This window comes from Microcoleus vaginatus FACHB-2002 (assembly GCF_040004035.1).
Lineage (GTDB): Bacteria > Cyanobacteriota > Cyanobacteriia > Cyanobacteriales > Microcoleaceae > Microcoleus > Microcoleus vaginatus_C.
Genome location: NZ_JAMPLN010000006.1, coordinates 230687 through 272282 on the forward strand (window position 1 = coordinate 230687; position 41596 = coordinate 272282).

A 41596-nucleotide genomic window follows, 5' to 3' on the forward strand; every position below is an offset into this window, starting at 1 on the left:
TTGGGATATTTACGTTCACGGCATCATCAGCGTGCTCGCTTACAAGAAAACAGCCTATCAAGAAATGTACGTAGTTCAGACCGGTACCTACGGTAAAGGCTTAGTTCTCGACGGCAAATGGCAATCTTGTACAGGCGACGAGTTTCTGTACCACGAACCCCTGGTGCACCCAGCCATGATTTGTCACGGTTCCCCGAAAAAAGTGCTCGTTCTCGGCGGCGGAGAAGGAGCTACAATTAGAGAAGTGCTGCGCTGGAAAACAGTTGAAAAAGTCGTGATGATCGATATTGACGGCGAAGTAGTAGAAGCTTGCCGCCAACACCTGCCCGAAATGCACCAAAATGCCTTTGATGACCCCCGCTGCGAAGTAGTAATCGGCGATGCCTTGGACTATTTAGATAACACTGACAAAGATTGGGATATTGTCATTTCTGACTTGTCCGATCCCATTGAAGAAGGCCCATCTTTCCAGTTGTTTACCAAGGAGTATTTTGAGAAAGTTCGCAGCGTAATGTCACCTAACGGATATTTCGTAGTGCAAGCCGGGCCAGTTTCTCCGGCAGAAATGAAAATGCACGCTCGCATTGTAAATACCCTGAAATCTGTTTTCTCCAATGTTCAATCCTGCACCAGCTTTATTTCTACTTATGGAGCTCCTTGGGGTTTTGCCGTAGCTTCAAATCAAGAAATTAATACGCGGCCCGAACCCGAAGCTACTGACAAATTACTCGCCGAGAAAACAACTGGCGGGTTGCGGATGTTCGACGGAATTACACTGTTGGGGTTGATGCAAGTTCCCGGTCACTTGCGGCAGGTAATCGCCACTGAAACCGAAGTTTACACTATGGCAGCACCGCCTAAGTTTTTCGGGAAAGGTTCGGTTGGTCAGTGAAGTTAAATTGAAAGAGAAAACTCGTTTGGAGTAACTGAGATGAACAATTTAATTCGCATAGTCGCTGCAATTTTTCTTCCCCCTCTGGGCGTATTTTTGACTGTCGGCATCGGTACTGATTTTTGGATCAACCTGGTTCTCACGTTTTTGGGCTTTATTCCCGGCATCATTCACGCTGTTTGGGTGATTGCTAAGCACGATCGAGCTTAACTTGAGTTCAAATCCAGTTTTGGGATAATAAACAGGCAAGAGAAAATAAACTTTCTTTTGCCTGTTTTCACCAATAAATCTGGATTAAATCTGCATTCATCCGCGTTTATCTGCCGACATCTGCGGTTAAAAATAAAAAAATCTAATTCTTATGACAATTAGATTGCACCTCAATTTCTTCACAAATCAATTCAGCAATTTTTGTCGCCGCCCCCGATTCTCCTCGAACCGCACGCAAACGATCGCCCATTTGTGCTAATTTATCAGGATGGCTCAAATAGTCGATCGCCAATTGAGCCACAGCATCGGGTTCCAGCTTCCCAATTAACTCCGGCACAATCTCCTCCTGTGCCCAAATATTCGGCCAAGCATAAAGCTTTCCCTTTCCCAATTGCCAGATTAGCCAATTAATCGCAGTCGCAAAAGCTGAACCGACTAACGGTAAATTTGCCAGCAATCCCGGCAATCCGTCCCAAGCTTTCATCGCATCCAATTGCTGCGTCGGAATCAAAACAATCATCGGTACGGCTAACGAACCCAATTCCGCAGTATTCGCTCCCACAGTAGTTAAACACAGGCTGCATTCTGATAGCAAATCGTAGGCGGGCGTCTGCGTCCAAAGTTCTACCTGCAAGTTATTTGCTGTCTGCAAAAACGGCAGTTCTGTTAAATGAAGTTCGGCGCTGGCGTTCTCAAATAAATGCAGGCAAGGATTTTGTTCAGGGTCGGCAAAACGTGCTAAAGTTTGCACATCTATGGTAGGAGCAACGGGAATTACAAAGCGAGTTTCAGGGCGAATGCGATGGATGGATTGGGCGATCGACAAACATAACGGTACACCTAAAGCTAATTTAGCCGCTTTAGAACCGGGCAACAATCCAATTAATTCTATTTTCCGTAGGGGCGGTGTTCCCATGCCCGCCCTGCCCGATTTCCCGTTCCCTACTTCGGCGATCAAATCTCCGACAACTGTAAATTTCTTAGCATATTTTTCGGGAATTTTAGCAAAAACTTCTGGTTTCATCGCTGCAAATTTGTCAATCCAGCGATACCACCGCGCGTCCCATTCAGCATAAATAACAGTGCGATATTTAAGTCTTTTGCCAATCACAACCGTAAAAAATTGATCGCCGCCTAAAAATAAAACAACTCCTATTTCGTGCCAATCCCAATTTTCAGCAGTTTTGCCAGATAATAGGAATGGAAAAAAATGCTCCGGCGCCTGCACTCTGTCCACTTCAGGGTAGGAACAGGCTATTTCTGCTTCTTTCCCGGTGGCGTGCGGACAGGGGGACAGCACCACAGAGATTCGCGCTTGAGTGCCCGCGTTTCCCAATTGCTCGCGCAAAGCTTGCACGGCGGGACGCACCCAAGTTGCCAATTCTCCGGGGCCGTTGGAGAGGATTAAAATATCGACTGTCATAGGATTTAATATTTGAGAGGATACAAGGGAGAATTTATGACAGATTTAATTGATGCCGTCAAGACGGGTGATGTTGCGGCTGTAGAAAGTGCGATCGAACAGCGTGCAGATATCAATGCCAAAGATGAGGAAGGCGCGACGGCTTTGACGACGGCGGCTGAGGCTGGCAATTCGGCGATCGTCAAAAAATTGCTCGCGGCTGGTGCGGATGTCAACAGTCACGACAATGACGGGTGGACGCCGTTAATGAGTGCCGCTGCTGCCGGACATACGGAGATTGTACAGCTTTTGCTGGAGGCGGGGGCGGATGTGAATGCTAAAACTAATTTTGGTTTGACGGCTTTGATGAGTGCAGCAGGTAGCGGGCGCACTCAAGTTGTGGAATTTTTAATCGATAAAGGAGCTGATATCAAAGCGTATGATAATAATACTTGGACTGCGTTAATTTGGGCCTCTTCGGAAGGCCACAAAGATGCGGTTGAGGTTTTGAAGCTAGCGCGCGATCGGCATTAAAGACTTAGCAACCGGGTTTATTCGATAAATCCGGTTTCTGGAGGGTACAATTAATTATTGTACTCCCCAGCAGCGATCAAGCAAATCCTGAATAGCTGCGAGATTTCTACCCAATTAAAGAAGTTGACAAACTAGATTCTGGACGTAATAAATTCAACTTTAGATTTCCGCCCCCTTCAATAACAGCAAGTGTGTCAAAGCTACTGGTTACTCCGTTAAAATCGGATAAGCTGTTAGTTTGGATAGCTAAATCTCGATTATTGTTGATGGGAAACACCAAGATATTATTGAAGGAACTCCTTGCAAGCTGAATGCTATCCTGACCTTGGGTAAAGTTCCGAATTGTAGCAAAACCCGGTCCAAGGTAGAAAGTTTTATATCCAATCACAAACACTCTACTGGTAAATACAGGCTGCGCTAACACGAATGTATCGGCGCCGGGTCCGCCAATCAGAGTATCGAATTCGTTGCTGCCGTCACTTCCAGACACTCCGGCGCCAAAGCCTGCAGAGCTTGTTACTCCAACTAATTCGACATTCCCCACTCCTATACCAGTGAGGGTGTCATTGCCGGAAGTTCCGATAAAAGTAGCAGTCCTGTTTGGCTCGTTTTTTCCGAAATTGAAGTAGTGTTCCCGACCAGTTGTCAAAGCTCCAGAGTAGACAAAAGGTCCAATATCACGGTTTCTATTTAAGTATACTGTTTCATAGAAAGAAGTACCATTACTGAAGCGGCCGAATTGAATGAAGTGCTGGTAGCCACTTTTAAAGTTATTCTCAATAAACGACCGCGAATCTCGGTTAGTTGCTACATAAAATGCTTCGTCATAATTTGGCGATACGCGCGATCGACCTTCTTCGTAACCGTATTGGATAAAGTGGTCTAGGCCCGTCGCAAAAGGTGCATTTGGGTTGTTGGGGGTGCGGACTAAGGCAGCGATATCTGGGTTGCCAGCGAGGTAAGTAGCTTCGTCAAAATACCGCGATATTTTTGTGAGGCCGGCGGCTTGACCGAACTTTTCAAAGTGTTCTCTTCCAGATTTGATAACTCCTGCATCAATAGCAGGTTTCACCCAAGGATATTGCGCCAGGTAGTACGGTTCGTCAAAAATGTCATAATTAGTCATAATTTTTGCTTTAAGCTTAGTCTGCTTACTTATCGGTTAAACTTGACCCACTATTACTAACTCTACTGCCTCAGTATGTCAAGTTAATTATGGTTAAGCCTTTTTTATTATTTTTAGGGCAAACACAAAAGTGCGATCGCACCGACTGCAGACCCATGCCAATCCCGAATAGCTGCGAGAATTCTATGCAATTAAAAGTGTCGCAAAAGGTAATTCTGGTAATAGATTTAATTTGAGATTTCCGCCACCTTCAATAACCGCGATCGTGCCAAATCTACTTGAATAAATGAAGTCCCGAACTGACCGTCTTTGATGCCGAATTCAATGAAATTCTGGTAGCCATTTTTAAAATTTTCATTCTGAATAAACGGCTGCAACTGTCGATTATTTGCGAGATAAAACCATTCGTCATACTCAGCAGATACGCGAGTGCGACATTCTTCGTAACCATATTGGATAAAGTGGTCTAGCCCGGTCGCCAAAAGTGCATTTGGGTTGTTGGGAGTGCGGACTAAGGCAGCGATGTCTGGGTTGCCAGCAAGATAAGTAGCTTCGTCAAAATACCGCGATACTTTAGTTAGACCGGCGGCTTCACCGAATTTTTGAAGTGTTCTAGTCCCGATGTGATAACTCCTGCATCAATGGCTGGTTTGACCCAAGGATATTGAGCAAGGTAGTATTTTTCGTCAAAAATTGCGTAGTTAGCCAGGTTTTTCTACTACGGTTTTAATTATTTTGATATTTAGAAACCTGGTTTCTGGATCGTACGATTAATTAATAAAGTTGCCAACTTTCTGTCATGGTACTGTTCGATACTGGCACGATGAATACGGTTTTCGGTATTTGACACCCAAAGCAAAAGCTGAGCCAGCAGAAGAACAACTCGATGGCTATTGACAGCAATTTGGCAACTGCTATAATCTGAGTTGAGTAGGGTGCGTTATTAACGCACCTACCATGTTAAGAGAGAAAGAGATAACCGAGGTTCCGGTTATTTAAGGAATAGGTAGAAAGTGCCGTCTCCCTGTGGCTGAATTGTAGAAAAAGATAAATTTTTCCCCTCAATAATACCAATTGTTTCATATCTTGGGCTGAGGATTATGAGCTCGTTAGCATCCCCCATTGTTGTGTAGATATCGGGACTTCCTGCCAACTGGATCTTGTCATTGTCTTTATCAAAGTTCCGAATTGTAACTATACCGAGAGGAGTCGTATAGAGTTGACGGGATGTGGGATTACCGGAGGTAGCAGGAACTCCGAGTACGAATGTATCCCTCCCAGGGCCGCCGATCAGGACATCAGATTCATCAAACCCAAAGCTTTCATACTGCCGATTGCCTTGGGGATCGATACCTACTTCCACTCCAATTAGTTCGGTATTCCCCACACCAACGCCAGTGAGGATGTCATCGCCGGAAGTTCCGACAAAAGTAGCGGATCGGTTTGGCTCGTTTTTCCCGAAATTGAAGTAGTGTTCCCGACCGGTCTTCAAGGCTCCAGAGTTGACAAATGGCACAATGTCGGGGTTTTCTTTTAAGTATTCCGGTTCAAAAAATGAAGTCCCAAAACGACCGTCTTTGAGTCCGAATCGAATGAAATGCTGGTAGCCTGATTTGAATGTTCCGTTCTGAACGAACGATTGCAACTCTGAGTTATTTGCCAAATAAAAATCTTCGTTGTACTCAGGCGATACGCGGGTGCGACCTTCTTCGTACCCAAACTGAATAAATTGGTCTAAACCAGACGCAAAAGGCGCGTTTGGATTGTTTGGGCTGCGAACAAAGGGAGCAATATCTGGATTTTGACCTAGATAGGTGTCTTCGTCAAAGTAACGCGATACTTTTGTGAGGCCGCCGGCTTGACCGAACTTTTCAAAGTGTTCTCTTCCAGATTTGAGAACTCCTGCATCAATAGCCGGTTTCACCCAAGGATATTGGGCAAGGTAGTATGGTTCGTCAAAAATTTCATAATTAGTCATAAGTTGTACTCTAAGCTTAGTCTGCTTACTTGTCGATTAAACTTGACCCACTATAAATAACTCTACGAACTCACTATGTCAAGTTAATTATTATTAAGCCTGTTTTATTATTTTTAGGGCAAACACAAAAGTACGATCGCCATTTTTGTGAATGTGCGATCGCACTCCCTAGCAGCAATTAGGCAAATCCCGAATAGCTGCGAAATTTCTATCCAATTAAAAGTGTCGCAAAAGGCGATTCTGGTAATAGATTCAACTTGAGATTTCCGCCACCTTCAATAACCGCGATCGTGTCAAAGCGACTAACTTGGGTAACTCCATTTTGAAAATCGGTGGGAAAGCCGTTCGTTTGGATAGCTAAATCTCGATTATTGTTGATGGGAACTATCAAAAATTGCTCTAAATCATACCCTGCGAGCTGGATGCTATCCTGACCTTGGGTAAAGTTCCGAATTGTCGCAAAACCAGACCCAATGTAGAACTGTGAGATTCCGGCCGGGTTCCCCTTACTGCCTACTAAAGGTGTACCAAGTACAAATGTATCGCGGCCGCTACCCCCAAGGAGAGTATCGAATTCATCGCTGCCGTCACCTTCATACACTCGACCGGAGCCAAAGCCATTACCTGTACCTAAACCTACTTCAGTTCCAATTAATTCAACTTTCCCCACCCCGGAACCAGTGATGATGTCATTCCCAGGAGTTCCGACAAAAGTTGCAGAGCGGCTAGGCTCGTTTTTGCCGAAATTTAAGTAGTGTTCGCGACCGGTTTTCAAGGCTCCAGATTCCACAAATGGCCGAATATCGGGGTTTCTTTCTAAGTATTCTGTTTCAAAAAATGAAGTCCCAAACTGACCGTCTTTGATGCCGAATTCAATGAAATGCTGGTAGCCGTTTTTAAAAGTTCCATTCTGAATAAACGGCTGCAACTGTCGGTTATTTGCGAGATAAAACGCTTCGTCATATTCAGGCGATACGCGAGTGCGACCTTCTTCGTAACCGTATTGGATAAAGTGGTCTAGGCCCGTCGCAAAAGGTGCATTTGGGTTGTTGGGGGTGCGGACTAAGGCAGCGATATCTGGGTTGCCAGCAAGGTAAGTAGCTTCGTCAAAATACCGCGATACTTTGGTTAAGCCGCCGGCTTGACCAAATTTTTCAAAGTGTTCTCTTCCAGATTTGATAACTCCTGCATCAATGGCTGGTTTCACCCAAGGATATTGAGCAAGGTAGTATTTTTCGTCAAAAATTGCGTAACTAGCCATGTTTTTCTACTGGGCATTTAATGAGCTGTTTATGCAATTTATCAATAATCCAGAATAGAGACAATTACCTGACCGGGTGATTTTACCCCACAGTAAAATCTCACTTAAGCTCTATGCTTTCTAGCCGAGGAAAGTGAGACCTACTGGAGGACTAAATGGATTTATCATCTCAATCGGTTGCAGAGTTAGACTTGATCCGCCCTGAATTCTGGCAAGTGTATCTCCCGATTTTTGAATTAATAAGTCCGCCCCTGATGGAAATATACTCAGTTCATTAAAGCTTTCCACCAACTGAATAAAATCTTTTCCTTTTTCAAAATTGACAATTCTGGCCTCCCCACTGCCGGTATAGAAATCTACCCGGCTGAGCAAACTACGTCGGTTGTTGGGAACAGCATCTCCGATCACGAAGTAATCAATGCCAGAAGTGCCAATCAATGTATCGAATTCAGTGGTAGTCAGGAAAGGCTCTCTCGTGATGTCATCCAATTTCAAAGCGTCATACTTATTCTTATTAATGCCAAAAGGTGGATTTTGGCCCGCGAAAGCTACTTGCATTCCGATAATTTGATTTTTTCCCGCTGTAAATCCCGTGACGATATCATTACCGTTGGTTCCTGTAAAAAATCCGTATCGATTTGACTCAAATTGCCCAAATTTTAGATAGTGTTCTCGACCAGTTTTTAAACTTCCCGCCTCCACAACTGCCGCCACATCTGGGTTATCTCCCAAGTAACGTGGTTCAAAGAAACTTGTCCCGTACCTACCTTCTGTTTTTCCGAATTGGATAAAGTGTTGAAAGCCGGATTTAAAAATTCCGTTCTGCACGAATGGAGTTATTTCCGGGTGGCGCTTTAAATAAAAAACTTCGTCGTAGTCAGGCGATACTCGCGTGCGGCCTTCTTCGTAACCAAACTGGATAAAGTGGTCTAAACCTGAAGCAAAGGGTCGGTTTTGGTTGTTGGCGGTGCGAACAAATGGTGCAATATCTTGATTTTGAGCTAGATATGTATCTTCGTCAAAATATCGCGATATTTTTGTGATGCCGGCGGCTTGACCAAATTTTTCAAAGTGTTCTCTTCCAGATTTGATGATTCCTGCATCAATGGCCGGTTTCAGCCACGGATATTGCGAAAGGTAGTATTGTTCGTCAAAAATTGCGTAGTTAGCCATGTTTTTCACTTCTCTTCGATTAGCGATCGCACCGACAGCATCCCAAAGAAAATTCTGAATAGATTCGATATTTCTACCCAAGCAAAGATCTAATAACACTAGATCCTGGTAATAGATTCAAATTGAGATTGCCGCCACCTTCAACAACAGCGATTGTGTCAAAGCGACTGGCTATGAAAACTCCATTTTCAACGACGGGAAAGCCATTCGTTTGGATAGCTAAATCTCGATTATTGTTGATTGAAAACACCAATAGTTGATCTAAGGGAATCCCTGTCTGGATGATATCCTGACCTTGAGTAAAGTTCCGAATTGTAGCAAAACCTGGGCCGATGTAGAACTGTCTGGATGAGAGGGTTCCTCCCCTGAAGCCAACAATGTCACCGAGCACGAATTTATCGCGGCCGCTACCGCCAGTGAGAGTATCGAATTCATTGCTGCCGTCACTTTCATAATTTCGGGGGCCGGGATAGATAACACCTACTTCAACTCCAATTAATTCGACCTTCCCTACCCCTATACCAATGAGGATGTCATTACCGGAAGTTCCGACAAAAGTTGCCTCGCGGCTTGGCTCGAATTGCCCAAACTTGAAGTAATGTTCCCGACCAGTTTTTAAGGTTCCAGAGCTGATAGCCTCAAACACATTGAATAAGTATCCCGGTTCAAAGAAAGATGTTCCAAAACGACCTTCTTTTACCCCGAATTGAATGAAATGCTGGTAGCCATTTTTAAAAGTTCCATTCTGAATAAACGGCTGCAAATCTCGGTTATTTGCGAGATAAAACGCTTCGTCATACTCAGGCGATACGCGAGTGCGACCCTCTTCGTAACCGTATTGGATAAAGTGGTCTAGTCCTGTCGCAAAAGGCGCATTTGGATTGTTGGGAGTGCGGACTAAGGGTGCGATATCTGGATTGCCTGCCAGGTAAGTATCTTCGTCAAAATACCGCGATATTTTTGTGAGACCAGCGGCTTGACCAAATTTTTCAAAGTGTTCTCTCCCGGATTTAATGATTCCTGCATCAATCGCTGGTTTGAGCCACGGATATTGCGAAAGGTAGTATTGTTCGTCGAAGATATCGTAATTCATCGTTGCTGTTTTAATAATGTAAAGTGCGATCGTACTTTTTTATAAAACCATCGCTCACCATCAATAAAAAATCATTAATCATCAGCCTGAGCTAATGACTAATGACCAATGACCAATGACCAATGACCAATGACTATCCAATTAAGAAAGTACCGTTACCGTTAGATTCTTGGAAAGTCAAACCCAAGTTTGCTCCTCCTTCAATCACGCCGAGCACATCTCCAAAACGCTGGATTGACAAATTGTTGCCAATGGGAACCAGATTGTAGCCGTTTAAAGAAGTTCCTTGCAGTTGGATAAAATCGTTTTCTATGTCGAAGTTGCGAATCGTAGCTTGACCGTTACCCAAATACAGCGGTGTTGGGGTGACATTCCCGGCTGTAGCAGGAACTCCGAGTACGAAGCTATCAGGTCCCGGGCCACCAATCAGGACATCGAACTCATTGGTGCCAAAACTTTCATACTGCCGGTTGCCCCTGGGATCGATACCTACTTCCACTCCAATCAGTTCGGTATTCCCCACACCAACACCAGTTAGAATATCGTTGCTTCGGCTACCAACAAAAGTTGCGTCGCGGCTTGGCTCGTTTTTCCCGAAATTGAAGTAGTGTTCCCGACCAGTTCTCAGGGCTCCCGAGTTGACAAACGGTACAATGTCGGGGTTTTCTCTTAAGTATTCCGGTTCAAAAAATGAAGTTCCAAAACGACCTTCTTTTGAGCCGAATTGAATGAAATGCTGGTAGCCTGATTTGAAAGGTGCATTGGGGCCGATAAACGATCGCAACTCGGAGTTATTTGCTAAATAAAAATCTTCGCTGTACTCTGGCGATACTGCGCTGCGGCGCTGTCCTTCTTCGTAACCGAACTGGATAAAGTGATCGAGGCCACTCGCAAAAGGTCCGTTTGGATTGACTGTGCGGACGAACGGTCTGAGGTCTGTGTTGACAGTAAGGTAAGCATTTTCGTCAAAATAACGCGATACTTTGGTTAGACCGCCTTCTCGCCCGAATTTTTCAAAGTGTTCTCTCCCAGATGAGATGACTCCTGCGTCAATGGCTGGTTTGACCCAAGGATATGAGGCGAGGTAGAATTGTTCGTCGAAAATTGCGTAGTTAGCCATGTTTTCCCCCTAAAGTTTTGATGAGTTTGAGAGTTTATAGCAATTAGCTTTCCATGAACTCGATCGCCAATCAGGAATTTACACAAAACAGACGTTATGAAAGGGTTTTAAATTCCTGGTAAAATGTCAATCTTGATGACGCATCAATTAGCCGAAGGCTACATTCTGCTTTCAGCAATTATGCCTTTTTCCCCTCAGTTAATTGAGCTATCGCAAGTTTGATCAATTCTACAAAACTTGAAACTTTTTTCAGGATTTCTTTCTCAATGGTTGGTTAATTTTTAATTATTTTTATCCAACCCATTAATCGTATACATAAAATATACATTTTGTCAAGTAAATATTTGTAAATAAAAATTGGAGTATTTGCTCAAGGAATTTATAAAAAAATGTAACGAAAATTTGACCTAAATTTGTCGAATTGTGTCATGTGCAGGCTCAAATCGCCTAATGGCAAGCGTTTTCTGGTAAAAATGCTTATGGGATAAAAAAATTCCCGATTCCCGAAAACAGCATCTTAAAGGAGCCTAACCGGATGTTCACTCACGTCAAGCCCACCATTCGCCACGTTGTGCCGGAAAACTTGCAGGGGCGATCGCTCATGAAGGTGGTCTATGTCGTACTGGAACCGCAGTATCAAAGCGCCCTGTCGGCAGCGGTTCGATCGATAAACAAGAAAAATCCGAATCTGGCAATAGAAATCAGTGGCTACCTGATCGAGGAACTCCGCAGCCCGGAAAATTACGAGGCCTTCAAGCGGGATGTGGCGGATGCCAATGTATTTATTGCTTCTCTAATTTTCATCGAAGATTTGGCAGAAAAAGTGGTAGCGGCGGTGGAACCGCTGCGCGACAGATTGGATGTCGCCGTCGTCTTCCCGTCGATGCCAGGGGTGATGCGACTCAATAAAATGGGCAGTTTCTCGATGGCACAATTGGGACAAAGCAAAAGTGCGATCGGCGAATTCATGAAAAAACGGAAGGAAAAATCCGGGAGTTCCTTCCAAGACGGAATGCTGAAACTGCTGCAAACTTTGCCAAAAGTGCTGAAATATTTGCCCATCGACAAAGCCCAAGATGCGCGCAACTTCATGCTGAGTTTTCAGTATTGGCTGGGCGGTTCCCAAGAAAACTTGGAAAACTTCTTGCTGATGCTGTCACATAAATATGTATTCAAAGGCCAGGAACAGCTAAGTTTTCAAGAGCCCGTTGTCTACCCGGATATGGGAATTTGGCATCCTTTGGCACCGTCCATGTTTGAGGATGTAAAAGGATATCTCACCTGGTACAACGCCCGCAAAGATATTTCGGCAGACCTCAAAGACCCCCTCGCACCTTGCATCGGCTTGGTGTTGCAGCGGACTCACTTAGTCACCGGAGATGACGCGCACTATGTAGCAATGGTGCAGGAATTGGAGGCAATGGGGGCGCGGGTAGTGCCGATTTTTGCCGGCGGTTTAGACTTCTCGAAACCAGTCGAAACTTTCTTCTTGGAAGTTGGAACCAAAGGTGTTGCGCCGCTGCCGATCGTTGATGCGGTGGTTTCTCTGACTGGTTTTGCGCTGGTGGGCGGCCCGGCGAAACAAGATCACCCGAAGGCGATCGAGACTTTGAAAAAGCTAAACTGCCCTTACATGGTGGCTTTGCCGCTGGTTTTCCAAACGACGGAAGAGTGGGAAAATAGCGATTTAGGCTTGCACCCGATTCAAGTTGCTTTGCAAATTGCCATTCCCGAGTTGGATGGCGCGATCGAACCAATTATTTTGTCGGGACGTGATGGCGCAACTGGCAAGGCGATCGCCCTACAAGACCGGATCGAAGCAATTTCCCAGCGCGCTATGAAGTGGGCAATGCTGCGCCGCAAACCAAAATTAGATAAAAAAGTTGCGATCACAGTTTTCAGTTTCCCGCCGGACAAAGGCAACGTCGGAACAGCCGCTTATTTAGACGTTTTCGGCTCGATTTACCAAGTATTGAAAGCCTTAAAAGGCAACGGTTACGACTTGCCAGAATTGCCGGATTCCGCCGAAAAACTGATGCAAGAAGTCATTCACGACGCAACAGCCCAATACCAAAGCCCGGAATTAAATGTTGCTTACCGGATGTCGGTAGCTGAATACGAAGAATTCACTCCTTACTCGGAACGCTTGCAAGAAAATTGGGGCCCGCCTCCGGGACATTTGAACAGCGACGGACAAAATTTGCTGATTTTCGGCAAACATTTCGGCAATGTGTTTATCGGAGTGCAACCTACTTTTGGATACGAAGGCGATCCGATGCGGTTGTTATTCTCTCGTTCCGCCAGCCCTCACCACGGTTTTGCTGCTTACTATACATATTTGGAGCGCATTTGGGGTGCGGATGCGGTGCTGCACTTTGGCACTCACGGTTCGCTAGAATTCATGCCCGGTAAGCAGATGGGAATGTCTGGGGAATGTTATCCCGACAGTTTGATCGGCAAAATTCCCAATATCTATTATTACGCCGCCAACAATCCCAGCGAGGCGACAATTGCTAAGCGCCGCAGTTATGCTGAAACAATCAGCTATCTGACTCCTCCGGCTGAAAATGCTGGTTTGTACAAAGGTTTGCAGGAACTCAGCGAGTTAATTGCTTCTTATCAAACTTTGAAAGAGACTGGGCGCGGTGTGCCGATTGTTGATGCGATCGTCGAAAAATGCCGTTTGGTGAATTTGGACAAGGATATCGCCCTACCTCCGGAACAAGAAAGAGGGGTTGCTGCGGGAATGACTGCGGAGGAACGCGACAATTTAGTTGGCTTGGTTTACCGCAAGTTGATGGAAATTGAGTCGCGGTTGTTACCTTGCGGTTTGCACGTTATCGGTAAGCCGCCGACTGCGGAAGAGGCGATCGCAACTTTGGTGAATATCGCCAATTTAGACCGCGAAGAAGACGGGCTGATCAGCTTGCCGCGGATTATTGCTAACAGTCTCGGACGCGATATCGGCGAAATTTACAGTAACAGCGACAAAGGCATTTTAACTGATGTCGAATTGCTGCAAAACATCACCTTGGCCTGTCGGGATGCCGTTGGCGCTTTGGTTAAGGAACAAACCGACGCTGAGGGTAGAGTTTCCCTTGTTTCTAAGTTGAATTTCTTCAACATGGGCAAGAAAACACCTTGGCTTGAAGCTTTGCACGCCGCCGGTTACAAAAAAATCGATCCTGAACCGATTAAACCGCTGTTTGAGTATCTGGAATTCTGCTTGCAGCAAGTTTGTGCCGACAACGAATTAGGCGCTTTGTTGCGCGCGTTAGAAGGCGAGTATGTTCTGCCCGGGCCCGGTGGCGATCCGATTCGCAACCCGGATGTTTTGCCGACGGGCAAGAATATGCACGCTTTGGACCCGCAGTCAATCCCTACAACGGGGGCGGTTAAGTCTGCTAAGCTTGTAGTCGATCGGCTATTAGAAAGACAGCGCGTTGATAACGGCGGAAATTACCCAGAAACGATCGCCGTTGTGTTGTGGGGAACCGACAACATCAAGACTTACGGCGAATCCCTCGCCCAAGTAATGTGGATGGTGGGAGTGAAGCCAGTTCCCGACGCATTGGGCCGGGTAAACAAACTCGAATTGCTTTCTTTAGAAGAGTTGGGACGCCCTCGGATCGACGTAGTAATTAACTGTTCCGGCGTATTCCGCGACTTGTTCATCAACCAAATGAATTTGTTAGATAAAGCCGTGAAAATGGCAGCGGAAGCCGACGAACCGTTAGAGATGAACTTCGTCCGCAAACACGCCCTGAAGCAAGCGGAAGAAATGGGAATCAACCTGCGGCAAGCAGCAACCCGGGTATTTTCCAATGCCTCTGGTTCCTATTCATCTAACATCAACTTAGCGGTGGAAAACAGCACTTGGGAAAGCGAAGCCGAGTTGCAGGAAATGTACTTAACTCGCAAATCCTTCGCCTTTTCTTCCGACAATCCGGGAACAATGGAACAAGACAGGCAGATTTTTGAATCATCCTTGAAAACTGCGGAAGTCACCTTCCAAAACTTGGATTCTGCCGAGATTTCCCTAACCGACGTGTCGCACTATTTCGACTCCGATCCGACTAAATTGATCGGCAGTTTGCGCGCAGATGGGAAGAAACCGACATCCTTTGTTGCTGATACAACGACAGCCAACGCGCAGGTGCGGACGCTATCAGAAACCGTGCGTTTAGATTCGCGGACTAAGCTGCTGAATCCGAAGTGGTACGAAGGGATGTTGTCGCACGGCTATGAAGGTGTGCGGGAGATTTCTAAGCGTCTGGTGAATACAACTGGATGGAGTGCGACGGCGGGCGCTGTGGATAATTGGGTGTATGAGGATGTCAACACTACGTTTATCCAAGATGAGGAGATGCAGAAGCGTTTGCTTAACTTAAATCCTCATTCTTTCCGCAAGATTGTCAGCACTTTGCTTGAGGTGAATGGCCGCGGTTATTGGGAGACTTCGGAGAACAATTTGGATCGTCTTCGTGAACTTTATCAGGAGGTGGAAGACCGGATTGAGGGGGTAGAATAGTTCTAAGATTTATGGGGCTGGCAGAAATGTCAGCCTCAACAACTTTTGTAACTAACTGTCTATCTTAGGACTTAGGGAATGTACACAGGTTTTGGATACGGTCAAGGGCGATCGATCTAATTAAATTAGATCCATTTATAATAGGGTTAAAGTTCTCGTGGAGTATTTACAATGGTTCAAACCATAACATACAGTAAAGAAGAGCTTGCAGGTTCTCACCTGGTTTTACAGGATATCAGTTGGGAAACCTACGAACAGTTGTTAGAAATATTTGCGGAACGTTCAACGCCGCGCATGACTTACTATCAGGGAACTTTAGAACTCATGGTACCTTTACCAGAACATGAGAGGTATAGCTGGACTCTCGGTCGGCTAATCGCAGCACTTTCTGAGGAACTTGGGATTGAAATTATCGGATTAAAATCATCTACTTGGCGTTCGGAACCCAAAAAAGCTGGAAAAGAAGCTGATGAATGTTTTTATATCCAAAATGAAGCATTAATGCGGGGTAAATTAACAATTGATCTCAAGAAAGACCCACCACCAGACTTAGCTGTAGAAATGGATTTGACTAGCTCATCTATCAATAAAATGGCAGTTTATGCGGAACTTAAAGTGCCGGAAGTTTGGATTTGGAAGAAAGGAAAACTAATAATTAACATTTTAACTGATGCGGGTTATGTCGAGTCCGAAACCAGTTTGGCATTTGCCTCCTTTCCTGTCAAAGAAATAGCACAGTTTATGCACCTAGACTCAGAAAAGGGAGAGAATGCGAGAATTAGAGAGTTTCGGGAATGGGTACGATCGCACTTAAATTAATTCGGGGTTTGTTACCCGCTTTATGAAATACGATCGAATTTATTCTATCGAATAAAGACGGCGGTTGAAACCGCGTCTACACAAACAAAGTCCGCCTGCGCGGACTAAGAATAGTGAGTTTTCACATACTGTTTCATCACAGGATTCAAAATAAATAAAGTTATCTTTTCCTTTTCTATTGCTTCCAATAAAAACCGATTTCCAAGAGCTCGCACTGCATTGACTATTTCTGACGGCGAAAACGGTATTTTGTTGAAACACTCCGACATAGCAACGGGTTCAGGTTGATTAGCCAGGTGAACCATCAGTGCCAATTCTGCCGGAGTCAAACGCCCAAAAGGTTGAGATAACTGAGATTGCAACCCTTCATCTAAAATCGGCATCTCGCACTGCAAAAACTCAGAAACTCTCCCCCCAAACAACTCTTGAATCAGCGTTGCAGTGAACTCCAACCACAGAGGATTGCCTTGATAAATATCAATCAAAGTTGACCATGTTTCTTCATCCGATAACTTTTGTGAGTTCAAAATCTCTTTAGCTGCTTCTCCTAAACTTCCCAATACAAAACATCGCACGGGATGATACTCTTTTGATAATCTGGCAATTTCTCTGGGTTTTTCCCAACTATTCAATATCAAACAACTTTGATGACAAACTTCGGCAATTAGTTTAAAAAATAACTGATAATCTTCATATCCAGTTTTATATTGTCCCGCTAGTTGCCCGCTGCTAAAAAGCATTTGCACGTCATCTAGGACAATCAGACATCGGTATTTTCGCAGGTAATCGAGGATTTGGGAAATTTTGGTTTCGATGTTTTGGGGAATTTCGGATGGTTGGGAAAAGATTTGCAGCAGGTTGGTGAGGGTTGCGTCTAGGGTTGGGGAAAAGCGGAGGCTGCGATAGATGACGTAATCGAATTGGGTTTTGATGCGATCGATCAGGCTTAGGGAGAGGGTTGTTTTGCCGATGCCGCTGATTCCCAGGAGTGCGATGAGGCGAGTGTGTTCCTGTGTTATCCAGTTTTCGAGGGTGGAGAGTTCAGAAGTGCGATCGAAAAACGTGAATATTTCCGGTGCGTCGCCTAAGTCTATGTGGAGTTGTTTAGGAGTTTGTTGGGGGTTTTGGGGTTCTGTTGGACTTCTCGCCCTTTCTTGACAAACATTAAGGTTATTATTAACTGTTCCATAATTTTCAGCAATAGCTGATGAATAACTATTATAAAATTTTGCTCTTTCCAGTATTGCTCTAACATTTACTTTACTAACTTCTTCGCCGAAGACATCTGATAATATCTTCCATAATTCAGAAGCAGCCACCCTAACATAACCCTCACTACAATCACGGTCTTGCGCTATTTTTGTTGCATATTTTCGACCTTGGAGCACTTCTTTTAAAATAGCTTCTTGCAGGTCGTCTAAGTGCTTCCCTGTTGTGGAAAAAACTTTTTCATCTGCAAATCTTAAGACTTCGTTAAGCTCCATAGATCGCGTCAGGGGTAATTTTTAGTTATTATAACTTATTTTTTATAACTTTTTAGATAACAAAATATAACATTTTCTAAAGTGAGTGGGTGGGCGATGGGGAAATGGGGTCGTTGTATGATTTTTTGAGTAGAAGTTGATTGCACTGAGGGCGATCGTGCTATATCAGGGCTTGTCGATATTTCTGGAATTTGCGGGGTGTCTGGAGTAATTCCCGACATTACCGAAGTCATCATTGTACTATACTGAGCATTACTGTGTTCAACAGGGAGATAATATGCCTCAAACTTATACTGGCAATATGCTTTCTATTCATGATGTGGAGACTTACAAAGTTAAGCAAATGGTTCAGGATCTAATGAGCCGAAAAGATTACTGTTTTCCTCCTATTAAGGTTCGGAGAACTAAGGACAATTTGTTAGTTGTGGTAGATGGTGTACATAGAGCCGTAGCATCTTGTATCACAAATATTTCAGCTACTTATGAGGAAGTTGATGAAAATGAGCTGTTAAATGACTCAGAAATCAACAGTCGCAACCTGTATTCAATTTCTCGTTTAGCTGCTAATTGCAAAGCTTAAACATTTATCTAAAGGTCTAGTCAGTATCATTTTTTGTAGTTTTACGCAAAACGATTGCTTAGGAGATTAGTCATGGCTAAAGAAAAAATTGGTGAAGTTAAATCGCCAACGGGTGGTAAATTTGATGTCTATTGGGATAAAGACACGGGCAAAGTATACACTGCTAGCGAGTATGCTGGTACAGCATCATCAGAGCAGCAGGCTATGATTGAAGCTAATTATTATGCAGCAGCTAGAAAGCCACGAAGCTAGATCGAATTTAGCATAAGGATTGATTGAGAAAAGTTGCGATCGCCAACATTTACAGGAAAAGTTAAAGGTTGGGCGATCACTCCCTCGAATCTACTATGCGGTAGCGCAAAGGATGGGGGAGGGTGCAGGGGGCGATGCTTCATCTCAGTATTATTAATAATTTAAAATTGGAGTATAAACATGAGCGATATAATGCAAGTATTTGGTATAAATCAATCCGTAATAACGAAAACAGAAGGCAAACAATATCAACAAGCTGGATACTATGATAAGGCTCTCATAAAATATAATTTTGCTTTAGATATGTTTAGAGCTACTCTTGCTGACTACGAGTCTTCTGAAGTTCCTCTAAAAGATAAAATCAGTCTACTTTTTTTGCTTTTTGACTTAGTAGAGCAAATTAAGATTTGTTATGGTGAACTTAACGAAATTAATAAACACTTCATATTTCTAGAAAATTCAATCGAAATAATAGAAACTCTTGGTAAATACGAAGATAAATTAAAGGTTGACGAATTTATTGCGTATAAAAATATAAGTAAATTAATAGAATTCTCTGATGAACAAGCTTTGGTACTAGCTAACTGTAGAGCCGAATTTAAAAACGCATCTCAATTCATTGATAATTCAGACGATCCAATATTCAGAGAACTGTGTTCAAACTTTGATAAATGTTGCTCATATAGCAACTGTCTTTTGCCATCCAGAGGAGTTAGTATTAGTAGTTCTAGTTCTAGTAGTTCTTGCTTCATCGCCACAGCAGCTTACGGCACTTCCGCACACCCAGACATTGACACCTTCCGCAATTTCCGGGACAAAAAACTTTTAACCAATCCTGTTGGTCTAAGGTTAGTCAGCCTATACTACAATATAAGCCCTAGCATCGCTAACTATGTGAAGAGGCAACCAGTCATCAAAAGCTTTTTAAGACAACAGCTAGAGCGTTTAGCTGAGTGGATGCGTAGCCGAGAAGTTAAAAGTTAGTACAGTTTTAAAAAGAACTATTTAACAAGCAGCGGGGAAAAGCGATCGCCCTTATTTTCCCAAAGTACGATCGCCCTGATCTTCCCAAAGTGCGATCGCCCATCTCTTCCCCAAAGTGCAATTAAACTTGACCAGGCAAATCCAACGCAATTAATAAAGCTTGATTCAGCAGAAGTATTGCTTCCTCACTCAGCATTCCTCGTAAACTCAATAAACGAGATTTAGATAATACCCGTACTTGATTGGCCATAGCGATAGAATCGTTGGTTAATCCACCGTCTGGAGCTTTAATTAATACCTGAGTGGGATAAACTCGTTTACCAGTTTGATAAGTAGTGCAGGGAATAGCCAAAACTACAGGGCTATATGTATTGATTGTAGCTCGACTAACCATGATAACAGGACGGGTTCCTCCTTGTTCAGAACCCTCAACAGGTTCAAGTCTAGCATCATAGACTTCTCCCCGGTTCATACAGGAGATTCTCCCAATTGCAACGCTTCCCAACTCGCTACCGCAAACTCAGCCTCCATCTGTAGCACTTGAGCTTGATACTCTGGATCTTGTACCATTTCAATCAGTGCTGCATCAATTTCCGATCGTTTACCCTGAGTTTGGGTTGTTACCCGATCGCGAACCAATGCTGACAATACTTCTAACAGTTGCTGTTGCTCTTCAAGAGTGAGATTTTGAGCCTGACTCAGTACCTCGCTATAAGTAGACATAGATTTTTCATTAAGATTTTTTGCTGATTGTCATTATAGCAATTTAGGATCGAAGGAAGTGCGATCGCCCTTATCTTCCACTGCATGGCAACTTAGTTTTGAAAAATGTTGGCAGGAAGTTTAATGTTATTACCTACGCTTCAACCCCAGCACGCTGAGAAAAAAGCTGGACAAAACCATCTGCAAACCAACAGTCAGGCAAGTGAGCGAGGGAATAACCAAACGCAGAGTTTTAGAAGGATCGAGAGAACCGAAAGCCGTTTCGCTCCAGATAGTTAATGACAAGAAGGAGCCAACTATTCCGAGTAAAATCAGCGTGACTCCCACAATCAATCCTGTCTCTAGGGTGACATAGCGAAATATTTTGTTGAGTTTGGGGTCTTCGGGCAGGAATTTCTCGCTGATGGCGAAAATTTTGGTGAAAAAAGCGAAAGTTACTGCTTGAAAACCGATGATAATTGCGATCGCACCATAAAGCAGCGTGTGTACATCAAAGCTGATACTACCAATCTTTTGAGTACCGGGCAACAGCCAAACCACGATAATTAGACCCCAAATCATCAGCGCAGTACCCGGATACAAAAACAGCCACCGAGGACTGTAAAGCAGCAAAAATCGGAGGTGCCGCCAGCCATCTCGCCAAGTTCGCAAGTGCGACGGGCGGCTGCGGCCGTCGGGAGAAAGTACGGTTGGGATTTCAGTTATCCGCAGCTTGTATACAGAGGCCTTGACCACCATTTCGCTAGCAAATTCCATCCCCGTTGTTTGCAAGTCGAGTTTCAAAATTGAGTCTCTCCTAAAACCCCTGAGTCCGCAGTGAAAATCGCCGACGGGACTTGCAAAGAATAGCCGCCCAACCCATGTCAGCACCGGATTTCCTAAATATTTGTGCAGCGGCGGCATTGCACCCGGTTTGATGCCCCCTTGAAAGCGGTTTCCCATTACTAAGTCGAAACCTTCTCGCAATTTGTTGACAAAAAAGCCGAGGTTGGAAAAATTGTAGCTGTCGTCAGCATCGCCCATGATAATATAAACTCCGCGCGCTGCGATGATGCCTCCCATCAGGGCGCTGCCGTAGCCTTTGGCTGCTACGGGCACGACTCTCGCTCCCATTCTGGTAGCGATAGCTTGAGAACCGTCAGTGCTGCCGTTGTCTGCTATGATGACCTCGCCGGCAATATCAAGTTCGCGCAGGGACTTCTGTGCCTTCTCGATGCAGATTTCTAAAGTTTCTGCTTCGTTCAGACAAGGCATGAGTATCGATAGTTCTAGAGTATATTCTCCGTTTGGGTTGGTCTGCTCTGCCATATATTTGTTCGACTCTCGATCGCGATCGACCATACTTGATTTTCCCGTATCTCTGCTTAAAATATTGGTGGTGAATAAAACCTAACAAAACTTAATTATAGTTTTTCAGGTTTTTGGGAACGGCAATTTTTGATTGTACTATAGGTTAGTAAATTTATGAATAGAAGCGTTTTTTTGTTATTGCTTGCTGCAATATTGTGCGGCGTCGCAGGTCAATTTAGTCTGAAGGCAGGAGCTAAAATATTAGGGCCCATTGGCGCTGCTAATTTAATAGAAAAAATTATAGCAATGGCTACTCAGCCGTTGATAGTAAGTGGTCTTTCTTTGTATGCAATTTCTTCGATCGGCTTTATAGTAGTTCTGTCGCGGGCAAACCTTAGCGTAGTCTCACCTTTACTGTCAATTAGTTACCTGTTTACTGTTTTAGGCGGCAAACTTATATTTCACGAGCCTTTGCCGCCACTGCGGTTGGTAGGCGTGGGGCTAATTATGACAGGAGTAATTTTTGTACTCAGAGGTCAAGCTGGGGGAGTGACTGGAGGCAACTAGCGATCGCTTTTAAGATTGACGCTTGAGTGCTGAATTGATAACTTAGGTTAAAGGGTGTATTTGAGCATTCTGTTATGAAATGAGGCTGCTGTATGTCTAATATTTCTGAGCCTGTGAATCCCCATCAATTATTGAGCGATCGCACCGCAGTTCTTGCTACCATGCACCAAAAAGAACGGGTAATGGCTCCCGTTTTAGAACGAGAATTTGGTGTAAATATCCTAGTACCTGCGGAGCTTGACACGGACACTTTCGGCACCTTCACCAGAGAAGTTAAACGCTTAGGAACACAAATAGAAGCGGCTCGCCATAAAGCACAAAAAGCCCTAGAAATTGCCGGCGAAACTCTTGCCTTTGCCAGCGAAGGCACTTTCGGCCCTCACCCAATGATGCCGTATCTGCCAGCTAACAGAGAAATCGTAATTTTATTAGATCGAGCAAACAATCTAGAACTAATCGGCGACTCTTTCTCCGTTGAAACTAACTACAGTCACCAGTTAGTTTCCAGTATAGAAGAAGCAGATGATTTTGCTAAAAAAGCGGGATTTCCGGAACACGCACTGGTGGTTATAGTTGGCGATGCTGCACTCGGTAACGGCGAAATTGTCAAGGGGATTAGGACAGAAAAACAACTTTTTGACGCGGTTACAGCAGGCTTAAGAAAATCGTCAACTGGCAGAGTTCACATCGAAACAGATATGCGGGCGATGTACAATCCAACTCGGATGAAAAACATCGAAAATGCAACTCTGGATTTAGTTAAAAAATTCCAGCAATTCTGCCCGGAGTGCGGTTGGCCGGGATTCGATATTGCTGAGACGAAAATCGGATTGCCCTGCGGACTTTGCTATTTTCCGACTCAGCTAGTGCGATCGGCAATCTATAAATGCAAAAACTGCGGTTATACTAAAGAAAAACTATTTCCCGACGGTCGAGAGACTGCCGATCCTTCCCTGTGTCAATATTGCAACCCTTAGAAAAATAATTGCACAAAAATAGTAAAATTTGCAACAATATTATTGATAGTTCCCTAATAAAAATCACTAATGATAGCCGTAGAAACAGAACGCAACTGGAAACCCGTTATTAAAGAATTCGAGGCTGTAGTCGGCAAAAATGGCGTCGTGCAGCGCCGCGAAGAATTGATTGTCTACGAGTGCGACGGACTCGCCAGCTACCGCCAGCGCCCCGCCGTCGTGGTATTGCCTCGAACTACGGAGGAAGTGGCGCAAGTGGTCAAAATATGCGATCGCAACTCAATTCCCTGGGTGGCTAGAGGCGCAGGAACCGGCCTTTCCGGCGGCGCTTTGCCTGTAGAAAACTGCGTGCTGATTGTCACTGCCCTGATGCGAAAAATCCTGAAAGTAGACTTAGAAAATCAGCAAGTAGTCGTGCAACCGGGAGTAATTAATAACTGGGTAACGCAAGCAGTTAGCGGCGCCGGTTTCTACTACGCGCCAGATCCTTCCAGTCAAATTGTTTGTTCGATTGGCGGCAACGTTGCGGAAAATTCTGGCGGAGTTCACTGCCTCAAATACGGAGTCACAACGAATCACGTTTTAGGATTAAAATTGGTACTTCCCGACGGTTCCATTGTCGATGTCGGTGGTGAAATTCCCGAAATGCCCGGTTACGATTTAACTGGTGTATTTGTCGGTTCCGAAGGCACTTTAGGAATCGCCACAGAAGTTACTTTGCGAATTCTCAAAGCGCCAGAATCGATTTGCGTTCTCCTAGCGGATTTTTCCAGTATAGAAGCAGCGGGCGAATCGGTTTCCGATATTATCAGCGCTGGTATTATTCCCGGCGGCATGGAAATCATGGATAACATCAGCATCAATGCTGTGGAAGATGTGGTGGCAACTGGATGTTATCCCCGCGATGCGGCGGCAATTCTCCTCGTAGAAATCGACGGTTTAGAAGTGGAAGTTGCCACAAACAAACAGCGGATTGCCGATATTTGCAAGCACAACGGAGCGCGAAATATCACCACGGCAAGCGACCCGGAAACGCGCCTAAAAATTTGGAAAGGGCGGAAAGCTGCTTTTGCGGCGGCGGGTCATCTCAGCCCGGATTATTACGTGCAAGATGGCGTAATTCCACGAACGCAAATGGCTTATGTTTTGAAAGAAATTGAGGGTTTGAGCGAGAAATACGGTTATCGAATTGCCAATGTATTTCACGCGGGAGACGGAAATTTGCACCCGCTGATTCTGTACGATAACTCGGTAAAAGGTGCGCTGGAAAAGGTGGAAGAGTTGGGCGGAGAAATTCTCAGGCTTTGCGTGAAAGTTGGGGGAAGTCTTTCGGGGGAACACGGCATCGGTGCTGACAAGAAGTGTTTTATGCCGGATATGTTTTCCGAGGTAGATTTGGAGACGATGCAGTGGGTGCGTCAGGTGTTTAATCCGAAAGGTTTGGCGAATCCTGGGAAGATGTTTCCGACGCCGAAGACTTGCGGGGAAGCGGCGAGGGCTAAGGTTGAAACTTTTAAGAAGTTGGATGGTGTGGAGGTTTTTTAATTTCCTATTTATGCAGGTAATGTGAACATAAAAGCACCCTGAAATTGTCTCTACAATGGGGAGGCGGAGCCTCTAAATATGCGTTCCCCGACTCTGGCTGGGAACGAGAAAAAACGAGAAAAATCGTTTTTTATGAGTGCGAGCGTCCCGCTCGCTTCCTTGCCTATATCTCAAGTTGGTAAGGTGCAGATTGCACACCGTGGGCTAATGTTGGAGCGGAAGTCTGATAGTAAATTCCGTACCCTTGCCCAATTCCGAAGTACAATATAATTCGCCTTTGTGTCTTTCTACAATAATTTGGTAGCTAATTGACAACCCCATTCCCGTGCCTTTGCCAATGGGTTTGGTAGTAAAAAATGTATCGAATATCCGCTGCTTGACTTCCTCAGTTATTCCCGGCCCGTTGTCGGCTATTTTAATTTCTACAAAATTGCCGACCACTTCCGTACAAATCCTAATCTGGCTGGGATTTTCTGGCATTTCTTGACAATTTTGCCTACTGTTAGCATCATCTAGGGCATCGATCGCATTGCTGAGAATATTCATAAAAACTTGATTTATCGGCCCAGCAAAACACTCAACAGTCGGCAATTCTCCGTATTGTTTTACAATTTGAATTGGCGGCTTTTCTCCGTTTCCTTTCAAACGGTGATTTAGAATTAACAGCGTGCTGTCAATACCTTCGTGGAGGTTAAGGGGTTTCATCTGTGAATCGTCATGGCGCGAAAAGTTCCGCAGCGACTGCACAATCTGGCAAATCCGCTCGACACCAACGCTCATTGAAGAGAGTATTTTAGGTAAATCTTCAGCTAAAAAATCTAGTTCATTTTCTTCTCTTGCCTGTTGAATTTCCGCGACTGGATGGGGATAATGCTTTTGGTAAAGTTCGAGTTGGTGAAACAAGTCTTGAGTATAATTTGTGAGATGAGTGAGATTGCCGTAAATGAAGCTGACTGGGTTGTTAATTTCGTGAGCTACGCCAGCCAGTAGCAAGCCCAAACTAGACATTTTTTCGCTTTGAACTAATTGGGAATTAGTGGCTTTGAGTTGGTTAAGTGTGGCTGCTAGTTCAGCGGCTTGTTCTCTGCTTTGTGCTTCGGAAATATGCAAGGCTTCTTCGGCTTTTTTGCGCTCAGTGATGTCTCTCTGTACGCCAATAAAATGAGTTAATTTCCCCAGTCTATCGCGCACGGGAGATATTGAAAAACAATTCCAGAAAGCGGTTCCGTCTTTGCGATAATTCTTTAATATTACCTTGCATTCGCTTTCTGTTTGCAAGGCTTGGCGAATTATTTCTACTGCCGCCGGATCAGTATCGCTTCCGTGCAAAAATCGGCAGTTTTTTCCGATAATTTCCTGCCGCCGATAACCGGTCATGCTTTCAAATGCGGGATTGCAATAAATAATTGGATGTTCTGGGTCAGTGGCGTCATAAATCGTAAATCCGGTGCTACTAGCTGCTATAGCTCGATCGTACAACCAAAGCATTTCTTCTGCGCGCTTGCGATCGGTAATGTCCCGCAGCGTAGCTAAATAAGCCATTTCTCCATCCCATTCCGTTTCCACCACCCGCATTTCTACTACAGCATTTGCTTTTTGCTTGCGAATAGCTTCAACTTCTGTTTGCACGACGCGAGTTCCTGGTGCTTCTGTTTTTCCAACTTGGGGAATAATATCCGTCGCCATCTCAAGGTCGCAAGCTGAAACTTCTACTACTAAATTGCCAAAAAATGCTTGCCCTAGAAGTTCCTCAGCAGTGCAGTTAAACAGCGCTTCTGCTGACGGGTTGGCAAAACAAATAAGTCCTAGCTTGTTGACGATTGCGATGCCGTCGGCATTTTTTTCGATCACATTCCGAAACCGAGATTCGCTAGCTTTCAAATCCTGCTTTAGCTGTTCCATTGCTCGCTCCATCTGCTGCAATTCGCACAGGCTAAGACTATAAGCTTCGGAAATATTTGCCTCGGTCGAAGTCTCGGCTCTTTTTTTTGTCATCTGTTGGTAGCCTGTTCTATTGGTCAGATTGGGAGCAGTTTTTTTGTGGTTCCTGCTAATATTACTGACTTTATTTTCTGGATCGGCTTCTTGAAAAAACATATTTCTACCCTACCCAATTATTTTTGACATTAACGTATTGCGCTCGCCCTATTTTCCGGGAAATTTAGGGAGGGAGCAATTTACACCCGATGCTAGCACATTACTTTTAGAATTCATCATAAAACATCGTTAAAATTCAAGAGCGATCGCACTATAATTATCTATTAAGTTTTATTAAGTAATTTCAACAACATTGACACTTACGTAGCGACACGAACTGTGCAAGCTGGATATGGCTTCAATCCCCCTCGCACTCACAAAATAACCAGTTCCACGCGCAAGTTCTACATATTTAGAAGCCACTGGTAAGTATAAAATATTATATAAGTTTGACAAAAAATATGGTCAAAAATAAGCGAACTCATCTTTGTTTTATTAAAAATAATCATAATTAGCCATTATCAAATCATCTCCCTGCAGGCAGATGTGATATAGAATATAACCTATCTATTTTTGCGATCGCAACTTCAAACCAATGGCACGTCTAGCACTTCTGAGCACATCCAATAAAACCGGACTAATCGACTTAGCGCGCAGTCTAGTAGAAGAATTTGAATTTGACATAATTAGTAGTGGCGGGACAGCAACGGCCCTCAAAGAAGCAGGCATCCCAGTCACCAAAGTTGCGGAATATACTGGTTCTCCCGAAATTTTGGGAGGGCGAGTCAAAACACTTCACCCACGAATCCACGGCGGTATTTTAGCGCGCCGCGATGTACCGGAAGACCTCGCAGATTTAACCGCAAATCAAATTCGGGCGATCGATCTAGTTGTAGTCAATTTGTATCCATTTGAAGAGACAATTTCTAAACCAGGAGTTACTCTAGCCGACGCAATTGAGCAGATAGATATCGGCGGGCCGGCGATGCTGAGAGCTTCCGCCAAAAACCACGCTCATTTGACAGTTTTGTGCGACCCCGAACAGTACAATACTTATTTAAAAGAACTGCGGGAAAATGGCGGCGAAGCATCCTTAGAGTTTCGGCAGAGATGCGCCCTAGAAACCTTCAAACATACAGCCAACTACGATCGCGCGATCGCAACTTATCTCAGCAGCAGCCAATCCGCTGAAGGATCTTCGCTACCAGAGCAGTTTAATTTATCAGGAAAAGAGTTGCAAACTCTCCGCTACGGCGAAAATCCCCATCAAGCCGCCACCTGGTATCAAAGCGGAACTACACCGACAGGCTGGACGACTAGCACCATCCTGCAAGGCAAAGAATTAAGCTACAATAATTTAGTAGATTTAGAAGCAGCAAGGCGGCTGATCGTAGAATTCCCCGACACACCCGCCGCCGCTATTCTGAAGCATACAAATCCTTGCGGCACAGCCTTGGGAACAACTATTTCTGAAGCTTATCAAAAAGCCTTCGACACCGATTCAGTCTCAGCTTTCGGCGGAATTGTCGCCCTCAACCGCCCGATTGATGCTGATACCGCAACGGCATTAACTCAAACATTTTTAGAATGTATCGTCGCGCCGGGGTGCGAACCAGAAGCGGAAGAAATTATCAAGAAAAAGGCGAAAGTTCGAGTATTAATTTTGCCAGATTTGACTCAAGGGCCGCCACAAACTGTTAAAATAATTGCAGGCGGTTTGCTGGTGCAAGACTCAGATAATATAGTAGAAGAAACTAGCAAATGGCGGATTGTTACCGAGAAACAGCCGACGGCGGGAGAGTTGGAAGAATTGCTGTTTGCTTGGAAAGTAGCGAAACACGTCAAATCAAATGCGATCGTTGTGACGCGCGATCGCACTACAATCGGTGTCGGCGCCGGACAAATGAATCGCGTCGGCTCAGTTAAACTAGCATTAGAACAAGCAGGAGACAAAAGCAAAGGAGCGATTTTGGCCAGCGACGGTTTCTTCCCCTTCGATGATTCAGTCAAAACTGCGGCTGAGGCGGGCATAATTGCGATCGTCCAACCCGGCGGAAGTATGCGCGATCGAGATTCCATCGAAGCAGCCAACCAACTCGGAATCACAATGGTTTTCACTGATATCCGCCACTTCTTGCATTAGGAATCATACCTAAAGCAATTCTCACTTGTGTATTTTATTGTAGGGATACAATAGTGTTTATTGGTTTTAACTTAAGTCAGAAATTCATTGTATCTCTGGTTTTACTCTAAGTCTCGATCCCCCTAAATCCCCCTTAAAAAGGGGGACTTTGAGAAAACTCCTGTCCCCCCCTTATTAATGGGAATTTAGACACTCTTGTCCCCCCCTTTTTTAAGGGGGGTTAGGGGGGATCTGGAAGGCTATGACACCAATCAACACTGTTATGTCGTACCAAATTCCCAGTTGCGTCCTTAAAAAATTATGACTTACACTCAACCGCAAATTAAACCTGAAGACGTAAAAGTCAAAATCCTGCTCACTGGCGGACATCAGTGCACCGTCACGCTCAAATCTGATACACCATTATTCCACAGCCTTATCAAAACATTAGTCGATCGCACTCAACAAACACTCAGTTTTTCGCCATTATTTCAAATCCCCATAGACGACGGGCGTTCCACCCTTTTTTTTCCCGGCGAACACCTAGTCGGATTAGTCACCGAACCCCCAATTTACTTGCAGCAACTGCAAGCGCAGCAGCCTGCAACTCCCGTAGAAATTCCCGCCGCAGAAATTCCCGCCCCTGCGCCGCCTGTAAATGACGACTTAATATCTCGCTATGCCCAAATAGACAACTTTTTGACACCTGCTGAAAAAAACAAACTCCTTAAATATGTCTTAGCAAAAGAATCAGAATTTGTGAGTACCAGCACCTCCACCAATGCCGAAGATTACCGCCGTTCGATGGTACTCCACTCGTTCCCCGAATTTTCCGAACTGATGGTTAATCGCATCAAAGGAATTCTCCCCGACGTGCTGAAAAGTTTAAATATTCCGTCATTTCCCCTGGGTGAGATAGAAGCTCAGCTAACCATGCACAATGACAACAACTTTTATAAACTTCACAACGACAGTGGCTCGCCAGATACCGCCAGCCGATTTTTTACTTACGTTTACTATTTCTATCGAGAACCCAAGGCTTTTTCAGGTGGCGAATTGCAGATTTATGACAGCAAAATCGAGAACAATTTTTATGTCGCTGACCAGACATTTAGAACTGTTGAACCGCGCAATAATAGCATCGTATTTTTTCTAAGTCGCTATATGCACGAAGTTTTGCGAGTTAGCTGTCCCTCAAAAGCTTTTGCTGATAGCCGCTTTACTATTAACGGCTGGGTACGCAAAGCAAATTGAGGTTAATATCGATTCCGGTTGCACCGGAATGCTTGTTGACTGTTGACTGTTGACTGTTGACTGTGAGTCCAAAAAATGAAAATTGCGCGATTTTTTTGTTGGCAGCTTGATTCGACTTTACGCCCGACGATGAAGCGCGTATTTGATATCCTTGCGGCGCAGCCGAAATTGATATAATTCATCGTCCTGGACGCACTAATCACCTAATTTTGTCATTCTGAGTGAAGCGAAGAATCTCAAACTATTGCCACACCTTTACAATGCGTAAGTCCCGATATCTGAGATTCTTCACTTCCTAAAGCCTACCCTCAGAATGACAGAATTACCTTACTCAAAACGATTTCATTCTTACTCCAGTGCTCCAGCACTTTTGAGCAATTTCACCACGCTGGAATAACGTTTAAATTCAGCCAGCATTAAAGCTGTATAATTTCCCGGATTTTTGTGGTTTAATTCTGCACCAGCATCAATTAAAACCTGTACAGCACCGACACAACCCCGATGTGCAGCCCACATTACAGCGGTTGCGCCCGAATCATCGAGCAAGTTGACATCCGCACCTTTTTCGACTAATAATTGGACGATCGCCACATAACCCCGATCGCAGGCTTTCATTAATGCAGTTTTTCCCAAATCCGCCGGGACATTGGGATCTGCACCGCCGTCAAGCAAAGCCTTCACCGTCTCGGTATGTCCGTGAAACGCAGCCAGCGTCAAAGCCGTCTCCCCAAAGTTTTTAGCATTCAGATAATCAGCGGGATTTGAGTTTACTTTTTGCAGCAAAGCCGATACGATCGCACTATGGCCGTGAACAGCCGCCACCAGTAAAGGCGTATCGCCCAACCGATTTCTCGAACCGACACTAGCACCTCGGTTTAAGAGCAATTCCACCACATCTTCGCAGCCTTCAACCACGGCAAAATTCAAAGCAGTTTCATCATCTTTATCCTTAGCGTTGATATCCGCGCCAGCATCGAGTAAGATATTGGCGATCGCCGCATTTCCTCCAGCAGCCGCGGCCATCAAAGCCGTGCCCCCATCTCCATTTTTCACATTCGCATTAGCACCCGCACCAAGCAAAGTTTGCACCACATCAGTATTGCCGGAATCCGCAGCCAAAGTTAAAGCAGTTTCTCCGTTTTTGTCGGGAATTTCGACATCAGCACCAGCAGCCAACAGCGCCTCGACAACAGCCAAATTTCCCACCGTCGCAGCCAGCATCAAAGCAGTTTTGCTCTCTAGATTTTTAACATTAGCATCCGCCCCACAATTGAGCAAAATTCGCACAATTTCAGCGCTTCCTTGACGGACAGCTAAAAACAGCATAGAATTGTCACCAACAGCACCCGCATCCACCAAAGCTTTAACAACAGCTTCATGACCCGATAAAGCAGCTATTTTCAGAGCAGAATCTCCATCTTTATCTCGCAGATTTACATCAGCATTAGCATCAAGTAACATCCGCACAACATTGATATCGCCCTTGAGAGAAGCCGCCATCAAAACCGTACTTCCATCATCATTTTTAGCATTAACATCAGCACCCGCCGCCAGCAACAGCCGCACAGAGTCAGCCTGTTTGTGAGCCGCCGCCAGCATCAAAGCTGTTAGCCCAAAACGCCTGCTCACCTGGTTGACATTAGCGTCATTGTTTAGTAGAGCACGCACGATTTCTGTATAGCCCTTTTGGGCAGCAAACATCAAAGCCGTCGTCCCCTCAGAGTCTTTGGCGTTAGCGTCAACTCCCTTAGCGAGTAAAGCTTGCACGTGAATAATGTTGCCAGTCTTGGCGGCTTGAATCAATACAGCGTCTTGTTTAGTGGCAGGCATAATAGTCTCTCATACCGTATATTTGTACCGTCGCACGAGACGGACTGACTGGTATGCTAAGTTTTATGAAGTATGTTTGCTAATCCTCAGAACACTATGAATCTCGAAATTCCTCAGTCCGTGAAAGTTTGGAGCCAATTCATCCACCCAATTTTAATGTGGGTACTGCTGGCCATCTCATTTTATGCTTTGTATCTGGGCATTCAAATCCGACGTACCAGAAGTGCGGAAGGCGAACTCAAAAAAGAGTTAATTAAGGGCAAATTTAACGTCAAGCATCACCAGATGGGTTCTTTGCTGTTAGCCTTGATGGTTACGGTTGCGATCGTTGGGATGGCTGTCACCTACATCAACAACGGCAAGCTATTTGTCGGGCCGCACTTGCTAGCAGGGTTGGGAATGATGGCAATAATTGCGATCGCAGCCTCGCTGACTCCTTTGATGCAAAAAGGCAATGATTGGGCGAGAAACACTCACATCTTTCTGAATATTGTGCTGTTAGGGCTGTTTGGCTGGCAAGCGGTATCAGGCGTGGAAATCCTGCAAAGAATTATCAGCAAAATGTGATAAGTTGGGCAAGATTGCTAATTGCTAATTGCCTTGGGGCGATTAGTGATTAGCAATTAAATTGTCATATTTCTATTTAACGTATAAGGACGAGTGGTTGATTATTTTACAATAAAATTAAATTTTTATCATTCCTTATAACATAGCGGTAAAGTAATCTGACAATTCTGTATAAAATATAATTCATTCAGATTAATTAAGTTATTAATTATAGATAAAATCAAACATCGCAGCGACAGAAAATCAATACATAAAACTCAGTATTTCAAATGTTGACTTTTTAGGAAAAATGGACTATATTTAATTAAGGAAGGTATGTAGAGTATTAAACTCTTGTTGCAAGATATGGCGCGTGGCGAAACCCTCAGAAAACTATTCAGAAGCTTCTCTCACAATGAAAGAGATGAGTTTTTGGCTGCCGCTAGGGAAATTATTGAAGAAGAAAAAAATAAAAATCATGTCTTACTTGCTAGAGATCTAGAAAAGCTGCTTCTAAACGGGAGTGAATACACCAAACCTCTAGCTGCTAATTTGGCACCTTGGAATCAGTTTCCTGAACCTCCTAAAGATAAGGATACCGGACTTTCCTTGCTTAATGTACAACGATTCGATCTTACTTGGGATCGCATCGTGCTCAGTGAAAAAATTGTTGATATCCTTCAAGAAATCGTCCTTGAAAACCGCAAGCAAGACATCCTTGTAGCCTATAACCTGAAACCCAAAAACAAATTGCTTTTCTGCGGCCCACCTGGTTGCGGCAAAACTCAAACCGCAAAAATCCTTTCCAGTGCGTTGGGGCTACCGCTTGTTTATGTAAACTTAACAGCGGTATTCTCTTCTTACTTGGGTCAAACTGCCACTAATCTTCAGAAAATTTTCACCTACATTGAAAACGGTGAGTGGGTTGTTTTGTTCGATGAGTTTGATGCTATCGCCCGCGATCGCGATAACTTAAATGAACACGGCGAAGTCAAACGCCTAGTGAATAGCTTACTACAGCTCATAGATAATGCGACTAATCAAAGTATCTTTGTCGCAGCTACTAATCACGAGAAACTACTGGACAGTGCTGTTTGGCGACGCTTTGATGAAGTTATTTTCTTTGATAATCCAACAGTTGAACTGCGGACGGCTCTTTTGAGTCGCTATCTGTCTGCGATCCGTTATACTGCTATTGATCTATCTAGTTTTGCAGCTCGGCTTGAGAATGCTACTGGAGCAGATATAGAGCGGATCTGCTCTGATGCGATTAAAGCTGTGGTTCTGCGAGGGGAACGTACCTTGACGGCAGATGATTTAGAATTTGCGATCGGGCGTTTTTTAGACAGACAAAGTATAATAGCCAACTCAAAATAATTATTTACGTCTAGACCTAATGGTAAGTAAGTTTGAACATTTGAAATTACCTAGAATAAACATCGAATTACCTAGACGCTCGAAGCCTGGATTTGGCGGTAACAAACGCCCTAATATTAGTGAACATAGTAAGCATTTATTGGGTCAAATTGCCATCTTGACTGAGCCTGTCAAGGAAAAAAATAATCCCTTCCGTCTCGATCCCAAATTAATTTTTAAGCTGAAAATGGCTAAACAAGGTTATATTTCAGATGATTTGGTGACTCTAACAGGACTTAATTGTTTAGCGCGTGAACCCAACAAAGCTATTGTGGTTTTTTCATCTGATAATCAGCTAACAGAATTCAAAAAAAGGTTAGAAAATTACAGTCAAATTACAGATGGGCCTAAATATGAATATTTAGGAGCAATTGATGACGTAGTTCCTCTAGAACGTGAGGATCGCATTGGTCGTCTATTGGAGCTAAAGCCTGTAGAATCAGATGAACTTGCGGCCTTAGATTTGGAACTGTGGCACACAGGCGATCGCAAAGAAATGAAAAAGTATTTAGATGATATTACCGAAACGCTAGAATACTTGTCCAGTGATACTGCTCCTATGATAATGAGCGATCGCTACATAGGTGAATACCTATGTATAGCGCGAATTAAAATCAATCATGAAGTTTTAGACTTTTTGCTAGAAGAGAAAATTGTTAAGGAAATAGATCGCCCTCCCCAACCTGCATTTGAAAGCACTGCTGATTATAATCTACCAATTGTTAGTTTTCCAGAAGTTGTTTCCCCACCTGAAGATAATTGTGGCATTCTTGTGATAGATTCTGGCGTACAGCGTGGTCATCCGTTGATTGCTCCAGTCTTGGGTGAAGCTGAAGTATTCCCAGATGCAAACCGGCAATTCATAAAAGGTGGCCCTGACGATGTAAATGGACATGGTACTAATGTCGCTGGAATTGCTATCTATGGAGATGTTGAGAATTGCATTAAACAGCGTTCGTTTGATCCAACAGCTTGGCTATTTTCTGCTCGTGTGACAAACGACGAGAACCAATATGATGAGGATCTTCTCGTAGAAACTCAACTCGATCAAGCCATTCGTGTTTTTGTTGAACAGTATCCCAATTGCAAAGTAATCAATATCTCACTGGGTAACGCTGACCAAATTTACAGAGATGGTCTGAAGCAGTTTCGATTAGCTGCAAAGATCGATGAAATTGCTTATCAATACCAACATAAAAACATTGTTTTTGTGATTTCAGCAGGAAATAACTTCCATGAAAAATTAAAATATGAGCAACTGCGGAATGATTATCCAAATTATCTGTTGAACAAAAACGCTCGAATTATTGATCCAGCTACTTCTGCAATTGCACTGACTGTTGGTTCTTTATCCTTTGGTCGTGGTAGTATCACAACAAACACTTCTGATGTTCGTCTTCAGCCAATTGCAAAACTACCAGGATACCCCTCTTATTTCACTAGAACTGGCTTTGGGGTAGATGGAATGATTAAGCCTGATCTTGTGGACTTCGGTGGAGATTTAGTATTAGACCTCAGTTATCGAGAAAGCCTTGGTCTACCTAAAGTGCGTGAATTGGAGCATACTGTAGCTGGAGTTTCTCTTCTGACTTTATCCAAACATTACAACAGTTCTTTATTTCACTTCTGTAGCGGTACAAGCTTTGCTGCTCCTCGTGTTGCTAACCTTGCTGCTCAACTTTTCACAAAATACCCGGATGCTAGCTCTAATTTGATTCGGGCGCTGATTGTCAACTCTGCGCTTCTTCCTAAAGAAATTCCGCGCGAATTTCAATGTAAAAGTGGGCAGCTTCAGGGTGAAAAGACAAAAACAATTAATAACCAGCTAGCAATCTATGGTTATGGTCAGCCTGACCTGCAACGTGCAATGTATTCCGCCGAAAACTATGTTGTTCTATCAGAGGATAATATTTCGATAAAAGTAGGAAGTTTTCATATTTACGAAATTCCCCAGTTGCCATCTGATTTCCTGAAGAAAAAAGGCACTCGTATATTGTCCATTACCCTCGCATTTGACCCGCCAACTCGTCCGACTCGTGGAGACTCATATCTAGGAATCACGATGGAATTCGACCTTTTTAAAGGCATCGATCGCGAAATTGTTAGAAATGCTTATGAAACGGCTACCAAGACAAGTTTGCCTGATGTGTCTCCAGACAACACAAAAACAAAGTTAAAGGAAAAACATGGCGCTGGTATTGAAGTCACATTGTCTCCTAGTTCCACTGTGCGGAAAAAAGGAACAATACAAAGGGGGCAAGTAGAAATTTTTGATCGCTCCACAAAATACGATCAAGGAAACATGACCCTAATTGTAAGTTGTAACCGTAAATGGGCCAAACCCGATGAAATTGAAATACAACGTTATGCCTTAGTTGCTTGCATTAGTCATTCCGATCCTACAGTTGATTTATATAATCGTATGAAAAACCAGATAGAACCAAGAGAGAGAATTCGAGGAAGAGTTTAACAGGTGATGGAGTAGTGAGAGTAACCATGAAAAAATAGCATAAGAGACAAGAACAGTCCGGGACACACTATCAACATAAAAAGCCGGTTTCTCGTTCTCATCCTTAACCTAAAATTACGCAATCAGGTTAAGAAACCGGCTTTTTGCCTCAGTCTTAAAGAATTAAATTTCGCCACAACCCTCGAAAGGTTTGCCGATCGCCCCACATCTAACACAAATTAAAAAAGGCGGCACCCAGATTTGAACTGGGGGTGGAGGTTTTGCAGACCTCTGCCTTACCACTTGGCTATGCCGCCGTCACGTCTGAAATTTGACGTTTTCTTATAGTACACCAAATCTCGAAAATTTTAACATACCTGTCAAAAATTTCGTAAAGCGCAGCTATCCCCAACGCGCGTGGGTTCCCCAAGGGTAGGGAATCGCCCTTTTTTCCCATATCCCCAAAACCCTTGTGGGAAGGTACTCTAGAACTATAGCAACGACCCGCAACACCAGCCATGACACCAGTTTCTCCCCTACTCGTCGCCCAAATCACCGACACTCACTTGTTTGCAGAGATCGATCGAGAATGGAAAGGCCTCTCAACAACCCGCACCCTCGAAGCAGTTCTCGATCGCTTGCAACAGATACAGCCGCCGCCCGACTTACTCCTACTCACAGGCGACTTGTCCCAAGACGAAACACCCGAATCCTACCAGCGCCTCGTCTCCCTCATCGCCCCCCTCGGAATTCCCGCCTACTGGATACCTGGGAACCACGACAACATCCCAGTCATGGCAGAAATCTTAAATCAGTCGCCTCTTTCCCCAGAAAAATCATGGATGCTAGGAAACTGGCAATTTCTATTACTTTCGAGTGTGGAAGCCGGATGCGACGGCGGGCGGCTTTCCCCAGAAAGCTTGCATTGGCTCGACTCTCAACTGCAACAAACCGGCGAGCGACCTGTTATCATTGCCTTGCACCATCATCCTTTGCCGATCGACTGTGAAATAATGGATGGAATGATGCTGCACAATGCCGATGAATTTTTGGCAATTGTCGATCGATATCCTCAAATCAAAATAGTCCTCTGCGGCCACATTCACCAAGAATTTCACCAACAGCGGGGCGGAGTTTCCTACTTGGGAACGCCCAGTACCTGTCTCCAACTTTTACCCAAAAGCCATCCGATTATAGTTGACGAAATCCCGCCGGGATTTAGATTGCTTGAATTGGCGATCGACGGTACTTGGAGCACAAAAATTGAGCGAGTTATCGCACCATCCCGACCAAATTAATTTTTTGTGTCTGCCTAAAATAATTATTATCAAATTCATTTTCTGCTGTCAATACATCAACAGATAGATTGTCTTTACCAGCCCCATCTATTATGATATTTATAGACCAGAGATTGCAGGCACAGCTAGAGCGCTCGGCAACCAACAAAAATCTATCTAGCAACATTACAAAATAGGAAAAACTAAATATATGTCTGAAGCCAATGGCGTCATGATGCAGTATTTCCACTGGTACAGCCCCGACGACGGCAGCCTGTGGAATCAGCTAGCGAAATCTGCAAAAGATTTAGCGAAAATCGGCGTTACATCTCTGTGGTTGCCACCCGCCTATAAAGGAACTGGCGGCGGTACGGACGTGGGTTACGGCGTCTACGACTTATTCGATTTAGGCGAGTTCGACCAAAAAGGGTCGGTACGCACGAAATACGGGACAAAAGATGAATATTTGGCCGCGATTAAAGCTGCCCAAGATGCAGGAATTCGGATTTATGCCGATGTTGTGTTCAACCACAAATTAGGTGCAGATGCAGAAGAAGAAGCAGAAGCCACACCCTTGCATCCCGATGACCGCAATGCCACAGTAGGCGAATATCAAAAAATCAAAGCTTGGACGCATTTTACCTTTCCCGGTCGCGACAAAAAATATTCCAGCATGGAGTGGCATTGGTGGCATTTTGACGCCATTGATTACAACACTTACAACACAGATGCCCATGCAGTTTACCTGCTAAAAGGCAAAGAATTTGATCGAGGAGTAGACTTAGAAAAAGGCAATTATGACTACCTGATGGGTTGCGATTTAGATATGGACCACCCAGAAGTCAGCGGGGAATTAAAATACTGGGGTGAGTGGTATGTCGATACAACAAACGTTGACGGCTTTCGCTTCGATGCCGCCAAACACGTTAAAGCAGAATTTTTCCAAGAATGGTTGGAACACGTCCGCCACTATGCCCAACGCGACCTATTTGCCGTCGGCGAATATTGGTCTTACGAAGTGGAAGCTTTGCACTACTTCCTAGAAGCAACGAAGGGTAAAGTAGCCTTATTTGACGCACCCCTTCACTACAACTTCCACGCTGCTAGCAAAGCCGGTAATAGCTACGATTTGCGAACAATTTTTGATAACACTCTCGTTCAACAGCAACCCGCCCTCGCCGTTACCTTGGTTGATAACCACGATTCTCAGCCCTTACAATCCCTAGAATCAGTTGTCGAGGCTTGGTTTAAACCTCTTGCCTACGCTTTAATTCTGCTGCGGCGCGAAGGATATCCGTGCATTTTTTACCCGGATTATTACGGCGCTAACTATAAGGATAAAGCAAATGATGGCAATGAATACGAGATTTGGTTAGACCAACATCAGTTTATGGTAGATAAATTCTTGTTAGCGCGCCAAACTTATTCCTACGGCAATCAGTACGATTACTTCGACCACGCCAACACTATTGGCTGGACGCGACTCGGTAATGAAGAACATCCGGGCGGCATGGCTGTTGTACTCAGTAACGGAGGCGATGGCACCAAGTTTATGGAAGTCGGACAACCGAATCGAACTTATATTGACATCACCGAACACATCCAAGAACCCATCACTACGAATGAGGATGGTTGGGCTGATTTTAGGTGTAACGCCGGTTCAGTTTCTGTCTGGGTGCCGCAGCCGTAAGGACGGTGTTAACAGCAAAAAGTAAAAAGCAAGATATCTTTTTACTTTTTGATTTCATCTTTTTGATGACTAAAACCTGTGTATAGTTAGGACTAAAGCTCTCTCTAGTCCTATTTTTATGGTATGCGATCGTGTATAATGTTATTTTACATAAAAAATTATGAAACTTTCACAAAAAGTTGCCGTTATTACTGGCGGAGGGTCGGGAATTGGTCGTGCTGCAGCAATTTTAATTGCCAAGGAAGGCGCAAAAGTTGCTGTTATCAATCGCACTTTAGAGACCGGGCAAGAAACCGTCCGCCAGTTGGTCGAAGAAGGAGGCTGCGGGCTAGCGATTGCAGCAGATGTGGCGGATTCTCGGCAAATGCAACAGGCATTTCAAACAATTATTGACGAATATCAAAGAATTGATATTGTGTTGGCAAATGCAGGTATTAACGGTGTATGGTCGCCGATAGAAGAAATAGAACCGGAAGAGTGGGACAAGACAATTAACACCAACCTCAGAGGAACATTTTTGACTGTGAAATATGCTGTTCCTTATCTAAAAAAACAAGGAGGTTCCATCGTTATTACATCCTCGATTAATGGCACCAGAAGTTTCAGGAAAGTGGGGGCCACAGCTTACGCTTCCAGCAAAGCTGCCCAAGTAGCTTTAGCGAAAATGCTGGCGCTAGAACTTGCGCCCAGCCAAATTAGAGTCAATGTTATCTGTCCGGGCGCGGTGCTAACTGCCATTGAGGAAAGCACCGTTAAGCGCCATCTTGATGACATTCCACTCGATCCTGATGCGATTCAAGATATAATTCCTTTGACTGATAATACCGCAGGTTCTAGTGAAGAAGTCGCCCAATTAATTTTATTTCTAGTATCAGAGGCGTCCAGCTTTATCACAGGTACCGAAGTCTGGATTGATGGTGGCGGTTCTTTGATTTAAAATCTCTATAGCAGCAATTTAAAGAATCTTGCTACCAATTCCCATTACCCATAATTAATAACTGACAATCAAGCAATTTGGTCACAAGCCCCCGGATTTATCAGTAGGCTCAATTCTTCAATATAAAATCTAAAATCGATTGACTCTCCAGTTTTTTACAGCAGTTTGCAATGTCTGCGGCAGCCACTTATCGTATTGAGGATAAACAGGCAAACGCTGCACAAGTTGCCATCCCGATGCTGCTAAAATTTTTGTTAAAGTTTGGTGTTGCAGGTGAGGATAATCGGGATTAACTTCATCCCGCGGCCCAATTCCTCCTAAATCTCTAGCACCTGCTTCTAAACAAGCCAGCAATATCTCTGGCTGTGCAACTAAATTCGGCGGAATTTGCAGCCTGATTTCAGGAGGTAAAATGCTGCGGGCGATCGCAATTACTTCGGGCATTTTTGTAGCATCAAAAACTTCACCGTCCCAACTTTGCTGATTTCCCGGACTGTGTGGCTGGAGGATAACTTCTTGAATGTGATTGCAGGGCGAATGAATCCGGGCGATCGCCTCTAATGTCTCAATCCAATCTGCCTCACTTTCCCCAATTCCCAGCAGCAAACCAGTTGTAAACGGAATCTTCAATTCCCCAGCCCATTCTAACTGTTGCAGTCGCAGCGCCGGAACTTTACTCGGTGCGTGTCGGTGAACCGTTTGTAACAAATCTGGGGCAAGCTGTTCTAGCATCAGCCCCATCGATACATTCACCTCTTTTAACTGTGCCATCTCCTCAAAGCTGAGCGGCCCCACATTAGTATGCGGCAAAAATCCCAGAGCAAGTGCCAGTTCGCACAAATCGTAAATCCGCTGCAACCAAGCTTTTCGCCGTTGACTGTGAGGATGTACCTCGCCGCTGAGGATGAGAATTTCAATTACACCTTGAGTTTGCAGCAAGTTGAGCTGTTTTTCGGCTTCTGCGAGTGTCAGCCAAGGACTTTGCAGGGGTTCTGCCCGAAAATTGCAATAGGTGCAGCGGTTATAACACTCGTAAGTGGGAACCAGAGTATAAGCAGGGCTGTAGGTGACGTTGCGGGACATTCCTTGGGATTTTTATCGATCGGACTTGTGCAACAACATATATATGTCAATGGGAGTTTTGCGGTTTGCGATCGCAACCCTTCATCTATCTTAACACTGACGCAAGCCCGGAATCTCGTTGCTTAGGTAGATTATGAGTATTCTTCTTTCGTGGGCGATCGTCCACCAATTCCGCATTCAGCTTTTTAACTCCTTATACAGCAAGCCTTATAGCCTTTAACAAGCATAATTTATAACACCTATAAGAAAAACTGTGCTTAAAAGGCCTTTACAAACTGAAATAAAAGCTTTATGTTTATTTACATGGCGGAACACAAAGCCGTCACGAACATTGAAAACCAAATAAAGCAATCATAAACAAATGACAACAACCTTACAGCAGCGCGAAAGCGCCAATGTCTGGGAACGCTTCTGCGAGTGGGTAACATCGACCGACAACCGCATTTATGTAGGTTGGTTCGGCGTCTTGATGAT

33 protein-coding genes, 1 tRNA gene and 2 pseudogenes (1 of these 36 only partly in view) are annotated in these 41596 nt (G+C 44.3%); 20 read left to right on the forward strand and 16 right to left on the reverse strand.

The genetic code is table 11. The features are described from left to right. Together NDI35_RS08025 and NDI35_RS08030 are read left to right on the forward strand one after the other, a co-directional pair. On the forward strand, positions 1 to 892 hold the 3' portion of the coding sequence (locus NDI35_RS08025) for a fused MFS/spermidine synthase (protein WP_445312264.1). 53 nt of this gene lie to the left of the window's left edge; only the last 892 of its 945 coding nucleotides appear in the window; its start codon lies beyond the left edge, outside the window; it ends in the stop codon at positions 890 to 892. Positions 893 to 931: 39 nt separating this feature from the next. Next, the gene (locus NDI35_RS08030; RefSeq protein ID WP_333071975.1) at positions 932 to 1102 is read left to right on the forward strand and encodes a YqaE/Pmp3 family membrane protein; all 171 of its coding nucleotides are present in this window, start codon (positions 932 to 934) and stop codon (positions 1100 to 1102) included. Between the two features lie 142 nt (positions 1103 to 1244). On the opposite strand, the gene NDI35_RS08035 is transcribed toward NDI35_RS08030, so the two are convergent. Further along, positions 1245 to 2525 (reverse strand): glycosyltransferase family protein, encoded by a 1281-nt coding sequence (locus NDI35_RS08035; RefSeq protein WP_445312265.1) that lies wholly within the window; start codon positions 2523 to 2525, stop codon positions 1245 to 1247. 36 nt (positions 2526 to 2561) lie between these two features. Between NDI35_RS08035 and NDI35_RS08040 the strand changes: the two genes are divergently transcribed. Then, positions 2562 to 3038: an ankyrin repeat domain-containing protein gene (locus NDI35_RS08040; RefSeq protein WP_445312266.1), complete on the forward strand. Its 477-nt coding sequence runs from the start codon at positions 2562 to 2564 to the stop codon at positions 3036 to 3038. A gap of 106 nt (positions 3039 to 3144) precedes the next feature. Here the strand turns inward: NDI35_RS08040 and NDI35_RS08045 are convergent, their stop codons facing one another. The 7 genes and pseudogenes from NDI35_RS08045 to NDI35_RS08075 all read right to left on the reverse strand — a co-directional run bounded on the left by NDI35_RS08045 (position 3145) and on the right by NDI35_RS08075 (position 10789). Beyond that, positions 3145 to 4164: a calcium-binding protein gene (locus NDI35_RS08045; protein WP_445312267.1), complete on the reverse strand. Its 1020-nt coding sequence runs from the start codon at positions 4162 to 4164 to the stop codon at positions 3145 to 3147. A gap of 278 nt (positions 4165 to 4442) precedes the next feature. Next, positions 4443 to 4873, reverse strand: a pseudogene (locus tag NDI35_RS08050) (calcium-binding protein); the annotation flags it as partial. Between the two features lie 282 nt (positions 4874 to 5155). After that, entirely contained in the window at positions 5156 to 6142 is a 987-nt protein-coding gene (locus tag NDI35_RS08055) for a calcium-binding protein (protein ID WP_445312268.1), read from the reverse strand. A 208-nt stretch (positions 6143 to 6350) separates the two neighbouring features. Further along, positions 6351 to 7403 carry a calcium-binding protein gene (locus NDI35_RS08060; RefSeq protein WP_445312269.1) on the reverse strand — a complete coding sequence of 351 codons (1053 nt, stop codon included), beginning with the start codon at positions 7401 to 7403 and terminating at the stop codon, positions 6351 to 6353. Positions 7404 to 7523: 120 nt separating this feature from the next. Continuing rightward, positions 7524 to 8576, reverse strand: a complete 1053-nt coding sequence (locus tag NDI35_RS08065) for a calcium-binding protein (protein WP_445312270.1) — start codon at positions 8574 to 8576, stop codon at positions 7524 to 7526. Between the two features lie 73 nt (positions 8577 to 8649). Then, positions 8650 to 9669 carry a calcium-binding protein gene (locus tag NDI35_RS08070; protein WP_445312271.1) on the reverse strand — a complete coding sequence of 340 codons (1020 nt, stop codon included), beginning with the start codon at positions 9667 to 9669 and terminating at the stop codon, positions 8650 to 8652. Positions 9670 to 9802: 133 nt separating this feature from the next. Further along, positions 9803 to 10789 carry a calcium-binding protein gene (locus NDI35_RS08075; protein ID WP_445312272.1) on the reverse strand — a complete coding sequence of 329 codons (987 nt, stop codon included), beginning with the start codon at positions 10787 to 10789 and terminating at the stop codon, positions 9803 to 9805. 535 nt (positions 10790 to 11324) lie between these two features. Here NDI35_RS08075 and NDI35_RS08080 point away from each other — a divergent pair. After that, positions 11325 to 15320, forward strand: a complete 3996-nt coding sequence (locus NDI35_RS08080) for a magnesium chelatase subunit H (RefSeq protein ID WP_445312273.1) — start codon at positions 11325 to 11327, stop codon at positions 15318 to 15320. A gap of 171 nt (positions 15321 to 15491) precedes the next feature. Beyond that, positions 15492 to 16139, forward strand: coding sequence for a Uma2 family endonuclease (locus tag NDI35_RS08085; RefSeq protein ID WP_445312274.1), 648 nt, complete (start codon positions 15492 to 15494; stop codon positions 16137 to 16139). A gap of 104 nt (positions 16140 to 16243) precedes the next feature. Here NDI35_RS08085 and NDI35_RS08090 read toward each other — a convergent pair whose 3' ends face one another. Next, on the reverse strand, positions 16244 to 17623 hold the full coding sequence (locus NDI35_RS08090; RefSeq protein ID WP_445312275.1) for a helix-turn-helix domain-containing protein: 1380 nt from the start codon (positions 17621 to 17623) through the stop codon (positions 16244 to 16246). A gap of 277 nt (positions 17624 to 17900) precedes the next feature. Between NDI35_RS08090 and NDI35_RS08095 the strand changes: the two genes are divergently transcribed. From NDI35_RS08095 to NDI35_RS08105, 3 genes are all read left to right on the forward strand, one after another. Continuing rightward, positions 17901 to 18203, forward strand: a complete 303-nt coding sequence (locus NDI35_RS08095; protein WP_445312276.1) for a hypothetical protein — start codon at positions 17901 to 17903, stop codon at positions 18201 to 18203. A gap of 72 nt (positions 18204 to 18275) precedes the next feature. Further along, on the forward strand, positions 18276 to 18455 hold the full coding sequence (locus tag NDI35_RS08100; RefSeq protein ID WP_445312277.1) for a hypothetical protein: 180 nt from the start codon (positions 18276 to 18278) through the stop codon (positions 18453 to 18455). Positions 18456 to 18635: 180 nt separating this feature from the next. Further along, on the forward strand, positions 18636 to 19439 hold the full coding sequence (locus NDI35_RS08105; RefSeq protein WP_445312278.1) for a CFI-box extended C-terminal domain-containing protein: 804 nt from the start codon (positions 18636 to 18638) through the stop codon (positions 19437 to 19439). Between the two features lie 121 nt (positions 19440 to 19560). Here the strand turns inward: NDI35_RS08105 and NDI35_RS08110 are convergent, their stop codons facing one another. The 3 genes from NDI35_RS08110 to NDI35_RS08120 all read right to left on the reverse strand — a co-directional run bounded on the left by NDI35_RS08110 (position 19561) and on the right by NDI35_RS08120 (position 21503). Then, positions 19561 to 19911, reverse strand: coding sequence for a type II toxin-antitoxin system PemK/MazF family toxin (locus NDI35_RS08110; protein ID WP_445312279.1), 351 nt, complete (start codon positions 19909 to 19911; stop codon positions 19561 to 19563). Continuing rightward, positions 19908 to 20162 carry a hypothetical protein gene (locus NDI35_RS08115; RefSeq protein ID WP_332960837.1) on the reverse strand — a complete coding sequence of 85 codons (255 nt, stop codon included), beginning with the start codon at positions 20160 to 20162 and terminating at the stop codon, positions 19908 to 19910. Before NDI35_RS08115 ends, NDI35_RS08110 begins: the two co-directional genes overlap by 4 nt. Positions 20163 to 20291: 129 nt before the next feature. Continuing rightward, positions 20292 to 21503, reverse strand: a complete 1212-nt coding sequence (locus NDI35_RS08120; protein WP_445312280.1) for a glycosyltransferase family 2 protein — start codon at positions 21501 to 21503, stop codon at positions 20292 to 20294. Between the two features lie 123 nt (positions 21504 to 21626). On the opposite strand from NDI35_RS08120, the gene NDI35_RS08125 reads away from it, so the two are divergent. From NDI35_RS08125 to glcD, 3 genes are all read left to right on the forward strand, one after another. Beyond that, entirely contained in the window at positions 21627 to 22019 is a 393-nt protein-coding gene (locus NDI35_RS08125) for a DMT family transporter (RefSeq protein WP_445312281.1), read from the forward strand. A 92-nt stretch (positions 22020 to 22111) separates the two neighbouring features. Continuing rightward, on the forward strand, positions 22112 to 22996 hold the full coding sequence (locus NDI35_RS08130; protein WP_445312282.1) for a DUF6671 family protein: 885 nt from the start codon (positions 22112 to 22114) through the stop codon (positions 22994 to 22996). A 69-nt stretch (positions 22997 to 23065) separates the two neighbouring features. Continuing rightward, on the forward strand, positions 23066 to 24541 hold the full coding sequence (gene glcD / locus NDI35_RS08135) for a glycolate oxidase subunit GlcD (RefSeq protein ID WP_445312283.1): 1476 nt from the start codon (positions 23066 to 23068) through the stop codon (positions 24539 to 24541). A 204-nt stretch (positions 24542 to 24745) separates the two neighbouring features. Here the strand turns inward: glcD and NDI35_RS08140 are convergent, their stop codons facing one another. Next, positions 24746 to 26638: a PAS domain-containing sensor histidine kinase gene (locus NDI35_RS08140; RefSeq protein ID WP_445312284.1), complete on the reverse strand. Its 1893-nt coding sequence runs from the start codon at positions 26636 to 26638 to the stop codon at positions 24746 to 24748. A gap of 475 nt (positions 26639 to 27113) precedes the next feature. Between NDI35_RS08140 and purH the strand changes: the two genes are divergently transcribed. Together purH and NDI35_RS08150 are read left to right on the forward strand one after the other, a co-directional pair. Continuing rightward, positions 27114 to 28661: a bifunctional phosphoribosylaminoimidazolecarboxamide formyltransferase/IMP cyclohydrolase gene (purH, locus tag NDI35_RS08145; RefSeq protein ID WP_445312285.1), complete on the forward strand. Its 1548-nt coding sequence runs from the start codon at positions 27114 to 27116 to the stop codon at positions 28659 to 28661. A 300-nt stretch (positions 28662 to 28961) separates the two neighbouring features. After that, complete coding sequence (locus NDI35_RS08150) at positions 28962 to 29894, forward strand: 2OG-Fe(II) oxygenase (RefSeq protein WP_445312286.1); 933 nt, start codon at positions 28962 to 28964, stop codon at positions 29892 to 29894. Between the two features lie 348 nt (positions 29895 to 30242). Here NDI35_RS08150 and NDI35_RS08155 read toward each other — a convergent pair whose 3' ends face one another. Further along, positions 30243 to 31724: an ankyrin repeat domain-containing protein gene (locus NDI35_RS08155; RefSeq protein ID WP_445312287.1), complete on the reverse strand. Its 1482-nt coding sequence runs from the start codon at positions 31722 to 31724 to the stop codon at positions 30243 to 30245. A gap of 96 nt (positions 31725 to 31820) precedes the next feature. On the opposite strand from NDI35_RS08155, the gene NDI35_RS08160 reads away from it, so the two are divergent. The 3 genes from NDI35_RS08160 to NDI35_RS08170 all read left to right on the forward strand — a co-directional run bounded on the left by NDI35_RS08160 (position 31821) and on the right by NDI35_RS08170 (position 36156). Further along, positions 31821 to 32291, forward strand: a complete 471-nt coding sequence (locus NDI35_RS08160; protein ID WP_333432458.1) for a DUF4079 domain-containing protein — start codon at positions 31821 to 31823, stop codon at positions 32289 to 32291. A gap of 345 nt (positions 32292 to 32636) precedes the next feature. Continuing rightward, the gene (locus NDI35_RS08165) at positions 32637 to 33647 is read left to right on the forward strand and encodes an AAA family ATPase (RefSeq protein ID WP_445312288.1); all 1011 of its coding nucleotides are present in this window, start codon (positions 32637 to 32639) and stop codon (positions 33645 to 33647) included. A gap of 19 nt (positions 33648 to 33666) precedes the next feature. Beyond that, positions 33667 to 36156 carry a S8 family peptidase gene (locus NDI35_RS08170; RefSeq protein WP_445312289.1) on the forward strand — a complete coding sequence of 830 codons (2490 nt, stop codon included), beginning with the start codon at positions 33667 to 33669 and terminating at the stop codon, positions 36154 to 36156. 225 nt (positions 36157 to 36381) lie between these two features. Here the strand turns inward: NDI35_RS08170 and NDI35_RS08175 are convergent. Further along, positions 36382 to 36452 (reverse strand) — tRNA-Cys (locus NDI35_RS08175). A 201-nt stretch (positions 36453 to 36653) separates the two neighbouring features. Here NDI35_RS08175 and cpdA point away from each other — a divergent pair. The 3 genes from cpdA (at position 36654) to NDI35_RS08190 (ending at position 40039) form a co-directional block, all read left to right on the forward strand. Beyond that, complete coding sequence (gene cpdA / locus NDI35_RS08180) at positions 36654 to 37433, forward strand: 3',5'-cyclic-AMP phosphodiesterase (protein ID WP_445312290.1); 780 nt, start codon at positions 36654 to 36656, stop codon at positions 37431 to 37433. Positions 37434 to 37623: 190 nt separating this feature from the next. Next, complete coding sequence (locus tag NDI35_RS08185) at positions 37624 to 39102, forward strand: alpha-amylase (RefSeq protein ID WP_445312291.1); 1479 nt, start codon at positions 37624 to 37626, stop codon at positions 39100 to 39102. Between the two features lie 160 nt (positions 39103 to 39262). Next, complete coding sequence (locus tag NDI35_RS08190; protein WP_445312292.1) at positions 39263 to 40039, forward strand: SDR family oxidoreductase; 777 nt, start codon at positions 39263 to 39265, stop codon at positions 40037 to 40039. A 129-nt stretch (positions 40040 to 40168) separates the two neighbouring features. On the opposite strand, the gene cofG is transcribed toward NDI35_RS08190, so the two are convergent. Then, the gene (cofG, locus tag NDI35_RS08195) at positions 40169 to 41122 is read right to left on the reverse strand and encodes a 7,8-didemethyl-8-hydroxy-5-deazariboflavin synthase subunit CofG (protein ID WP_445312293.1); all 954 of its coding nucleotides are present in this window, start codon (positions 41120 to 41122) and stop codon (positions 40169 to 40171) included. Between the two features lie 361 nt (positions 41123 to 41483). On the opposite strand from cofG, the pseudogene NDI35_RS08200 reads away from it, so the two are divergent. After that, positions 41484 to 41596: pseudogene (locus tag NDI35_RS08200) on the forward strand (photosystem II q(b) protein); the annotation flags it as partial.

Excerpts from the sequence above, each read along its gene's own strand:
- NDI35_RS08030 (WP_333071975.1), top strand. The coding sequence starts at position 932 with ATGAACAATTTAATTCGCATAGTCGCTGCAATTTTTCTTCCCCCTCTG.
- NDI35_RS08035 (WP_445312265.1), bottom strand. The coding sequence starts at position 2,525 with ATGACAGTCGATATTTTAATCCTCTCCAACGGCCCCGGAGAATTGGCA.
- NDI35_RS08040 (WP_445312266.1), top strand. The coding sequence starts at position 2,562 with ATGACAGATTTAATTGATGCCGTCAAGACGGGTGATGTTGCGGCTGTA.
- NDI35_RS08045 (WP_445312267.1), bottom strand. The coding sequence starts at position 4,164 with ATGACTAATTATGACATTTTTGACGAACCGTACTACCTGGCGCAATAT.
- NDI35_RS08055 (WP_445312268.1), bottom strand. The coding sequence starts at position 6,142 with ATGACTAATTATGAAATTTTTGACGAACCATACTACCTTGCCCAATAT.
- NDI35_RS08060 (WP_445312269.1), bottom strand. The coding sequence starts at position 7,403 with ATGGCTAGTTACGCAATTTTTGACGAAAAATACTACCTTGCTCAATAT.
- NDI35_RS08065 (WP_445312270.1), bottom strand. The coding sequence starts at position 8,576 with ATGGCTAACTACGCAATTTTTGACGAACAATACTACCTTTCGCAATAT.
- NDI35_RS08070 (WP_445312271.1), bottom strand. The coding sequence starts at position 9,669 with ATGAATTACGATATCTTCGACGAACAATACTACCTTTCGCAATATCCG.
- NDI35_RS08075 (WP_445312272.1), bottom strand. The coding sequence starts at position 10,789 with ATGGCTAACTACGCAATTTTCGACGAACAATTCTACCTCGCCTCATAT.
- NDI35_RS08080 (WP_445312273.1), top strand. The coding sequence starts at position 11,325 with ATGTTCACTCACGTCAAGCCCACCATTCGCCACGTTGTGCCGGAAAAC.
- NDI35_RS08085 (WP_445312274.1), top strand. The coding sequence starts at position 15,492 with ATGGTTCAAACCATAACATACAGTAAAGAAGAGCTTGCAGGTTCTCAC.
- NDI35_RS08090 (WP_445312275.1), bottom strand. The coding sequence starts at position 17,623 with ATGGAGCTTAACGAAGTCTTAAGATTTGCAGATGAAAAAGTTTTTTCC.
- NDI35_RS08095 (WP_445312276.1), top strand. The coding sequence starts at position 17,901 with ATGCCTCAAACTTATACTGGCAATATGCTTTCTATTCATGATGTGGAG.
- NDI35_RS08100 (WP_445312277.1), top strand. The coding sequence starts at position 18,276 with ATGGCTAAAGAAAAAATTGGTGAAGTTAAATCGCCAACGGGTGGTAAA.
- NDI35_RS08105 (WP_445312278.1), top strand. The coding sequence starts at position 18,636 with ATGAGCGATATAATGCAAGTATTTGGTATAAATCAATCCGTAATAACG.
- NDI35_RS08110 (WP_445312279.1), bottom strand. The coding sequence starts at position 19,911 with ATGAACCGGGGAGAAGTCTATGATGCTAGACTTGAACCTGTTGAGGGT.
- NDI35_RS08115 (WP_332960837.1), bottom strand. The coding sequence starts at position 20,162 with ATGTCTACTTATAGCGAGGTACTGAGTCAGGCTCAAAATCTCACTCTT.
- NDI35_RS08120 (WP_445312280.1), bottom strand. The coding sequence starts at position 21,503 with ATGGTCGATCGCGATCGAGAGTCGAACAAATATATGGCAGAGCAGACC.
- NDI35_RS08125 (WP_445312281.1), top strand. The coding sequence starts at position 21,627 with ATGAATAGAAGCGTTTTTTTGTTATTGCTTGCTGCAATATTGTGCGGC.
- NDI35_RS08130 (WP_445312282.1), top strand. The coding sequence starts at position 22,112 with ATGTCTAATATTTCTGAGCCTGTGAATCCCCATCAATTATTGAGCGAT.
- glcD (WP_445312283.1), top strand. The coding sequence starts at position 23,066 with ATGATAGCCGTAGAAACAGAACGCAACTGGAAACCCGTTATTAAAGAA.
- NDI35_RS08140 (WP_445312284.1), bottom strand. The coding sequence starts at position 26,638 with ATGTTTTTTCAAGAAGCCGATCCAGAAAATAAAGTCAGTAATATTAGC.
- purH (WP_445312285.1), top strand. The coding sequence starts at position 27,114 with ATGGCACGTCTAGCACTTCTGAGCACATCCAATAAAACCGGACTAATC.
- NDI35_RS08150 (WP_445312286.1), top strand. The coding sequence starts at position 28,962 with ATGACTTACACTCAACCGCAAATTAAACCTGAAGACGTAAAAGTCAAA.
- NDI35_RS08155 (WP_445312287.1), bottom strand. The coding sequence starts at position 31,724 with ATGCCTGCCACTAAACAAGACGCTGTATTGATTCAAGCCGCCAAGACT.
- NDI35_RS08160 (WP_333432458.1), top strand. The coding sequence starts at position 31,821 with ATGAATCTCGAAATTCCTCAGTCCGTGAAAGTTTGGAGCCAATTCATC.
- NDI35_RS08165 (WP_445312288.1), top strand. The coding sequence starts at position 32,637 with ATGGCGCGTGGCGAAACCCTCAGAAAACTATTCAGAAGCTTCTCTCAC.
- NDI35_RS08170 (WP_445312289.1), top strand. The coding sequence starts at position 33,667 with ATGGTAAGTAAGTTTGAACATTTGAAATTACCTAGAATAAACATCGAA.
- cpdA (WP_445312290.1), top strand. The coding sequence starts at position 36,654 with ATGACACCAGTTTCTCCCCTACTCGTCGCCCAAATCACCGACACTCAC.
- NDI35_RS08185 (WP_445312291.1), top strand. The coding sequence starts at position 37,624 with ATGTCTGAAGCCAATGGCGTCATGATGCAGTATTTCCACTGGTACAGC.
- NDI35_RS08190 (WP_445312292.1), top strand. The coding sequence starts at position 39,263 with ATGAAACTTTCACAAAAAGTTGCCGTTATTACTGGCGGAGGGTCGGGA.
- cofG (WP_445312293.1), bottom strand. The coding sequence starts at position 41,122 with ATGTCCCGCAACGTCACCTACAGCCCTGCTTATACTCTGGTTCCCACT.